Source organism: Nocardioides ultimimeridianus (genome assembly GCF_054777895.1).
The window spans coordinates 57,272-113,388 of record NZ_BAAHAB010000022.1; the positions used below are offsets into that span (position 1 = coordinate 57,272).

Sequence of the window (56,117 nt, forward strand, 5' to 3'; positions counted from 1 at the left end):
CCAAGGCGATCGCCTGCGGCGCCGACGCGGTCATGGTGGGCTCGCCGTTCGCCCGCGCGACCGACGCCCCCGGCCACGGCTTCCACTGGGGCACCGAGGCCCACCACGCCGACCTGCCGCGCGGCCGGCGGGTGCAGTTCGAGCAGGTCGGCACCCTCGAGGAGATCCTGTTCGGCCCGTCCCGGGTCGCCGACGGCACGATGAACCTGGTCGGCGCGCTGAAGCGCTCGATGGCCACCACGGGCTACACCGAGCTCAAGGAGTTCCAGCGGGTCGAGGTCGTGGAGTCGGGCTCCGGCTGCTGAGGCGCGTTCACCGAATCAGGTCCGGCACGCCGATCGCAGCACTTACGCTTCCGTCGTGCTGGATGACTGGGGGCGGTTGACGGACCGTGGCAGGGCGATCTACGCCTCCACGGCGACCGCCCTCGTCGTCGCAGACCTCGCGATCCTGCTGACGGTGCACCTGTCGCGATCCTCGGACCTTCCGACGGCGAGGCTCATCGGGCAGGTCCTACCAGGAGGCATCGTCCCGCCGGTGGCCGTCTTCTTCGTGGCGTCGCGGATGACGGGTCAACGCTGGCCGGTGTGGACGCTCGCCGGAGCGTCGGTCGGGATCACCGCGCTGTGGTACTGCTTCGCCTCCGTCCTTCCCGGCTTGGTCGATGGGGCCCGTGCAGAGGTCAGCGGTCAGGCCGACTACCGGATCGTGCTGCCAGCGCAGGTCGGGCCCTGGGCACGAGCGAAGATCCCACCCGCGAAGGAGAGGCAGCTGCGCATGTCCGCGGGAAGGCTCGACCTGGAGCGCGACGGACTCCATCCGCAGATCGGTGTCTACACCGTCCACGGACGTTCTACCGTCGTACTCTTCGGAGTCAACCTGGCCGGTGGCTCTCTGGCCGAGGCTCGTCACAGCACCTCCGAAGCTGCGCGAGAGATGATGCGCGGTGCCGAGGTGGACCAGCCGTCGTCGGTCGATGCCGGTCACCTCGGTGGCTCGATGTCATGCGGCATTGCGCCCCCAGCCATCGCCCGGGGGTATCGCGTGTGCGTCTGGAGCGACGCGTCGACGATGGGAATGGTCTTCGTTCCTGCCGGGAGCGACGACCGAGCACGAGCGGTGGCGCTGCAGTTCCGTGAAGGTGCGACCAAGACGTCCTGACCGCAGCTGTCAGCCGGCCAGCCCGTGGTCGTAGGCGTACACGATGGCGGCGGGGCGGTCCCGCAGACCGAGCTTGCTGAAGATCCGGCCCACGTGGCTCTTCACGGTGAGCTCGGAGATGAACAGGTCGCCGGCGATCTCGCCGTTGGTGCGGCCGGCCGCGATGGCGCGGAGCACCTCGACCTCCCGGTCGGTGAGCGCGTCGACGGCGGGGGTGGGGCGCGCGACCGGCGTCGAGCGGTACGCCGCCAGCACCCGCCCGGTCACGGCCGGGTCCAGCCACGAGCCGCCCGCGGCCACGGTGCGCACGGCCCGGATCAGGTCGTCGGCGGGGGAGTCCTTGAGCAGGAACCCGGCCGCGCCCGCACGGAGCGCGCCGGACAGCAGCTCGTCGTCGTCGAAGGTGGTGAGGACGAGCGCGGGCGGCGGGTCAGCCCGCTGCTGCAGCGTCTCGATCGCGGAGATGCCGTCGACCTCGCGCATCCGCAGGTCCATCAGCACCACGTCGATCGCAGACCCGAGCTCGTCCACGACCGAGGGCAGCGCGGCGCCGTCCGCGCACTCCGCGAGGATCTCGAAGCCGTCGCGGCGGCGCAGGATCCGGCGCAGCCCCGAGCGGACCAGCTCCTGGTCGTCGACCAGCACCACACCGACCGGGCCGACGGCGCCGACCGGCGTCACTGCGCCTCCGCCGGTACGCCGGTGAGCAGGTCGACCGGGCACCGCAGGCCGCCGCGGCCGACGGGCAGCCGCAGGTCGACGGTCCAGCCGTCGTCGCGCCCTCCGACCGACAGCGTCGCCCCGAGCTGCTCGGCGCGGGTGTGCATCCCGGCCAGCCCCGAGCCGACGCCGGGCCGACGCCCGGCCGGGGCGGGGTTGCGCACCGACAGCCGCACCTGGCGGTCCGAGACCGCGACCCGCATCGACACCGGCGCACCGGGCGCGTGCTTGACCGCGTTGCTCAGCGACTCCTGGGCGATCCGGAACAACCCGAGGCCGGTCGGCTCCGGCAGCCGGGACAGGTCGCCGCGCTCCTCGTAGGCGACCACGAGACCGGCCGCGCGGAACTGGTCGACCAGCCCGGCGATCCCGGTGGCATCCGGCAGCGGCGTCAGGGGACTCGGCCCCGACGCCAGCGTGCTGACGGTCGCCCGGATGTCGGTCATCGCCTGCCGGCCCACCGCCTCCGCGTCGGCGAGCGCGGCGTCGACCTCGCCCGCGGTCTGGGCGACATCGGCGGGCGATGCGGCCGCGCCGAGGTCGCGCAGCGCGTGCCGGGCACCGGTCAGGTGCAGCATCGTCACGCTCAGCGAGTGCGCGACGAGGTCGTGGATGTCGCGGGCGATCCGCTGCCGCTCGGCCATCGTGGCCTGCTGCCAGGCCTGCTCGCGCGCGATCCGCTCGGCCGCGAGGGCACGGCCCTGCCACAGGATCATCGCGCCGACGACGTACCCCAGCAGCAGGGTGAGCAGCTGGAACGGCAGCACGGCCGGGTCGGTGAGCGCGGCGTGGACCGACAGCACGGTGGCGCAGACGAGCGCGACGGCCGTGCCGGGGCGGACCCCGTCGCGGCCGGTGGACTCGCCGGTGACGCACATCAGCAGCACCGGGACGGCGTCCAGTCCGGGGAGGTGGGTGCTGGTCGGGGTCGCGAGCAGGAGCGCGGCACCGGTGACCGGGCCGAGGACGTCGACGTACCAGGGGAGCCAGACGCCGAAGCCGAGCTGGATCGCCCCGGCGGCCGGGACCAGCACCAGCACCACCGACAGCGGGTTCAGCGGCCACAGGGCGTCGCGCATGCTCAGCGCCACCACCGCGCAGACGAAGGTCGCGACCGACGTCAGCACCGGGACGTACCACGGGTAGGAGATGCCGTGGGCGAGGCAGTGCGTCTCGATGCGGCGCTTCCACCGCGTGCCCATCGCCAGGCCCCTGTCCAGCATGACGACAGCGTAGGTCCGCCCGCAGGCGGTCGGCATCCTTCCGTGGAGGGCGTCCGATCTCCTCCCACGGTAGGACGCCCGATGCGGCCCACGGGGCGATGCTGGAGACCTCTCCCCGCACCTAGCGTCGAGTCATCGATCCGGCACCGCGCCGGCCGCCGAGAGGAGAACGTCATGGGATGGAACGAGACCCACCGCCGGTGGCAGGTGCTGCGTCAGCTCGAGACCGAGCTGGCCCACAGCGACGGGCCGCTGCCGTGGAGCGAGGAGTACGCCGACCTCTTCGGCGACCGGGCCGCGATGCTGGCCATGCTGCGCTACCGCTGGGAGCTGGCGCGCGACGCCCAGGTCGACCCCAGCCTGCCGGAGGCCGTCCTCGACGAGCAGCGGCGGCGGATCGACCAGCGCTTCGGCGGCGTACGCCGGATCCTGGAGCGCTACGCCTACCTGAGCGCCGACGGCGGTACGCCGGGGACGGCCCATGTCGCCGCGTGACCTCGGCGCCCGGGCCGGTGCCGAGGCGCGGAGCTGGGGCCGGTGGGCACTCGGCTTCGGCTTCGGCCGCACGATGATCCGGCTGGGGGCCCGGCGCGGATCGCTCGCCGCGCGGCTGTCCATCGATCCCGAGCTGCACCGCGATCCGGTGCCCGGCTTCGAGGGGCTGCGGCGCCAGGGGCCGGTCGTGGTCAGCGGCCCGATCGCCGCGGCCGTGGGTCACGAGGCGTGCAACGAGATCCTGCGCGGCGACGACTTCGGCGTCGGCGGCGGTCACGGCGAGCTGCCGACGCCGATGCGACGCCTGCTCGCCCGGATCTCCGAGCCCGACGTCATGGGTCCGCTGGACCCGCCGTCGATGCTCGCGGTCGATCCGCCCGAGCACAGCCGCTACCGCCAGCAGGTCGCGCGCGCGTTCACCGCCCGCAAGGTCGGCCGGATGGTCGACCGGGTCGAGGACGTCGCCGTACGGCTGCTCGACGAGCTGGAGGGGCAGGAGAGCTTCGACCTCGTGGAGAGGTACGCCGCGCTGCTGCCCGTCGTCGTCATCTCCGAGCTGCTCGGCGTGCCCGAGGAGCATCGCGAGCGGGTGCTGGCGCTGGGCAACCTCGCGGCGACGACCCTCGACCCGGCCCTGACCTTCCGGCAGTACCGGGCCGCCGAGGCCGCGATGCGCGAGCTGCACGCGATGTTCGCCGACCACGTCCAGCGGCTCCGCCGCGAGCCCGGCGAGGACCTGCTCAGCCAGATCATCACCTCAGGCGCGGAGGACCCGCTGGACGACGTCGAGCTGCACCAGCTCGGGCTGCTCGTCCTGGGCGCCGGCTTCGAGACGACGGTCAACCTGATCGGCAACGCCGTGGTTCACCTGGACCGCGAGCCGGACCAGCTGCGCGGCCTGCTGGCCGACCCGGACGGGTGGGCGAACGCGGTCGACGAGACGCTGCGGTTCGACCCGCCGGTCCAGATGACGATGCGGGTCGCGCGACGCGACACGGTCGTGGCCGGCGTACCGCTGCGACAGGGGACGCCCACCCTCGTCGTCATCGGTGGAGCCAACCGCGACCCCGCGGTCTTCGCCGACCCGCACCGCTTCGACGTCACCCGGGCCAACGCCTCCGAGCACCTCGCGTTCTCGGCGGGGGTCCACTACTGCATCGGAGCGAGCCTCGCCCGGCTCGAGGCCGCCACCGCGCTGCGGCTGCTCTACGAGCGGTACCCCGACCTCCGCGTCACGGGAACGCCCGAGCGCCGGGCCACGCGGGTGCTGCGCGGCTACGAGACGATCCCGGTCGCCGTGGGTTCGCACGTTCTCGTTGACAACTAGAACGTGTTCTAACAGGCTGAGCGGGTGACCGCCCCCGACTTCCACCTACAGCGCTCCAGCCGCGACGTCGACGCCCTCACCGGCCGGCTCGAGGAGTGGCTGGCGACCCAGCTCCCGGACGGCTCGGGGCCGCGCGTGACGATCCATGCCGGCATCGACGCCAACGGCATGTCCTCCGAGACCGTCGTCCTCGACGTCGCCTGGATGGAGGGCGGCGAGCCGCGGATCGGGGAGTACGTCGCCCGGGTGGCGCCCGCCGCCGAGGACGTGCCCGTGTTCCAGGCCTACGACCTGCGCGCGCAGTACGACGTGATCCGGCTCGTCGGCGAGCGGTCCGACGTGCCCGTGCCGGGCGTGCGCTGGCTCGAGCCGACCGGCGAGGTCATCGGCTCGCCGTTCTTCCTGATGGACCGGGTCCCCGGCGTCGTACCACCGGACGTGATGCCGTACCCGTTCGGCGACAACTGGCTCTTCGACGCGACCGACGAGGAGAAGCGGCGGCTGCAGGACAGCACCGTCGGGGTCCTCGCACGGCTGCATGCGCTGCCCGCCGAGCCGTTCGGCTTCCTGGCGCCGGCCGAGCCGGGCGGCACCCTGTTGGGCCGCAACCTCGCGCACCTGCGCGGCTGGTACGAGTGGGCCGCCCCCGAGATCGGCAGCTCGCCCACCGTCGAGCGGGCGCTCGACTGGCTCGAGGCGAACCTGCCCGCCACCGATGAGGGCGTGCTGTGCTGGGGCGACGCGCGGATCGGCAACGTGCTCTACCAGGACTTCGAGCCGGCCGCGGTCCTCGACTGGGAGATGGCGACCCTCGGCCCGCGCGAGATGGACGTGTCCTGGCTGGTGTTCGCACACCGGGTGTTCCAGTCCATCGCGGCCGTCTTCGAGCTGCCCGGCATGCCGGACTTCCTGCGCGAGGAGGACGTGCGGGCGGCGTACGCGGAGGCGACGGGGGCGACCCTCGGCGACCTCACCTGGTACCACCTCTACAACGGGGTGATCTGGTGCGTGGTCTTCATGCGCACCGGCACCCGGCAGATCCGGTTCGGCGAGATCGAGCGCCCAGACGACGTCGAGACGCTCTTCCACTGCAAGCCCCTCATCGACCAGCTCCTCGCGGAGGTCGGCGCATGACCTGGAGCGGGGCGGCGGGCAGCGAGGGCGGCCTGCACGGTGAGTACGTCGGCCTCGGGCCGCTCGACGAGTACCCCATCCACCAGCTCCCGCGGCCGGTGGTGTGGTCGGGCAGCACGGACCGGAACTTCTACGACCGCTCCTACCTCAACTGCCACGACCGGACCGGCGACATCTTCCTGATCTCGGGGATGGGCTTCTACCCGAACCTCGGCACCAAGGACGCCTTCGTGCTCATCCGGCGCGGGGACACCCAGACCGCCGTGCACCTCTCCGACGCCGCTGACCCGCGCGGCGCGGACCGGATGTCGCACTCCGTCGGCGGCTACCGGATCGAGGTCGCCGAGCCGCTGAAGCAGCTGCGGGTCGTGCTCGACGAGACCGAGGGCATCGGCCTCGACCTCACCTGGCGCGGGCTGTTCCCGCCGATCCAGGAGCTGCCGCACGTGATGCGCCAGGGCACCGGGACCGTGCTGGACGCGCAGCGGTTCGCCCAGGTCGGGTCCTGGGAGGGCACGATCCACCTCGACGGCGAGGACATCGCCGTCTCGCCCGACACCTGGATCGGCTCGCGCGACCGCTCCTGGGGCATCCGTCCCCAGGGCGAGGCGCTCCCGCCGGGCAAGCCCGCGGACCCGCCGTTCGACGGGATGTGGTGGCTCTACGTGCCGATCGCGTTCGAGGAGTTCTGCCTGTGCGTGATCATCCAGGAGACTCCGGACGGCTACCGCACGGTCAACGACTGCACCCGGGTCTGGAAGGACGGCCGGGTCGAGCAGCTCGGCTGGCCGCGGGTGTCGATCCGCTACGCCTCCGGCACGCGGGTGCCGACCGGTGCGACGCTGCACTGCACCACGCCCCGCGGTGAGGAGGTGCGCTTCGAGGTCGCCTCCCACCTGCCGGTCCCGATCCACGTCGGCGGCGGGTACGGCGGCGACTCCGACTGGGCGCACGGCGTCTGGAAGGGGCCCGCGTTCACCGAGCGGCTCACCTACGACATGAACGACCCGGCCGTCGCCGGACGGGTCATGTTCGGGGTCATCGACCACGTCGGATCCGCCACCGTGCACGGTCCCGGCGCCGGCGTACCGGAGGGGTCGCAGGGGTGGGGGCTGTTCGAGCACGGCGCCCTCGGCCGCCACGACGCCTCCGGCTTCCAAAACTGGTTCACCCTCGCCCCCTGAAACCGTTGCGGTCGTCAGGTTGCGCGGGGCGCTTTCCGCACCGCTCAACCTGACGACCCGAAAGGATCGACCATGGACAGAGACGCACTCTTCATCGGTACGACGTGGGCCAGGCCCGCCACCGACGCGGTGCTGGAGGTGGTCAGCCCGCACTCCGAGGAGGTCGTGGCGAGGGTGCCCGAGGGGTCGCCCGCCGACATCGACGCCGCGGTCGCCGCAGCCCGCAAGGCCTTCGACGAGGGTCCGTGGCCGCGGATGAGCCCGGCCGAGCGGATCTCGGTGATCGAGAGCCTGTCGGCGCTCTACGCCGCCCGGCTCGACGACATGGCCCGCATCATCTCGACCGAGATGGGCTCGCCGATCTCCTTCTCGAGCCTCGCGCAGGCGCCGGCGCCGTGGATGCAGATCGAGGCGTTCCTGACCATCGCCCGGGAGTTCCCGTGGGAGTCCACCCGGCCCGGGGCGCTGGGCGGCGACGTGCTGGTGCGGCACGAGCCGGTCGGGGTGGTCGCGGCCATCCCGCCGTGGAACGTCCCGCAGTTCACGGTGCTCTCCAAGCTGATCCCCGCGCTGCTCGCCGGGTGCACGGTCGTCGTGAAGCCCGCGCCGGAGACCCCGCTGGACGGCTACCTCCTGGCGGAGCTGCTGATCGAGGCCGGCGTGCCCGAGGGCGTGGTGTCGATCGTGGCCGGTGGTCGTGAGGTCGGCGAGCACCTGGTGCGCCACCCCGGCGTCGACAAGGTCGCGTTCACCGGCTCCACCGCCGCGGGCCGCAAGATCGGCGCCATCTGCGGCGAGCAGCTCAAGCGGGTCTCCCTCGAGCTCGGCGGCAAGTCGGCGGCGATCGTGCTCGACGACGCCGACCTGACGACCGTGGTCGAGGGCATGAAGTTCCTCGGCGTCATGAACTCCGGCCAGGCCTGCGTGGCGCAGACCCGGGTCCTGGTCAGCCGCGAGCGGCACGACGAGGTCGCCGGCGCGCTCGCCGACGCGATCGGCGCCATGGTGGTCGGCGACCCGATGGATCCCGCGACCGAGATCGGCCCGATGGTCGCGCGGCGGCAGCAGGAGCGGGTGGCGTCGTACATCTCGATCGGGGAGCAGGAGGGCGCGAAGCTGCTGACCGGCGGCCCCGGCATGCCCTCCGGCCTGGACAGGGGCTGGTACGTGCGGCCCACCGTGTTCGCCGGTGTCGACAACCGGATGCGGATCGCGCAGGAGGAGATCTTCGGCCCGGTCCTCTCGGTCATCCCGTACGTCGACGTCGCGGACGCCGTGCGCATCGCCAACGACTCCGACTACGGCCTGGCCGGCACCGTCTGGACCGCCGACCAGGATGCCGGCGTCGACGTCGCGCGCCGGGTCCGCACCGGCACCTACGGCGTCAACACCTACACGATGGACTTCGCCGCCCCCTTCGGCGGCTACAAGGCGTCGGGGCTGGGGCGCGAGTTCGGGCCCGAGGGGCTCGCGCAGTACACCGAGCTCAAGTCGGTCTACCTCTCCGCGCCGCCGATGTGAGGATGGGGCGATGCGCCTCCTTCGCATCGCCACCGCCGCGCTCGTCGTCCTGCTCGCCTCGGCGTCGACGGCGACCGCCGCCCCGCCGGACGGCTTGCACGTCACCGGCTGGATCCTCGAGGACACCGGCAACGCGGCGGTCGACGCCAACGCCCCCGGGCTGACCGACATCGCGGTGGCGGCGCTGATGCTGCACCCGGACGGCGCCGGCGTGAGCGGTACGACGGACGCCATGCGCCGCCTGATCCGCCGCGCGCACCACGACGGGCTGCGGGCCGAGGTGGTGCTGTCCAACTACAGCAACCGGCTCGGGGACTTCGACCCGCTCGCGCTGCACCGGCTGCTCTCCCACCCGGCCCGCATCACGGCGGTCGCGCGGAGCGTCGCGGCCCAGGTCCGCCGCAACGGCTGGGACGGCGTCAACGTCGACCTGGAGCGGGTACGCCGCTCCGACGGCCCCGGCCTGGTCTCGCTCCTGGCCGCGCTGCAGCGGCTGATGCCCGACGCCCGCACGGTCTCGGTCGACCTCAGCCCCGGCCCGACTGTCGCCGACTACGTCGACAGCGGCTACCGGCTCCGCGGCATCGCCCGGTACGCCGACGTGGTCGACCTGATGGGCTACGACTACAGCGGTCCGGGATGGACCGGACCGGGTCCGATCGGGCCGCTGCCGTGGCAGCGACGGGTGACCCGGGCCGCGCTGCAGGTCGTCCCGCGGAGCAAGGTCCAGCTCGGGGTCGCGGGCTACGGCTACGCCTGGACCTCGCCGACCCGCGGCTACACGGTCAGCCCGCGGCAGGCGCGGGCGAAGGTCGCGGCCGACGGTGCGACCGCCCACTGGCGCGCGACGCCGGGGGAAGTGGACCGCCACGTTGTCGGACGGCACGGTCCTGTGGTGGTCCGACGCACGCTCCTACCGGCTCCGGGCGGCCCTCGCCGACGACCTCGGCCTCCGCGGCGCCGCGGTGTGGCGGCTGGGCTCGGCCGACCGGCTTCCGGGATAGGACCTATCCCGGACAACCGCGACAGTGTGTCGCATCTGTCCCTCGATACCGGTTCTACTGGGCGGTAACCGGGAGTACCCTCGGCCCCATGAGCGCGTCCAACCCTGTGCCCGACCCGCGGCCCGAGCCGATGATCGACGGGCCCCACGACCCCGAGCACGACCCGCGAGCGACGTACGTCCTCGAGCCGTCGTACGTCGCCCGGCTGACGGGCCGGATCCTCTCCACGACCGGTCGCAGCCTGCCGCTGACCTCGCCCCTGGACGGGGCGCCGATCGCGCAGATCCCGCAGTCGAGCAGCGAGGACGTCGCCGAGGCCTTCGCCCGGGCGCGCGCCGCCCAGACCCTGTGGGCGCGCACCCCGCTGGAGCAGCGCAGCGAGGCGCTGCTGCGCCTGCACGACATCGTGCTGGAGCGGCTCCCCGAGATCCTGGACCTGATCACCCTGGAGTCCGGCAAGGCCCGCAAGCACGCGTACGACGAGGCCCTGCACGTCGCGCTGACCGCCCGCTACTACGCGCGGACCGGTCACCGGCACCTCGACAGCCAGCGCCGCTCCGGCGTCGTCCCGCTGCTCACCCGCGTGGACCACAACCGGATCCCCAAGGGCGTCGTCGGCATCATCTCGCCGTGGAACTACCCGCTCACGATGGCGATCTCCGACGGCATCCCCGCGCTGATGGCCGGCAACGCCGTGGTCACCAAGCCGGACGCTCAGACCATGCTCACCGCGCTGCTCGGCGCGGAGATGCTCGAGCAGGCCGGCATCCCGCGTGACCTGTGGGTCGTCGTGGCCGGCCCCGGCCGCGAGCTCGGTACGCCGATCATCGAGCGCTCCGACTACATCTGCTTCACCGGCTCCACCGCCACCGGCAAGATCATCGCGCAGCAGTGCGCCGACCGGCTGATCGGCTGCTCGCTGGAGCTGGGCGGCAAGAACCCGATCCTGGTGCTGCGCGACGCCGACATCGAGAAGGCCGCCGAGGGCGCCGTGCGGGCGAGCTTCTCCAACGCCGGCCAGCTCTGCGTCTCGACCGAGCGGATGTTCGTGGCCGACCAGGTCTATGACAGGTTCATCGAGCGCTTCGTGGCGCGCACGAAGGCGATGAGCCTGGGTGCCGGTCACGACTGGGCGATCGACATGGGTGCCCTCATCTCCCAGGACCAGCTCGACACGGCGGTCGCCCACGTCGAGGACGCCCGCGCCAAGGGGGCGACGGTGCTGGCCGGCGGCCGCGCGCGGCCCGACCTGGCGCCGTACTTCTTCGAGCCGACCATCCTCGAGGGCGTCACGCCGGAGATGACCTGCTTCGGCCACGAGACCTTCGGCCCGGTCGTGAGCGTCTACCGCTTCCACGACGAGGCGGAGGCGATCGCGCGCGCCAACGACGGTGAGTACGGCCTGAACGCCTCGATCTACACCCAGGACGGCAAGCGCGGCCGCGAGCTCGCGAAGCAGATCAAGTGCGGCACCGTGAACATCAACGAGGGGTTCGCCTCGTCGTTCGGCAGCATCGATGCGCCGATGGGCGGCATGCGCGAGTCCGGCATGGGCCGGCGCCAGGGTGCCGAGGGCATCCACCGGTACACCGAGTCGCAGACCGTCGCCACCCAGCGGGTCATCAAGGTGTCCCAGAACTTCGGCATGTCCGCCGAGGCGCACGCCAAGCTGATGACGCTCAGCCTGCGGGTGATGAAGAAGCTGGGGAAGGCCTGAGATGGCCGAGTTCGACTACGACGTCGTCGTCATCGGCTCGGGCTTCGGTGGCTCGGTCACCGCGCTGCGGCTGACCGAGAAGGGCTACAAGGTCGCGGTCCTGGAGGCCGGTGCGCGGTTCGAGGACAAGGACTTCGCCGACAACTCCTGGGACCTCAAGCGCTACCTGTTCGCGCCGGCCGCGGGCTGCTACGGCATCCAGCGCATCGACGCGGTCCGTGACTGCATGATCCTGGCCGGTGCGGGCGTCGGTGGCGGCTCGCTGGTCTACGCCAACACCCTCTACGAGCCGCTCGACCCGTTCTACCGGGACAAGTCGTGGGCGCACATCACCGACTGGAAGACCGAGCTGGCGCCGTACTACGACCAGGCCAAGCGGATGCTCGGCGTCGTCGAGTACGCCGAGATGACGCCGGCCGACGAGGTCATGAAGGCCGTCGCGGACGACATGGGCGCCGGCGACACCTTCCACCCGACCCCCGTCGGCGTGTTCTTCGGCGGCCCGACGCAGGCCGCGGGGGAGCGGTCCGCGGACCCGTACTTCGGTGGCGCGGGTCCCGAGCGGAACGCCTGCATCAACTGCGGCGAGTGCATGACCGGCTGCCGGCACAACGCCAAGAACACCCTGGTCAAGAACTATCTCTACCTGGCCGAGCAGAACGGCGCCGTCGTCCACCCGCTCACCACGGTCACCCGCGTGCGTCCGCTCGAGGGTGGCGGCTACCAGGTCGACGCCCGTTGGACGAAGGCCAAGCTGTCCCGGCGTACCGCCACGCGGACCTACCGCGCCGAGCACGTCGTCTTCTCCGCCGCCGCGCTGGGCACCCAGAAGCTGCTGCACCAGCTCAAGGCCGAGGGCGACCTGCCGCGCCTGTCGGACCGGCTCGGTCACCTGACCCGCACCAACTCCGAGTCGATCCTCGGCGCCATCGCGAAGTCCGACGACCCGACCGACTACTCCCGCGGCGTCGCGATCACCTCCTCGTGGCACCCCGACGAGGTCACCCACATCGAGCCGGTCCGCTACGGCAAGGGCTCCAACGCGATGTCGCTGATGCAGACCGTGCTCACCGACGGCGACGGCCCGGACCCGCGGTGGAAGACCTGGCTGAAGGAGATGTGGCGCGAGAAGGCCAACATCAAGAACCTCTACGACCTGCGGCACTGGTCGGAGCGGGTCGTGATCGCGCTGGTCATGCAGACGGTCGACAACTCGATCATCACCTCGCCCAAGAAGATCCCCGGCCTCGGCTGGCGGCTCACCTCGCGGCAGGGCCACGGCGAGCCGAACCCGTCCTGGATCCCGGTCGCCAACGAGGCCGTCCGCAAGATGGCCGAGCACCTCGGCGGCACCGCCGGCGGCACCATCGGCGAGCCGTTCAACATGCCGCTGACGGCGCACTTCATCGGCGGCTGCACGATCGGCGAGACGGCGGAGACCGGCGTCGTGGACCCCTTCCACCGCGTCCACGGGTACGACGGCCTCCACATCGTCGACGGCTCGACCATCTCCGCGAACCTCGGCGTGAACCCGTCGCTGACGATCACCGCCCAGGCCGAGCGCGCGATGGCCTACTGGCCCAACAAGGGCGAGACCGACACCCGCCCCGCGGCGGGCGAGGCCTACCGGACGATCCAGCCGGTGGCGCCGAAGGCGCCCGTCGTACCCGATCAAGCTCCGGCCGCACTTCGCTTGCCCATCGTGGGGGTCAACTGATCTGATGGACAGGTCTGGAAAGTTCCTCGAGAGCGGCGTAACCCGCCGAACCACCTCTCGTTGAATCACACGAGCCCGGGATTCACGCTCCCTCCCGACGCCCGGGCTCGGTCCAGGCACTGTCCATCAGTTGCGTGGACAACCAGGGCCCGACCACCCTCCCTCCCCGGTCGGGCCCTGGCGTGCTTTTCACGTCGTACCTGACGAACGCGTTGGGATTCGCAGCCGGACCCAACGCGTTGGTCAGGTACGACGACGGGCGGTCTGTGGAGAGACGCCGGCGCAGGTTCGACGGGGCCCGCGGAACGGCCAGACCGTCGTCATGGACGAGCCGACCATCACGAGGGCCGGCGTCGTGGCGCCGGTGCGCCCCGACGTCGAGCGCCGGGACGGGCGGCCCTCGCCGCAGCAGGTGCGCGGCAAGGGCTGGCGCCGGGTGGCGAAGGGCCTCTACGTGCCGGCGGAGGTCGATGCCACTGACACCGCACAACGCATCGTCGAAGCCATCGCGGGTCTCCCCGGTGCAGCGGTGACGGGCTGGGCGGCGTTGTGGTGGATGGGGGAGCCGTGGTCCTCGGGCGTCGATGCCCGTGGGTCGTTGCGCGACGTCCCGGTCTCGCTCGGCGACCGCCGGCAGTGCAGGCCGAGGTCCGGCGTACGGCTCGCGGAGGACTGGCTCTTCTCCTCCGACGTTCTCGCGGTCGACGGCCTCCCGGTCACCGTCGCCGAGCGGTCGGTCAGCTTCGAGGCGCGGCGAGCATGGTCGCTCGACCGGGCCGTCCAGGTCATCGACATGGCAGCGGCGCGAGACCTCATCGACCTGGAGGGTCTCGGTGAGTACGTGGCCAGGCTCCCCGCGCGGCCCGGGATCAAACAGCTCCGCACCGCACTGTCGCTCGCGGATGAGAACGTGTGGTCCCCGATGGAGTCGACGCTGCGCGTCCTCTGGCGGGTCGATGCTCGCCGTCCCCGGCCGCTGTGCAACCGGCCGGTGTTCGATCTCGAGGGGAGGCACCTGCTCACTCCGGACCTGTTCGACGCCGACGACGGCGTGGCCGGGGAGTACGACGGCGCCGTCCACGAGAGCGACTCGGCACGTCGGCGCGACCTGGACAGGGAGGAGCGGGCCCGAGCTGCGGGCATCGAGGTCGTGACGATGATGGCGGGTGACCTCGCGTCTCCCGGTCGCTTCCTGAGCCGCCTCCGAGCCGCCTGGGCCAGGGCCGAGGCTCGGCGCGGGGAGCCACGGCGCTGGACCATCGAGATGCCGCCAGGGTGGGTGGACACGACGACGGTCGCTGCGCGTCGTGCCGCCGGCCGTCCTCTGCGTCGTACCTGACCAACGCGTTGGATTTCAGGCCTCGAACCAACGCGTTGGTCAGGTACGACGGCGAATCGGACCCGCCCGGGCCCCGCCGATAGGATCCGGCCATGACCGAAGAGCACGATCTGGTCCTGGTGGTCGACTTCGGGGCGCAGTACGCCCAGCTGATCGCGCGGCGGGTGCGGGAGGCGCGGGTCTACTCCGAGATCGTGCCGCACACCATGCCGGTCGCGGAGATGCTGGCGAAGCAGCCGAAGGCGATCGTGCTGTCCGGCGGCCCGTCCTCGGTGTACGCCGACGGCGCGCCCGCGATCGACAACACCCTCTTCACGGCCGGTACGCCGGTGTTCGGCATGTGCTACGGCTTCCAGCTCATGGCGCTCGGGATGGGCGGCACGGTCGACAACAACGGGGCGCGCGAGTACGGCCGCACCCCGGTCCGCATCGGCACCGCCGGCACGCTCCTCGCCGACATCCCGGCCGAGCACAACGTGTGGATGTCGCACGGCGACTCGGTCAGCCAGGCACCCGAGGGCTTCACCGTCCTCGCCAGCACCGCCGGCACGCCGGTGGCCGCCTTCGAGGACACCGGCCGAGGGCTGGCCGGCGTCCAGTGGCACCCCGAGGTGCTGCACTCCGAGCACGGCCAGCGGGTGCTCGAGCACTTCCTGTGGGACATCGCGAAGTGCCGCCAGACCTGGACCATCGGCAACATCGCCGAGGAGCAGGTCGAGCGGGTCAGGGCGCAGATCGGCGAGACCGGCCGCGCGATCTGCGGCCTCTCCGGCGGCGTCGACTCAGCCGTCGCGGCCGCGATCGTGCAGAAGGCCATCGGCGACCGCCTCACCTGCGTGTACGTCGACCACGGCCTGATGCGCAAGGACGAGACCGAGCAGATCGAGCGCGACTTCGTGGCCGCGACCGGCGCCCGCCTGGTCGTCGTCGACGCGGAGAAGCAGTTCCTCGACGCGCTGGCCGGGGTCAGCGACCCGGAGACCAAGCGCAAGATCATCGGCCGCGAGTTCATCCGGTCCTTCGAGGGCGCCGAGCTCGAGGTCATCAAGGACGCTCCCGAGGGCTCCAAGGTGGCGTTCCTGGTCCAGGGCACCCTCTACCCGGACATCGTCGAGTCGGGCCACGGCGCGGGCGCCGCCACCATCAAGAGCCACCACAACGTCGGCGGTCTGCCCGAGGACCTCGAGTTCGAACTGGTCGAGCCGCTGCGCGAGCTGTTCAAGGACGAGGTCCGCGCGGTCGGCGCCCAGCTCGGCCTGCCCGAGGTCATCGTCCACCGCCAGCCGTTCCCCGGCCCCGGCCTCGGCATCCGGATCATCGGCGAGGTCACCCGCGAGCGCCTCGACATCCTGCGCGAGGCCGACGCGATCGCCCGCGAGGAGATGACCAAGGCCGGTCTCGACCGCGAGATCTGGCAGTGCCCGGTGGTCCTGCTGGCCGACGTACGCAGCGTCGGCGTCCAGGGCGACGGCCGTACCTACGGCCACCCCGTCGTCCTCCGCCCGGTCACCTCCGAGGACGCCATGACGGCCGACTGGGCGCGGGTGCCCTACGACGTCCTCGAGCGGATCTCGACCCGGATCACCAACGAGGTCCGCGAGATCAACCGGGTCACCCTCGACGTCACCTCGAAGCCGCCGGGCACCATCGAGTGGGAGTGACGCTCACTCGCCGGTGAGCTGGGCGATCATCAGGTCGCCCACCCACCGCACGACCTCGTCGTGGGGCCAGCCGAGGCCGCACAGCTCGAGGTAGGTCGTGGGGCTCCCGAGCACCAGCAGGATGTCGGTCGCACGGTCGACGTCGAGGTCACCTCGCAGGCCACCGAGGTCGCGCACCGCCAGGACCACGCCGCGGTAGCCGCCGCGCCGGAGGGCCTCGCTCTGGGTGAGCACGGCCGCGGCCTCCGGCTCGTGCCGCGCGGCCTTGGCGACCTCGTTGATGCCGCCGGCGCGCGCGCAGATCTCGGCGTTCCCCCGGGCGAAGGCGCGCAGCGCCTCCGGTGCCGTGGAGGCGGTGCGGATGTCGGCCCAGAACGCCTGCTCGGGCGGTGGCAGCTTCTCGGGTCCCAGCACCGCGTGGTCGAAGCAGGCCTGCAGCAGGGCCGCCTTGGTGCTGAAGGAGTAGTACAACGTCTGTACCGCCACGCCGGCGCGCTTGGCGATGTCGGCCATGCGGGCGCCGGCGTACCCGTCATCGAGGAAGGCCGCCTGGGCCGCCTCGATCATGCGGACGCGGGTCTGGTCGGCGCGCTCGCGGCGCGATGGTCTGCTCGGGCTATTGACATCGGTCATGGCGAGGGGAAGTCTAGCTGCATCCACTCACTAGTGACAGTCACTAGTGATTAATGTCAGGAGTAGATGATGTCGGTCCTCATTGTTGCCAGCGCTCCCAGCCGCGAGGAGTACGAGAAGGTCAACGCCCAGATGGGCGGGATGGGCGCGGGCGTGGAGTTCCACGCGGCCGGCCTCAAGGCCGACGGGTCGGTCCAGATCGTGACGGTCTTCGAGAGCGCCGAGGCGGCCGAGACCTTCCAGCGTGAGCGGCTGTTCCCGGCCTTCCAGGCCACGGGCGTGATGCCGGAAGGTGCCCCGCCGGAGATGATCCCGGTCCTCTGAGCGGGCGCGGTCAGCCCTCCAGGAGGGCCTTGGCGCGGTCGAGGGCGGCCATCTCGGCCTCCATCGACCTCTGCACGGCCTTGCCCATGAACCTCTCCTTGCGGCCGCCACCCAGGTCGGCCGCAAGGGTGAAGGTCACCGCCGTGCCGTCGTCCTCGGTCTGCCGGAAGTCATAGCTGCCGACCGGGCGGACCGGGCCCGCCACCCCCTTGAACCCGTACGACGCCAGCCAGGTGTAGTCGGTGATCTCGATGTCGGCGGGGATGCCACGGCCGAGCGGACCCTTGACGGTCTGGTGGATCACCGCACCCACCGCGGGCTCGCCGTGGGCGTGGATGTCCTTGACGCCGGTGCGCCAGGACGTCTCGTTGGCGGGGTCGGTGAAGAAGGCGAACACCTTCGCGAGCGGGGCGGCGATGGTGATGGTGCGCGTGGCGTTCAGCATGCGCCGATCATCGCAGTCTTCCGACCAGCCTGTTCGCTCCCGGCCCGGTGTTCGTACGCTCGCTGCATGAGGCGAGCGCGAGTGATCTGGGCTGCGGTGGTCGTGGCGCTGTACGTCATCCATGCGGCCGTCGGGATCCACGAGCACCACGTCATGAACGCCGGCTTCCGCATGACGTTCCGCTCGTGGTGGCCGCTGCCGGACGGCGAGCTCCTGGTGTGTCGGGCGGCGGCCGTGCTGGGGGTCGTCGTGCTGGTGGCGGGAGCGCTGCCGCCACTGCGCCCCGCTCGGTTCGAGGCGGCACTGATCGCCACGGCATTGCCGGCGGCTGCCCTGATCCCGGTGCTCGTCGGGCCACTGCGGCTGGGCTTCCGGCTGTACGGGCACGCCGAACCGAGGGACACCGAGCTGTTGAGCGGCGTCATCGTCCTCGATGTGCTGATCGCGCTCGCCGCGGTGCTCGTGGTGGGCATCGAGGTCCTCGCCTCCCGCAAGTCCACCCAGAAATAGAACGCGTTCCACTAGGCTCGGTCGGGTGAGCAAGTCCGCCTCCCTGACCCGGATCGCGATCGTGTACGCCGTCGCGCTGGCCGCGGCGACCCTCTGGCTCGCCCTCGGTCCGGACACCGGCCGGCTCTGGCTGGCCGCGCTGATCGCGGACATGCTGGCCACGGTCGTGGTGTTCGTGGCGAGCCGGATCCTGCACAACTCCAGCTGCTACGACCCGTACTGGAGCGTGCTGCCGCCGTACCTGGTCGGCTTCTGGCTGCTCCAGGACCGCCCGGGCGTCGACCACACCCGCGCCGTCCTGCTCACCGTCGTGGTGGTGGTCTGGGCCGTGCGGCTCACGGCGAACTGGATCCAGGACTGGCCCGGCCTGCACCACGAGGACTGGCGCTACCCGATGCTGCGCGAGCGCGCCGGCCGCGCCGAGGCGCTCGTGGACCTGATGGGGATCCACGTGTTCCCGACGGTCATCGTGTTCCTGGGGATGCTGCCGGCGTACGCCGTGCTCACCCGCCCCGGCCGCGGCCTCAACGCGCTCGACGTTCTGGCCACCGTGATCGGCCTCGCCGCCCCCGTCCTCCAGTACGTCGCCGACGCCCAGATGCGCGCCTTCATCCGCACGCGGCAGCCCGGTCAGGCGATGGACCGCGGGCTCTGGTCGTGGTCGCGGCACCCCAACTACTTCGGCGAGATCGCGTTCTGGTGCGCGCTCGCCCTCTTCGGCGTCGCGGGCGCGCCGCACGACTGGTGGTGGCTGGTCCTGGGCGCGGTCGCGATGATCGCGATGTTCCAGGGAGCCAGCATCCCGATGATGGAGCAGCGCAGCCTGGAGCGGCGCCCGGCGTACCAGCAGATCATCGACCGCGTGCCCCGGCTGGTCCCGCGCCCGCCCCGCCGAGCCGCATGAGGGTCGTCGTCGCCGGGCTCGGCGACACCGGGCTCCTCACCGCGATCCACCTCGCGCGCCACCGCGACCTCGAGGTCGTCGGCATCTCCAGCCAGCCCGGCCTGGTCAGTGGCCAGGAGCTCGGCACCCGCCTCGCGCGCCCCGATGACTGGCAACGCGACTACCGGATCGCCTTCGACCGCTTCCGCCGGCTCGACCGGGTCCGCACCGTCCACGCCGAGCTGACCGCGCTCGATCCGGAGACCCGGACCGTCCACCTCCGCGACGCCGCCGGGATCGACCACGAGGAGCCATGCGACGTCCTGGTCATCGCCACGGGCGTCCGCAACGGCTTCTGGCGTACGCCGGACCTCCGCACCGACCACGACGTGACCGCCGACCTCGCGGATGCGCACGCCCGGCTGGCGGGCGCGGGCACGATCCTGGTCGTCGGCGGGGGAGCGGCGTCGGTGAGCAGCGCGCTGCAGCTCGCGCTGCGCTGGCCGGACAAGCGGATCCGGCTCGCCTTCCCCGGCGAGCGGGGCCTGGCCCAGCACCACCCGCGGACCTGGACCCACGCCGCGCGCCGGCTCGGTGCGGCCGGGGTCGAGCTGCTGGCGGGCCACCGCGCCGTCGTACCGGACGAGGCGGAGGGGCTCACCGACGGCCCGGTCACGTGGCGGACCGGGCAGCAGCCCACCGCTGCCGACGCGGTCCTCTGGGCGATCGGGCGCACCCGGCCGAACACCGGCTGGCTCCCGCTGGACCTGCTCGACGACGCGGGCTACGTCCGGGTCGCCCCGACACTCCAGCTGCCCGGGCGCCCCGAGCTCTTCGCGGTCGGCGACGTCGCCGCAACCGATCCGCTGCGTGCCTCGGCGCGCAGCCGCGCGGACAAGCTCCTCGCCCGCAACATCCGGGCCCACCTCACCGGCCGGCGACTCACCACCTACCGGCCACCCCGGCACCGCTGGGGCTCGGTCCTGGGCGTGGAGCCCGACGGGCTGCGGGTCTTCGCGCCGAACGGCCGGCCGTTCCGCTTCCCCGCCTGGACCGTCGACAGCCTGCTCCAGCCGTGGATCGTGCGCCGCGGGATCTATCGGGGCGTCCGCGACTGACCGCCACCCGATCGGGTACCCCGCACGCATGCGCCCAGACCGCCCCGGGGCCCAGGAGTGGGTCCCCGAGCACCCCCGGATCGAGGACCTGTACGCCGCCGCCCAGGCCTGCCGCGGCTGCGAGCTCCACCGCGACACGACCCAGGCGGTGCTCGGCGCAGGCCCTTCCGACGCACGCATCATGCTCGTCGGCGAGCAGCCCGGCGACGTCGAGGACCGCGAGGGCGAGCCCTTCGTGGGACCCGCCGGCCGGCTGCTGGACCGGGCGCTGGCCGATGCCGGGATCGACCGCGGGTCGGCGTACCTCACCAACGCGGTGAAGCACTTCGCCCACCACCTGGCCGGCCGCCGCCGGATCCACGACACCCCGAAGGCGGGGCAGGTGACCGCGTGCGCGCCGTGGCTGCGCGTCGAGCTGGAGCTGGTCCGCCCGGCCGGCGTCGTGCTGCTCGGTGCGACGGCGGCCAAGGCCGTGCACGGCCCGTCGTTCCGTCTGACCGAGCAGCGCGGCCGGCGCCTGGACTGGCCGGGGCGCTACCCGCTCGCGTCCCCTCCGGACTGGAGCCTGGTCACCCTCCACCCGTCAGCCGTCCTGCGGTCCGACGACCGTGCGGCGGCGTACGACGGGCTGGTGGCAGATCTGCGCGTGGCGGCCTCGCTCGCGTGAGGGATCGCGTGGGGGTCAGTGGAAGATGCTGACTCCGCCGGGGCCGACCAGCAGGCCGAGAACGATCAGGACGACGCCCCACAGGACCTCTCCGCGCACCAGGCTCACGATCCCGGCGATGACCAGGATCACTGCGATCAACCACAGGATGAACAGCATCGTTGCCTCCTTCGTCAGGGCCTCGCGGCCGATGGCATGAGGTACCCGGCCGGTCTCCGGGCAAACGTTCGGACGAGCCTTGACGCCGCACCGGCCCGCCGCGATAGTGCCGAGGAGCCGTCATGCGGGCGGCCCGGAAGGAGCGGCATGCGGGCACGGCGGACGACCGGGGGAGTGATGGCCGGCCTCGTGCTGTGCGCGCTCGGGGTGAACGTGACGGCGTCGGCGGACTCCGGCGTCGCCGGGCCGACGCTGCCGGCCAACGACCTGGAGGGGATGATCGCGCTGGCCGCCGGCGGCCTCGCGACGATGAAGACCCCGGTCGTCGTACCCTCGCCGCCGCTGAGCTCGGTGCCGCGGGCCCGCTGCGGCGCGGGCTCGCGTCCGCTGGCGGGCATGCAGGGCCGGGTGACCAGCGCTGACGTCGCGTCGCCGGCGGCCAAGCGCGGCTGGACCTGCAACGTGACCCCGGTGAGCCGCTTCGCGACCCCCGGCGGGTGGCGGGTCTGGCGCTACCGCGACCCCCACGGCCACACCTGCGTCTACTACGACACCTCGTTCACGGCGCCCGCCAACATCATCAGCGTCGCGGGCGGCCCCTCGCTCGGCGTACAGGTCCTCGACGCGGCGCGACCCGCGAGCCTGCACCACACCGCGACCCTGATGTCGCTGGCCATGCTCTCGCCGCACGAGTCGCTCAACCTCAACGCCAAGCGCGGCCTGCTCGCCGCCGAGGTCGGCAACGGCCTCACCCTCCCCGGCACCTTCGACGTGTACGACGTGCGCAGCGACTGCCGCCATCCCCGGCTGCTCGCCCAGCGGGCCATCCCCACCGGTCACGAGAGCGGCTTCAGCCCGGACGGGCGGACGTTCTGGGTGGCGGGTGGCGCGGGCTACATCACCGCGTTCGACCTGACGAACCCGCGTCAGCCGCGCCAGATCTGGAAGGGCGCCTACTACGCGCACGGGATCAGCGTCTCCGCCGACGGACGCACGATCTACCAGACCGACCCGATCAACGGGAACCTCGGCATCCTCGACGTCAGCCAGGTCCAGGACCGCGTGCCCGACCCGCGGGTCCACGACATCAGCCGGATCACCTGGCCCACCGTGTCGATCCCGCAGAACTCCGTGCCCTTCACCCGCAACGGGCACCACTACCTCGCCGAGTTCGACGAGTTCGCGTTCCGGTTCAACCCGGCGACCATCGCCGACAAGGTCGGCGCGGCGCGCATCATCAACATCGACCACCCGGCCCGGCCGCGGGTCGTGGCCAACGTCCGGCTGGCCGTCAACATGCGCGCCAACCACATCGCGGCCCACTCCGACCCGTCGCCGCTGGGCTCGATGCAGGTCTTCGGCGGCGCCATGCACTACTGCGCGGTCCCGACCCGGAACAACCCGACGATCCTGGTGTGCTCGGCGCTCACCTCGGGCCTGCGGATCTTCGACATCCGCAACCCGGCGCGGCCCAAGGAGGTCGGCTACTTCGTCGCGCCGCCGAAGGCCGGTCACCTGCTCGGCCTGCTGCCCGGTGACTTCGCCACCTCGCAGCCGGCGTTCGACCCGCGCCACCGCGTCGTCTACTACAGCGACGCCGGAGCCGGGCTCTACGCGCTGCGGCTGAACCGCCGGGCCTGGCCCCGGTGACCCAAGGAGTGACGGAGCCGGTACGCCGTCGCGCCCACGTCCCGACCGTCCTACTGGTCCTGCTGGCCCTGGTCGCGGCTGCCGCGGGCGGGTTCTCGCTGGGGCGGGGGAGCGCGCCGGACACCACCGCGCTCGCCACACCCGGCCCGCCCGGCCCCACCTCGGTCGAGGTGGGCTTCAGCCAGGACATGGCCGTCCACCACGAGCAGGCCGTGCTGATGGCGACGCTGGCGCAGACCCGCGCGACCACCCCGGTCCGCACGATCGCGAACGGCATCCTGGGCGGGCAGTCCCAGGAGCTGGGGGCGCTGCGGGGGTGGCTGCGGCTGTGGGGCGAGCCGGCGGTCGACCCGCACCCGATGGCCTGGATGACAGGGATGCAGGGCATGGCCGGGATGCACGCGATGCCCGGCATGGCCACCTCGGGCCAGCTCAGCCGGCTCGCGGGCCTGGAGGGACGCCGCTTCGACGTGCTGTTCCTGCAGCTGATGATCCGGCACCACCAGGGCGGCATCCAGATGGCGGCCGACGCGCGGCAGCACGCCCGGCTCGCGGTGGTGCGGGACGCGGCCGCGTCGATGATCGTGCAGCAGGTCGAGGACCTCGGCGCGATGCGGGCGCTGCTGCGGGCCGACGGCGGGCGTCCGCTGCCGGCGCCGCACTAGACCGCGGTGGCGGCCTACTCCTCGTCCTCGACCTCTTCGTCACCGTCGATGATGTGCATGGCGGCCTCCTCGGCACTGGCGGCCGCGCCGTCGATCCCGACGTCGTCGCCCCACACGTCCTGGTCGACCCGGTCGCCGTTGTCGTGGGCGACCAGGCGCCCGGCCCGCCGGGAGCCGACCTCGTGGTCGCTGAGCCGCTCCTGCTCGTCGGGCTCGTCGTCCTCGGCGTACGGATCGGTCTCGGGCTCCTCCTCGGCCAGCCGCATGGACAGCGGCTCGTCGTGCTCGGCCTCCCAGGGCGTGTTGCCCCAGCGCTGCCCGGCGGAGTAGCGCTCGGGCGGGGAGTAGCCGCGGTCGAGCTCGTCGGCCACGTCGTTGTCGTCCAGGGTGTCCTCGGGCTCGAGCTGGTCCTCGTCGTCGACGCTGTAGTCGCCGTACGCGTCGTTCTCCGTCATGGCGAACCTCCTGAGTCTGGGGATCTCCCCAACGTACGGGCCAGGGGACGGTCGCGGAAGGGACGAAGGTCAGGCCCGGTCAGGCCGGGGCGCGCAGGTCGGTGCTCTCGGCGGCCAGCAGGACCGCGCCGACCAGGCTCGCGCGCTCGCCCAGCTCGCTGGCCCGCACCGGCGTACCGGCGGCGGAGTCCAGGGCGTGCCGGCGCAGGCCCACCCGGGCCGGGTCGAGCAGCGCGTCGCCGGCCGTGGCCAGCTCGCCGCCGATCACGACGACCTCGGGGTTGATCAGGTTGACGATCGTGGCGACGGCCCACCCCAGGTGCAGTCCGGCGTCCTCGAGGGCGCGACGCGCGGACACGTTGCCCTGGTCGGCGGCCGCGACCACGGCCTCGAAGTCGGAGCCGGGCAGCTGGTCGGCGAGCATCTGCACGATGACCGAGGTCGAGGTGTAGGCCTCGACGCAGCCGCGGCTGCCGCACCGGCACAGCGGGCCGTGCTCGTCGAGGGTGAGGTGCCCGATCTCCCCGGCGGTCCCCTGCGCCCCGCGGAAGACGCGGTCGTCGAGGATCAGCCCGGCGCCCACGCCGGAGGAGATCTTGACGAAGACGACGTTGTGGCTGCCCCGGGCGACGCCGACGCGGTGCTCGGCGAGGACCCCCAGGTTCGCGTCGTTCTCCACCCGCACCGGTACGCCGAACACCTCGGCCGCCAGCGCCCGCGCATCGGTCCCGTCCCAGCCCGGGAAGATCGCGGGGGTGCCGATCGTGTCGTGGATGACCGGCGCGGGCAGTCCGAGCCCCACCGTGCGCAGCGCCGCTCTCGGCGGGAGCAGCCGGTCGGCGATCTCGCGCGCCCGGGCGAGCGCCTGGGTCGGCGGCGGTTGCGTGCGCAGCGAGTGCCGCTCCTCGGCGAGGACCGCGCCGGTGAGGTCGCCGACGGCGACCGAGAGGTGACTGTGGCCGAAGTCGACGCCGACCACGACCCCGACGCCGCTCGACAGCCGCACCGAGGACCCGCGCCGGCCGGCTCCGGCCTCCGCCTCCACCAGGCCCTGCGCCGAGAGGTCGCGGACGATGTTGGAGATCGTGGCGCGGGCCAGGCCGGTCGCGCGGGCGAGCTGGGCCTGGGTGTGGACCGCCCGTCCACCGTGCGCGGGCAGGGGCTGGCGCAGCACGTCGAGGACCCGCTGCTCGTTCGCGACGCGCAGCGCGGCGGCGGATCCCGTCGGTTGCTCGGCCGCGTCGCTCATGGGGAGCACCCTGCCCGGCGTACCGAAGAATGGTCAAGGCTTGTCCGCAAACACGTCGAAAAAGAAAAATGGTCACAGTTTGTGTTCACCTCTTGACCATTAACGTTGTGACACACGACACTCGGACTCGCAACGACGCTCGGTCCCTCCGAGCCCCCACGCCCTCGCCGAGGAGGAACATGTCCAACCACTTCCGCCGCACCGCCTTCGCTGCGGCCGCACTCCTGGCGGGTACCGCCGGGCTCGCCGCCTGTGGGAGCAACAACGACAACGGCTCCGGGGGAGGGGGCGGCGACAACTCCAACATCACGGCCGCCTGCTCGCTCACCACGCCGCCGAAGAGCCAGGCCGCCGCCGTGCCGACCGGGAGCTCGAGCGCCAAGGCGTCGGGCACGGTCGGCGTGATCCTCCCGGACACCACGTCGTCGACCCGCTACACGCTCTTCGACGCCCCGCTGCTCAAGAAGTCGCTCACCGCCGTCGGCCTCACCCCGAACATCCAGAACGCCCAGGGTGACAAGTCCAAGTTCGCCCAGATCGCCAACACGATGATCGGCCAGGGCGTCAAGGTGCTCATCATCGACTCGATCGACGCCGCGTCCGGCGCCGGTGTCGAGAAGGCGGCGGCCAGCGCCGGCATCCCGGTCATCGACTACGACCGCGTCAACGGCGGCGGGTCGGCCGGCTACTACGTCTCGTTCGACAACGAGGACGTCGGCAAGCTCCAGGCCCAGACCCTCGTGGACTGCCTGGACGCCCAGAACATCGCCAACCCGAAGATCATCATGATGGACGGCGGCACCGACGTCGACCACAACGCGGTGCTGTTCAAGCAGGGCGCGCACGAGGTGCTCGACCCGCTGTCGCAGCAGGGCAAGCTCTCGATCGTCGCCGAGGCCGTCGTCAAGAAGTGGGACTCGTCCCAGGCCGCGACGTACTTCAACGGCGCGATGACCCAGGCGAACAACGACTTCCAGGGCATCGTCGCCGCCAACGACGACATCGCCAACGCCGTCATCGGTGTGCTCAAGCAGCAGGGCCTCGACGGCCGCATCCCGATCACCGGCCAGGACTCGCAGATCGAGGGCCTGGACAACGTGATCAGCGGCAAGCAGTCGATGACCATCTTCAAGGACATCGCCATCGAGGCCAACGCGACCGCGCAGCTCGCCGCCGCGCTCGCCGGCGGGACCAACCCGGACAACGCCGGGCTCACCCTGCAGGCCTTCGACGACGGCACGGGTCGCAAGATCAAGGCGCTGCTCCTGCCCGCGCAGGTGATCACCCAGGCCAACGTCCAGGACGTCATCGACGCCGGTGCCCTCAAGGCGTCCGACATCTGCAAGGCGGTCCAGTCCGACTGCGACAAGCTCGGGATCAAGTAGCACCCGTCCTCACCGAGATCACGCGTGGCGGCTGGACCGACGTCCAGCCGCCACCGTGATGCCCGACCCCCCACGACCGTTGCCGGGAGGCGACCGTGACTGAACCGATCCTCCAGATCTCCGGGCTCAACAAGAGCTTCGGACCCGTGCACGTGCTGCACGACGTCAACCTCAGCCTCTACCCGGGACAGGTCACCGCCCTGGTGGGCGACAACGGTGCCGGCAAGTCCACGCTGGTCAAGTGCATCGCCGGCATCAACACCATCGACAGCGGCCAGATCAGCTTCGAGGGCCGCCCGGTGACGATGTCGGATCCTCGTGTGGCGGCGGCCCTGGGCATCGAGTTCGTCTACCAGGACCTCGCGCTCGCCGATAACCTCGACATCACCCAGAACATGTTCCTGGGTCGTGAGACCACGAAGATGGGGATGTTCCTGTCCGACGGCGAGATGGAGCGCAAGGCCCGCGAGGCGCTCGCGAGCCTCTCCGTGCGCACGGTCTCCTCGGTCCGCCAGCAGGTGGCGCGGCTCTCGGGCGGACAGCGGCAGACCGTCGCCATCGCCAAGGCCGTGCTGTGGAAGAGCAAGGTCGTCTTCCTCGACGAGCCCACCGCGGCGCTCGGCGTCGCCCAGACCGCCGAGGTGCTGGCGCTGGTACGCCGCCTCGCCGACCAGGGCTGCGCGGTCGTGCTCATCTCGCACAACATGAACGACGTCATGCAGGTCGCCGACCGGGTCGCCGCGCTCTTCCTGGGCCGGCTCGCGGCCGAGGTGCAGACCAAGGACTCCTCGACCACCCAGATCGTCGAGCTGATCACGTCCGGCCGCAGCGGCGACCTCGGTCTGTCCCCGGCCGAGACCCGAGAGAACATCTGAGGTGGCGAACATGTCGACGAACACCGAGCGCGGAGACTTCTCCCTCGACCTCGAGCGCCGCGGTCTCTCCGAGGCCGTCCACGACTGGGTGATCAAGGTCCGCTCCGGCGAGCCCGGCGCACTTCCGTCGGTCCTCGGCCTGATCGTGCTGAGCGCGATCTTCTACTTCGGCGTCAGCAGCGCCTTCACCGAGTCCTACAACCTCGGCAGCATCCCCGGGCAGGGCGCCTCCACGGCGATCATCGCGCTCGGCCTGGTGTTCGTGCTCCTGCTCGGTGAGATCGACCTGTCGGCGGGCACCGCCGGCGGTGCGTGCGCGACCGTGATGGGCGTCGCGCTGCACCAGGGCAACCTGCACGACGGACTGCCCGCGCTGTTCTACTGGTGCCTGGTCATCGGCCTGGTCGTCGCGGCCGCGGCCGCCGTCTGGCTGAAGGTGTACGCCGGCGCGGTGCTCGCCCTCGTGGGCGAGGTCCTCATCCTGACCAACCTGACCCAGCACGTCTGGTTCGCCCTGCTGATGGCCGTCTGCGTGGGTGCCGCGATCGGCATCCTCAACGGCGTGCTGGTCGCGAAGGTCGGCATCCCGAGCTTCGTGGTCACCCTGGCGCTGTTCATCGCCTGGGGCGGCGTGGTGAAGTTCGGCCTGCGCGGCCAGCCGATCGGCACCTCGGGCATCGACCTGTGGCACAACCTGACCTACGGCAACCTGAGCCCGGCGGTGAGCTGGCTCTTCGCGCTGGTGCTGGTGGCGGCGTACCTGGGCTGGACGGTGTTCCGCTCGCTGCGGCTCAAGGCCGCCGGGCTCGCCCACGAGAAGCTCGACCTGGTCCTGGTGCGCGGTGGCGTGCTCGCCCTGGTCGCCGTGCTGGTGACCTGGTGGGCGGTCGGCAACCGCAACCCGAACAAGCTCTCCTACAAGGTGATCGAGGGCGTCCCGGTCCCGGCCGCCATCGCGATCGTGCTGATGGTGCTGTGCACGCTCGGTCTCACCAAGACCACCTGGGGCCGGCACCTGTACGCGACCGGCGGCAGCGAGGAGGCCGCGCGGCGCGCCGGCATCGACGTGGTGAAGATCAAGACGTCGGCCTTCATGCTGTGCTCGATGTTCGCCGCCCTCGGCGGGGTCCTGCTGGCGTCGTACCAGTCCTCGGTCGCGCTCGACCTCGGCAGCGGCAACGTCCTGCTGTTCGCGGTGGCCGCCGCGGTCATCGGCGGTACGTCGCTCTTCGGCGGCCGTGGCCGTCCGCGCGACGCCATCCTGGGTGCGCTCGTCATCACGATCATCCCCTACGGCCTGACCATGAAGACCAGCATCAACCCGGCCTGGCAGGACGTCATCACCGGCATCGTGCTGCTCATCGCAGCGAGCATCGACGCCATCTCGCGCCGGCGCGCGCCGAAGGTCTGAGCGGGGCTCCGCGGGGGCTAGCCTGCCCCCCGTGGAGACCCTCGCGCTCAGCTTCACCTCGGGATGGGCCAGCGGCATCAACAGCTACCTGGTGGTGCTGGTGCTGGGCATCGCGGACCGGGTCGAGCACCTCGACCGGATCCCCGACGTGCTCGGCAGCTGGCCCGTCCTGGGGATCGCCGCGTTCATGTACGCCTTCGAGTTCGTCGCCGACAAGATCCCGTACGTCGACTCGGTGTGGGACGCCGTCTCCACCTTCATCCGACCCGTGGTCGGTGCGGTCCTCGGGGTGCTCATCGCCGGTGACTCCCAGGGGCTGGACCAGTCGCTCAACCAGGTGGTCGGGGGACTGGTCGGCGGGGGCGGCGCGCTGGGCGCGCACGTCACCAAGGCCGGCACCCGGCTGGCCGCCAACACCTCGCCCGAGCCGTTCACCAATATCGGGCTCTCGGTCGGCGAGGACGGCCTGGTCCTGGCCGTGATGGCCTTCGCGCTCGCGCACCCCGTGATCGCGGCCGTGGTCGCGCTGGTGCTGATGCTGGCCGGCCTGGTCCTGCTCTGGCTGCTGATGCGGCTGGTGCGCCGCGGGTGGCGCCGGCTCAGGGCCTGGTGGGAGCGCCGTACAGGGTCGTCCGCTCCCGAACCGGCCGGCTGATCCCGGCGCCGATCTCCTCGAGCTCGGTCACGGTCTTCGCCGAGCCGTGCTCGGATCCGGCCATCCGGGAGATGGTCTCCTCCATCAGGGTGCCGCCGAGGTCGTTCGCACCGGCGTTGAGCATCGCGCGGGTGCCGTCGATGCCGAGCTTGACCCAGCTGGTCTGGATGTTGTCGATGCGGCCGTGCAGCAGGATCCGGGCCATGGCGTGCACGGCGAGGTTGTCGCGCAGGGTGGGGCCGGGGCGTGCGACGCCGGCGAGGTAGATCGGCGCGGAGGTGTGCACGAACGGGAGCGGCACGAACTCGGTGAAGCCGGTGCCGCCGCTCTCCCGGGCGGTGTCCTGGACGCGCTTGAGCACGGTGAGGTGGCCGACCCAGTGCCGCGGGTTGTCGACGTGGCCGTACATCATCGTGCTCGTGGTGGGCAGGCCGATGCGGTGCGCGGTCGAGACGATCTCGATCCAGGTGCTGGCGGGGAGCTTGCCCTTGGTGAGGACCCAGCGGACCTCGTCGTCGAGGATCTCCGCGGCGGTGCCGGGCAGCGAGCCGAGGCCGGCCTCGCGGGCCTTGATCAGGAAGTCCTCGATGGACAGGCCGGTGCGGGCGGTGCCGTTGACGACCTCCATCGGTGAGAAGGCGTGGACGTGCATGTCCGGCACCCGCTTCTTCACCGCGGCCGCGATGTCGAAGTACGCGGTCGCGGGGAGCTGGGGGTCGATGCCGCCCTGCATGCAGACCTCGGTCGCGCCGAGGTCCCAGGCCTCCTGGGCGCGGTCGGCGACCTCGTCGTAGGACAGGGAGTAGGCGTCGGCGTCGGTGCGTCGCTGGGCGAACGCGCAGAAGCGGCAGCCGACGTAGCAGACGTTGGTGAAGTTGATGTTCCTGTTGACCACGTAGGTCACGTCGTCGCCGACGGTCGCGCGGCGCAGGTCGTCGGCCAGACGGGTGACCTGGCGGAGCAGGTCGCCCTCGGCGGTCATCAGGGTCAGGGCGTGCTCGTCGGAGAGGTTGCCGGGGTCGGCCTCGGCGGCGCGCAGCGCGTCGCCCCCTTCCGCGTGGAGGACGGCGGGCGCGCCGTCGATCAGCCCGGTGCGGGCGGCCGCCTCGCCGACCGACGCCCAGTCGCCGTAGACGCTGCCGAAGTCGGTACGCCGGTCGGCCGACCGGCCCTCGGTGTCGACCGCCTCGTGCAGGTCGGTCCGGCCGGCGGACTCGAAGCCGCCGTCCGGCTCCTGCCACGGCAGCCCCACCGGACGTACGCCGGGGATGGCCAGCCCGTCGGGACCGGCCAGCGCCGCGACGTGGCCGGTGATGCGCGGGTCCAGCCAGGCCTCGCCGCGCTCGAGGGAGCCGACGACGTACTCGGGGTGGACCGTGAGCCGCGCACGCAGCTCGAACCCGCACTCGGCCGTGATCCCGCGCAGCCGCTCCAGGGAGGGCCACGGGCGCTCGGGGTTGACGTGGTCCGGGGTCAGCGGCGAGACGCCGCCCCAGTCGTCCACACCGGCGTCGAGCAGTGAGCGGCACTCGGCCAGGTCGACCAGGTTCGGCGGCGCCTGGATCCGGGCCTTCGGGCCGAGCACCAGTCGCGTCACCGCGATCGCGGCGCGGTACTCCTCCAGCCCCAGGTCGTCGGTGTGCCGCATGGCGGTGTCGGGCTTGGCACGGAAGTTCTGGACGATGACCTCCTGCACGGCGCCGTAGGCCTTCAGGGTCGCGCGCAGCGCGAAGATCGTCTCGGCACGCTCCTCGAGCGTCTCGCCGATGCCGACCAGCAGGCCGGTGGTGAACGGGATGGAGTGCCGCCCGGCGTCCTCGAGCACCCGGAGCCGGACCGCGGGGTCCTTGTCGGGCGAGCCGAAGTGCGCGAGGCCCTTGGTCTCGAACAGCCGCCGCGAGGTGGTCTCCAGCATCATCCCCATCGAGGGCGAGACCGGCTTGAGCCGGTTCAGCTCCTCCCACGACATCACGCCGGGGTTGAGGTGGGGCAGCAGCCCGGTCTCCTCCAGCACCCGGATCGCCATCGCGCGGATGTAGGCCAGGGTCGAGTCGTAGCCCTGCTCGTCGAGCCAGGCCTGCGCCTCGGGCCAGCGGTCCTCGGGCCGGTCGCCCAGGGTGAACAGCGCCTCCAGGCAGCCCAGCTTCGCGCCCTCGGCGGCGATCGCGAGGATCTCGTCGGGGGAGAGGTACGGCGCCCGCCCCTCCCGCTCGGCCTGCGCCGGCGTCTCCACGAACGTGCAGTAGTGGCACCGGTCGCGGCACAGCCGGGTGATCGGGATGAACACCTTGGGGGAGTAGGTCACGACCCCGGGTCGGCCCGCTGCCGTCAGGCCCGCGTCGCGGACCCTCGCGGCCGCCTCGGTCAGCCGGTCGAGGTCCTCACCGGTCGCCGCGAGCAGCGCGGTCGCCTCTGCGGCGTCGAGCGCGGCACCGCGCTCGGCCCGGGCGAGCGCGCGGCGGATCTGCTGGGGGGTCGGCTCACTCATCGCACCTGAGGATATCGCCCACCCGATAGAACTAGAACACGTTCCACTCCGGGATGGGCATCGTCACCCCGGCAGGCGCGCGGTGAGCCCTCCCATGTGGGCGGTGACGTCGGTGCGCTTGCCGGGGCCCGTCGTCAGCCGGAAGACGTAGGGGTGCGCCAGTCCTCGGCCGTCGCTGCCGATCAGCACGCTGCTGGAGCAGTCACCACTGACGAACGGGCAGTCGCCCGCCCCGCCGCTGCCGTTGAACGAGAGCGACTCGATGCCGGTGCGGAAGCCCGAGGGGTACAGCGCCCAGACCACGCAGCCGGCGTACTCGCTGCAGTGCGGGAGCCTCGCCCACCACAGCCGCTTCGGCTTGGCGTGCCCGCAGACGCGGGTCGTGCTGGTGACCGTCGAGCCCCAGCCGTACGTCGCCGAAAGCTTGGCCGTGATGCAGACCCGGGCGCCGCCCTCCTCGGCGTCGGCGTGGTACGTCGATCCGCTGACCGTGTCCTCCCCGTCCGGGCCCTCCACGGTGAGCGAGGTCTTCGCGTTGGCCGCCGTGGGGAGGTCGAAGCTGAAGTTCACGGCCCGGTACGCCGGGGACGCGGTGCCGGTCGGCTTCGCCACGCCGGTGCCGTAGCACTGGTCGAGGGCGTCGGCGGCGCTGTCGTGGGCCTTGCGAGCGTCGGCGTCGTCGACCCGCAGCTCGGAGGTGACGAGGACCGCGGCGACCTGCGAGCGGCCGACCTGGCCCAGGCAGCCGGTGTCGCTGACCTTCCACTGGTCGCCGACCTGCTTCTCCCAGTCGTCGGAGCAGGCGAGCAGGTCGTCGGCGAAGGTCTGGGCGTCGGCCGGCTGCCACGACCCGGTGAAGGTCCAGCCGTCGCCGTCGCGGGTGATCAGCCCGCTGTCGGCGAGCGCCTGGGAGCGGCGGTCGTGGAGCAGCCGGGTGGCCGCGCAGCTGCGTTGCGCGTCGTCGGTCCAGGACGGGCCCTTCACGCCGTCGGCGATCGCGGCCGCGGCCGCCTTGTCCTTGGCGCTGAGCGGGCCGAAGCCGAGGCGGCCGGTCGCGAACGCCCAGCCGCCGATCCCCAAGGCGATCACCAGGACCAGGGCGGTGGTGCCGCCGATGATCCAGCCCCACGGCGTGCGCCGGGACGGGGGCATCGGGGCGTGGCCGAACCCGGGTGGCATCCCCGGCGGGGGGCCGGACGGGGGGCCGGAGGGCGGACCCGGCGGCGCCGCCGGGGGCGGACCCATCGGCCGCCACTCGGGGCGTGCCGCGGTCGGCGGGGTCGGTGGGGTCGGGGGCGGCAGCGGCCGCCCTCCCGCGCCGGGCCAGATCGGTCCGTCGGGCGGGAGGGGCGGCTGCGGAGGCTGTGACCCGGACACGGGCCTGATAGTAGATCAGGTCATGCCGGCTCGGCGGCGGTCGCCGCACCCGCCACGACACTGCTCGACGCCGGGTTGGCGAGCTTGCTCGGCCACCAGATCTTGTCCCCGATGTCGAGGTTCAGCGCGGTCACGAGCACCGAGCGGACGATCCAGGTGTCCAGCAGCACCCCGAGCGCGATGGTGGTGCCGAGCTCGAGGGTGAACGTCATCGGCATGGTGGCCAGGATCGCGAAGGTCGCGGCCAGGACCAGGCCCGCTGCCGTGATCACGCCACCGGTCGAGGACAGCGCGATCAGCGACCCCTTGCGGGTGCCGTGGTTGATCGTCTCCTCGCGGACCCGGGTCATCAGGAAGATGTTGTAGTCGACCCCCAGGGCCACCAGGAACACGAACGCGAACAGCGGATAGCCCGGATCGGCGTGGTCGCGGTTGAAGAACGTCTCGAACACCAGGCTGGACAGCCCCAGTGCCGCGCCGAACGAGAGCACGACGGTGACCATCAGCAGCACCGGCGCGACCAGCGCCCGGAGCAGGCCGATCAGGATGAGCAGGACCGCGACCAGCACGATCGGGATGATCACCTTGTCGTCGCGCGCCGAGGCGTTCTTCATGTCCATCGTCACCGCGGAGGTGCCGGTGACCAGCGATCCCGGGTCGGCCGCGTGGGCCGCGGCGCGTGCGTCCTGGACGGTGCGGAAGGCCGCCTGGGAGTAGGGATCGGCGTCCATCGCGGCGACGATCAGCGCCGTGCCGTCCTTGGGCGGGCCGACGACCGCGGCCGCACCGAGACCCTGCACGTGCCCGAGCGCGGAGACCACGGCGTCGGCGCGGTCGGCCGGCGCGACGACCTGGAGCGGGTTGCTCGTGTCGGCCAGCTTGTGGTCGATGAGCAGCGCCTGGCCGGTCACCGAGTCCATCGTCTTGGTGTACTGCTGGTCGGTCGGCACGCCCGAGGTGTCCAGCCGCAGGAAGCCGAGCGCCAGGAAGCCCAGGGCGACGGCGGTGCCGATCCAGACGATGCGGGGCCGGGGCGCGATGCCGCGGCCGACCTTCGCCCAGGCGCCGTTCGCGGTCGTCTCCTCCGACCCGAAGCGCGGGATGAACGGCCAGAAGACCCAGCGCCCGAAGATCACCAGCAGCGCCGGGAGCAGGGTCACCATGACCACGAACGTGACGCCGATGGCCACCGCGTTCGCCGGGCCCATCCCGGCGGTGGAGTTGAGCTGGGCGAACAGCAGGCAGAGCATGCCCACCGCGACGGTCGCGGCCGAGGCGAGGATCGCGGGCGCGGCCCGGTGCAGCGCGAACGCCATCGCCTCGTGCCGGTCCTCGTGGCGGCGCAGCTCCTCGCGGTAGCGGGCGATCAGGAGCAGTGCGTAGTCCGTGCCGGCCCCGATCGCGAGCACGGTCACGATGAACTGGGTCTGCCCGTTGACGGTGAGGCCGGCGTACTTGGCCAGCAGGTAGAGCAGGCCCATGGACGCGCCGAGACCGGTCGCGGCGGTGATGATCGGCAGCAGCCACAGGATCGGGCTGCGGTAGGTGAACAGCAGGATGAGGACGACGACGCCGAGCGTGCCCAGGATGAGCAGGCCGTCCAGCGAGCTGAACACCGTCGAGGCGTCCGCGCTCGACCCGCCCAGCCCGGTCAGATAGGTGCTGCCGCCGGGGATGACGGCGAGCGCGTCGACCTGCTTCTTCAGGTCGGGCAGCTTCTTCCACAGCTGGTCGCCGTAGTTGACGGTGAAGTTCACGACCGCGACCTGACCGTCGGCGGACACCGCCGGGACCGGGGAGTGCGCGGCCTTCGCGGTGGCCGGGGTGATGACGTCGCTGACGCCGTCGAGGCCCGCGATCTGCTGGGCCTGCTTCTCGATGGCGGTGAAGTCGGCCTGGGTCAGGCCCGAGGCGCGGTAGTAGGCCAGCGTGGTGCCGGCGGCGTAGGGGTCCTGGAACTTCTCCAGCTTGTCCAGGGCCTTGGTGGACTCGGCGCTGGCCGGGAGCCAGGACGAGGCCTGGTTGTCCTGGACGTCGGCGAGCTTGGCGGCGAAGGAGGCCAGGCCCATGGCGATGAGCAGGCCGACGACCAGGACGACCCACTTGGTGACGGGGCCGGTGAGCTTTCCGGCGATCTGACGATGCATGTTCGGGACTCTTCCACTCAGCGGGGACATTGGCCTCGGGATTGACCCCGAGGCCGACCCTGAGATGCGCAACACCCCGGGTCGGTACTCCTACGACGTCCGAACCGGGGTGTTTGCGACATGCGGCCGAGAATTCAGCCGATCAGGAGATCCACTCCTTGACCTGCGCGATGGTCGCGGCCGGGTCGTCGGAGGCGGGGGAGACCGACAGGTTGGTGACGCCGGACTCCTTGAAGGCGGCGATCCGCTCCTGGACGTACGACGCGGGGCCGACCAGGTTGCCGGCCTCCAGCCACTCCAGCGGTACGGCGGCCTCGGCCTCCTTCTTCTTGCCCGACAGGTAGAGGTCCTGGATCTCGGAGGCCTCCTTCTCGAAGCCGTACTCGCAGGCGAGCTGGTTGTAGAAGTTCTTGTCGCGCGCGCCCATGCCGCCGACGTAGAGGGCGTAGAGCGGGCGCATGAAGTCCAGCAGCGCCTTGGTCTCCGGTCCCTCGCCGATGGCGACCATGCCGCCGGCGCAGATCTCCAGCGGCCCGAGGTCGGCCGAGCGCTTGGCCCCGCCGCGAGCGAGCGCGTCGCCCCAGACGTCCGCGGCCTTCTCGGGGTAGTAGAGGAAGGGCAGCCAGCCGTCGGCGACCTCGGCGGTCATCGCCACGTTCTTGTCACCGAGGGCTGCCACCCAGATCGGTACGTCGGCGCGCTCGGGCTTGTTGAGCAGCTTGAGCGGCTTGCCCAGCCCGAGGCCCTGGCCCTCCGGCAGCGGCACCTGGATGGTCTTGCCCTGGAAGTCGAGGCGCTCGCCGCGCAGGCCGGCGCGGAGGACCTCGATCAGCTCGCGGGTGCGGGTCAGTGGCCGGTCGTAGGGCATGCCGTGGAAGCCCTCGATCACCTGCGGTCCGGAGGCGCCGAGGCCGAGGACGGCGCGCCCGCCCGAGACGTTGTCGAGTCCCGCGGCGGTCTGGAGCAGGGCGCCCGGCGTACGGGAGTAGATGTTGAGGATGCCGGCGCCGATCTCGACCGTCTCGGTCTTCGCGGCGAGGTATCCCATCAGCGTGGGAGCATCGAATCCGTACGGCTCGGCGACCCAGATGGTGTCGAGTCCGGCCTTCTCCAGGGCAACGACCTGATCGGCCGACTCGCGGGGGTTGCCGGCGTACACCAGGGGCATCGAGAGCTTCATGGGCCCATCGTGACAGTATTACTGTCACAATCGCAACGGGACCCCAGACCGTTTGGTCCCGTACGATCTGACGCAAGAGCGATGCTGAGGAGGCACACATGGGGTACCGCGTAGCGGTCATCGGCGGCACCGGGCCGCAGGGCAAGGGCTTGGGCTACCGGTTCGCCCGGGGCGGCCACGACGTGGTCCTCGGGTCCCGCGCGGCCGAGAAGGGCGAGGCCGTCGCCGCCGAGGTCACCGAGAAGCTCGCCGGCGTCGCCGGTGCGGGCACGGTGACCGGCTCCGACAACGCGGGCGCGATCGCCTCCGCCGACGTCGTCCTCCTGGCCGTCCCGTACGACGGCCACGACGAGCTCGTCGCCTCCCTCGACCTGGCCGGCAAGACCGTGATCTCGTGCGTCAACCCGCTGGCCTTCGACAAGCGCGGCGCCCACGGCAAGGTCATCAACGGCGGCGAGGGATCGGCCGCCGAGTCGGCCCAGGAGCTCGCACCGGAGGCCACCGTCGTCGGCGCCTTCCACAACGTCTCCGCCGTCGGCCTGTGGGCCGACGAGGAGTTCCTCGACGAGGACGTCATCGTCGTCGGCGACGTGGTCGAGGCCAAGGAGGTCGCCATGGAGCTCGCCGCCAGCGTGACCGGCCGGGTCGGCATCGACGGCGGCAAGCTGCGGCTGGCCCGTCAGCTCGAGCCGTTCACCGCGGTGCTGATCTCGATCAACCGGAAGTACAAGGTGCACGCGGGCATCCGCGTCACAGGCCTCCCCGAGTGATCAGGTGACCGGGGTGATCAGGGGCGGCGCCGCCGCCCGCTGAGCACGGTCGCCACCAGGCCCGCTGCGCCCGCCACCAGCCACGGCAGGGGGAGCAGCCAGCGGGCGTGGGGCAGCTCCACCGCGTTGAGCGGCACGACGATCGCCCAGACCGCCACCAGTCCGAGGAACGCCAGGCCCATCACCAGGTGCGGGATGTGCACCGGGTGCCAGGGGGTCTCGGCGGGCGTGGCGGGCTCGTAGGTCACGGTCCCGTAGGTCTCGGGGGTCTCGGGGGCCTCGGGGGCCCCGGTCGTGGGCTCCGGAATGTCCTCGTTCATCGGGTCTCCTCGGTCCGGACCTCGATCTGGCCGAAGACCAGGTCGGTGTCGATGGTGAGCTGCGGTGCGGTGGGCCCGCCGTCGTGGCTGGCGCTGCTGGTGCCGTCGTTCTGCGCCCCGAACAGGACCGTCTCGCCGCCGCCGTCGATGGTGGCGTTCGCGGTCACGTCCAGGCCGGTCTCGGGCACGATCACCACGAGGTGCCCGACGCGGCCCTGGATGTCGAGCGTCCGGCCGTCCAGGCCCTGCAGGTCGCTGATGTCGCTGAGGTCGAGCGTGAGCTCCCCGATGCCCAGTCGGTAGCTGCTGTCCACGGCCGCGGCGGTGGTGGGCCGGTCGACGATGCGTCCGCCGTGCCAGTCACCGACCACCGAGCTCGCGAGCAGGGCGAGCAGTGCGAGCAGGCCGACGGGGATCAGGCCGCCCCCGCGGCCGAACCAGGCGCTGATCACCAGCATCAGCCCGCAGGAGCCGGCGACGACGGCCGGGTACGCCGAGTGCGGGACGTCCGCGCCCGCGAGCGCGAGGGTGATCAGGGTGCCGATGCCGAGCGCGGCGAGGGCCAGGGTGAAGCCGAACAGGACCGGGCCGCGGCGGCGCGGGTCGCGCCGGACCGGCGCCTGGTAGGCGGCGTACGCGGGGGGCGTCGACGGTGTCGACGGGGGAGGCGGTGGCGGCGGCGTGCTGGCCTGGCCGTACGTGACGGGCGCGTCCGGCGCGGGCGCCGACCAGCGCCGGTGCCCGGAGTGGGAGACGACGCCGAGGACGACCAGCGCGATGACCGCCAGCGGCCACGGGAAGTGCCACTGGCCGACCGAGTCGCCGATCGCGGCCAGCGCCGAGCAGCCCGCCACGATCCACAGCGCGACGTTGCGGCTGCGGTCGTCGAGCGGGATCCGCGCCCGCGCGGAGGTGTCCGCGGGGACCAGCAGCCAGCACGCGACGTAGAACAGCAGGCCACCGCCGCCGAAGAACACCATCACCACCAGCGCGATGCGGACGACGAGGGGATCGATGTCGAGATGGCGGGCGATGCCGCCCGCGACACCGGCGATCTTGCGGTCCGCGGTGCTGCGGCGCAGCCGGGCGAGGTCGCGCATCTGCTCGCCGGTCACCCGGGGACCCGCGGTCTGCGGCTCCTCGGTGGTGCTGCCGTTCGGTGGAGTGGTCATGCCTCAACCCTCGGGTCTGGTGGGGCTCGGAGGCTATCGGGGACAGCCCTGATCCTGGCCCCGTCCACCCTCACCGGGCTCAGGGTGGGGTCAGGGTTCTTCCCGCTGCCGGCGGGCTCCGCGCTGTGTGACGATGGATCCATCATGACCACGACCCACCCGGCCGCCCCGCCTCACGGCGTACGCCGCGCCTACCGCGACCTGGACGGTCAGGTCGCCGGTGGCGTCGCGTCGGGGCTGGCGGTCCACCTCGGCGTACCGGTCCTGTGGGTGCGGGTCTTCTTCGTCCTCGCCACCGCCTTCGGCGGCGCCGGCCTGGCCCTGTACGCCGCCTTCTGGCTGTTGCTGCCCGGCCGCCGCCCCGACGAGGAGGCCCCCGGCCTGGCCAGCGCCCGGCGCGGCGGCCGCCGCCCCGGCCGGCTGGAGCGGCTCGGCGACGTCGGCCCCGTCGTCGTGCTCGGCGCGCTGGCGATCGGCGCGCTGTTCGTCGCCCAGGCGATCTTCGGCTCCGGATGGTTCCTGTGGCCGCTCGCGATCGGCCTGGTCGGCGTCGGGCTGCTGTGGCGGCAGGCCGACGAGGCGCAGCGCGAGCGCTGGCTCGACGCGTCCGGGCGCGTGGACCTGGTCCGGATCGTGGTGGGCGACGGCGGCTGGGCCTCCTGGGCGCGCCTCGGCGCCGGGCTGGCACTGCTGCTGTCCTCGGGCGTGCTGATGCTGGTGCTGCGCGGTGGATCGGTCGCCGTGATCCGCGACGTCAGCATCGCGCTGGCGCTCGGGCTCGGCGGCCTGGCCCTGGTCGTCGGCCCGTGGGCCCGCCGGCTCGCGATCGAGCTCGGCGACGAGCGCTCCGAGCGGGTGCGCACCCAGGAGCGTGCTGACGTCGCCGCCCATCTGCACGACTCGGTGCTGCAGACCCTCGCCCTGATCCAGAAGAACCCCGCCGACGCGGCCCGGCTCGCACGCGCCCAGGAGCGCGACCTGCGGTCGTGGCTGTTCGAGACCGAGAGCCAGTCCGGCACCACCGTCGCCGGCGCACTGCGCGCGATGGCCGCCGAGATCGAGGACGCGTACGGCGTGCACGTCGACGTGGTCGCCGTCGGCGACCTGCCGATGGAGGAGACCGTGCGCCCGATCGTGCAGGCCGCCCGCGAGGCGGTCACCAACGCGGCCAAGCACGCCGGCGTCGGGCGCGTGGACGTGTACGCCGAGCTGGCCGCCGGGTCGGCCGAGGTGTTCGTCCGCGACCGCGGCGTCGGCTTCGACCTCGGCGCGGTCGCCGAGGACCGGCGCGGGGTGCGTGGGAGCATCGTGGACCGGATGGAGCGGCACGGCGGCACCGGCGAGGTGCGGTCGACGGCCGGCGAAGGCACCGAGGTCCGGTTGCGGCTCTCGGTCGGCGAGGGGGAGCGATGAGCGGCATCAGGGTCGTGGTGGTCGACGACCACGCGATGTTCCGGCGGGGCGTGGCCGCCGAGCTGGCCGGCGGCGCGGGACGCGTCGAGGTGGTCGGCGAGGCAGCCGACGTGGACGAGGCGGTGGCCGTGATCGCGGCGACGTCGCCCGCCGTCGTACTCCTCGACGTGCACCTGCCTGGCGGCGGCGGCGTCGAGGTGATGCGGAAGGTCGGGCACGAGGGGCCGCGGTTCCTGGCGCTCTCGGTCTCCGACGCCGCCGAGGACGTCATCGGCACCATCCGCGGCGGGGCCCGCGGCTACGTCACCAAGACCATCACCGGACCCGAGCTGGTCGACGCGATCGCCCGGGTCGCCGACGGCGACGCGGTGTTCTCGCCCCGGCTCGCCGGGTTCGTGCTGGACGCGTTCGCGGGCTCGGGCGTCACGCCGGACCTCGCGGCCGTCGACGAGGACCTCGACCGGCTCACCGAGCGCGAGCGCGAGGTCATGCGGCTGATCGCGCGCGGCTACTCCTACCGGGAGGTCGCCGGCGAGCTGTTCATCTCGATCAAGACCGTCGAGACCCACATGTCCTCGGTGCTGCGCAAGCTGCAGCTCTCCTCGCGCCACGAGCTCGCGCGCTGGGCCTCGGACCGCAAGCTCCTGTGAGGCGGCTCGTCCCTGCGGTGGGCCTGGTGCTCGCGCTCGCGGGCTGCGGGGGTACGCCGGAGGCCACGCCGCGGCCCAGCCCGCACCCGCATCGCAGCACCTCCCGGCCGACCTCGGCCCCGACCCCGACCCCGACCGCGACCCCGACCTCGACGCAGGCCGGCGGGCCGGCGTACTCGACCTGGGTGCGGGGCGCGCACCCGCTCCCGCTCACCTCCGCCGGGTACGGCGTGGTGCGGCCGACCCCACCCTCGCTGCGCAACCGCCGCTACGCCACCGTCGACGTGCTGCCCGCCCCCACCGACGGCCGCTACCACGCCACGATCGGGCCGATCACGCCCTCGATCCGGGAGCGGATGGGCGCCACCTGGTCGCCGTCGTGCCCGGTGCCGCTGTCCGGGCTGCGCTACCTGACGATGACCTTCCGCGGCTTCGACGGCGCCGCGCACACCGGCGAGATGGTGGTGAACGCGCGCGTCGCCCGGGGTGTGGTCTCGGTCTTCCGCAAGCTGTACGCCGCCGGCTTCCCCATCGAGGAGATGCGTCTCCCGACCACGGCCGACCTGACCGCGCACCCGACCGGCGACGGCAACAACACCGCCTCCATGGTGTGCCGGGCCGCGCGCGGCCTGTCGGTGTGGTCGGCGCACGCCTACGGCCTGGCCATCGACCTGGACCCCTTCGACAACCCCTACCAGCGCGGCGACGTGGTGCTGCCCGAGCTCGCATCGGCGTACCTGGACCGTGGGTGGGTGCGCCCGGGGATGGTCGAGCCCGGCTCCGTCGCAGTCCGCGCCTTCGCCGCCATCGGCTGGTCGTGGGGCGGGGACTGGCACTCGCTCAAGGACTACGAGCACTTCACCGCCACCGGAAGGTGAGGTGCGTCGGAGGTCGGCCGTAGGCTGGTCCCAGCATGAGTGATTCGCCGCAGCTGCCCGGGTTCGAGCACCTCCTCACCGCCGCGCCGGCCGCGGAGGAGGCGCGTACGACGAGGCGCGGCCCGACCGCCGACGAGCTCCTCGCGGGTCTCAACGAGCCGCAGCGCGAGGCGGTCGTCCACGCCGGCGTACCTCTGCTCGTGGTGGCGGGGGCGGGCTCGGGCAAGACCCGCGTGCTGACCCGCCGGATCGCGTGGCTGATCCAGGAGCGCAAGGCCCACCCGGGGAGCATCCTGGCGATCACCTTCACCAACAAGGCCGCCGCGGAGATGAAGGAGCGGGTCGCCGAGCTGGTCGGCGGCCGCGCCAAGATCATGTGGGTCTCGACCTTCCACTCCGCCTGCGTCCGGATCCTGCGCAAGGAGGCCGAGCACCTCGGCTACGAGCGGGTCCGGTCGAACTTCTCCATCTACGACACCCAGGACCAGAAGCGGCTGATCGCCCTGGTCTGCAGCGACCTCGAGCTCGACCCGCGCAAGTTCCAGCCCGGCCCGGTGCTGCACCAGATCAGCAGCTACAAGAACGAGCTGCGCGACCCCGACGAGGTCCGCAAGGACGCGCGCAACGGCTTCGAGGAGGCCTACGCCAAGGCCTACCGACTCTACCAGCGGCGGCTGCGCGAGGCGAACGCCTTCGACTTCGACGACCTGATCATGGAGACCGTCCGGCTGTTCCAGACCAAGCCCGGCATCCGCGAGACCTACCGGCGCCGGTTCCGGCACCTGCTGGTCGACGAGTACCAGGACACCAACCACGCGCAGTACTCCCTGATCCACCAGCTCTGCGGCCAGAGCCTGGAGGAGCACGACGGCCCCGACGCGGTCCCGCCCGCGGAGCTGATGGTGGTCGGCGACGCCGACCAGTCCATCTACGCCTTCCGCGGCGCCGACATCCGCAACATCATGGACTTCGAGAAGGACTTCCCGGACGCCCGCACCATCAAGCTGGAGCAGAACTACCGCTCCACCCAGACCATCCTCAGCGCCGCCAACGCCGTCATCGACCGCAACGAGGGCCGGCGGGCGAAGCGGCTGTGGTCCGACGCCGGGGACGGCCCCAAGATCGTCGGGTACGTCGGCGATACCGAGCACGACGAGGCGCGCTTCGTCTCCAACGAGATCGACACGCTGACCGACGGCGACGCCGGCCTGCGCGCCGGCGACGTCGCGGTCTTCTACCGCACCAACGCGCAGTCCCGGGTCTTCGAGGAGATCTTCATGCGCACCGGGATGCCCTACAAGGTCGTGGGCGGGGTGCGCTTCTACGAGCGCCGCGAGGTCCGCGACGCGCTGGCCTACCTGCGGGCGCTGGTCAACCCCGACGACCAGGTCAGCATGCGCCGGATCCTCAACACCCCCAAGCGCGGGATCGGCGACCGCGCGGTGCTGGCGATCACCCAGCTCGCCGACCGCGACCGGATCACGTTCTGGGAGGCCCTGCAGCGTGCCGACCGGGCGCCCGGTCTCGCGACCCGCAGCCAGAAGAGCATCGAGGGCTTCGTCGCCGTCATGACCGAGCTGATGCAGCTGGTCGAGGCGGGCGAGCGGCCGGACGTGGTGCTGGAGACCGCGCTGGACCGCTCGGGCTACCTCAAGAGCCTCGAGGAGTCCGACGACCCGCAGGACGAGAGCCGGATCGAGAACCTCGCCGAGCTGGTGGCGGTGGCCCGCGAGTTCGCCGAGGACCCCATCGCCGCGCCGTCGGCCGACCCGTCCGATGTCGACGCCGGCCTGGTCGAGCCCGGCCTCGCCGACTTCCTGGAGCGGGTGGCACTCGTCGCCGACAGCGACCAGATCCCCGATGCCCCCGAGGACGGCGCCGATCCCGACGCCCCGCCGGACACCGGGATGGTCACCCTGATGACCCTGCACACCGCGAAGGGCCTGGAGTTCCCGGTCGTCTTCCTCACCGGCATGGAGGACGGCGTCTTCCCGCACTCCCGCGCGCTCGGCGATCGCCCCGAGCTCGAGGAGGAGCGCCGCCTGGCGTACGTCGGCATCACCCGCGCCCGCCAGCGCCTCTACGTCTCCCGCGCGGTGGTCCGCTCGGCCTGGGGCGCGCCTGCGCACAACCCGGCGTCGCGCTTCCTCGGCGAGCTCCCGGTCGACCTGGTCGACTGGCGGCGTACCGAGGCCGACCAGGCGCGCTGGGCGCGCCCCACCTTCGCCAGCGACCGCGGTGAGTACGCCGGACAGCGACTCGGCTCGCCCACGGCCGCCGGCCGTCGCAACTTCTCCACGGCCGCGGTCCGCGCCGACGCCGCCGCCAAGGCCAAGCCCTCGCGCCCCATCCCGAGCCTGGAGCCGGGGGACCGGGTCACCCACGACTCCTTCGGCCTCGGCACGGTCGTCGCCGTCGAGGGCATGGCGGAGAAGTCCGTCGCCTCGATCGACTTCGGCAGCGAGGGCGTCAAGCGCCTGTTGTTGCGCTACGCCCCCGTCGAGAAGCTGTAGCGCCGAGCGTCAGATCTCGCCGAGCGCGCAGGCTTGCCGCCAGACCAAGGCCGGACCTACGGAAGTCAACTGCGAGCGCGGCAGCGTGGCGCCGCAGGCGCCGAGGCCGAGCGCGGGCCGGACGGGAGCGCAGGGAGCGCCAGCGACCGGAGCGAGCGGCCGGACCAAGTGAGGCGAGAGCGCCGATCAGCGGCGACACGCTCGCGCCAACAAGGGGTCGTGTCAGATGAGTCTTCTACTGATTGGCATCCGGTGAGATCCCGTGCTCGACGAACGCGGGGTCCGGGTCCACCGGGTCGCCGCCACCGGGGCGGACCTCGATGTGGACGTGCGGGCCGGTGGTGTTGCCGGTGGAGCCGACGTACCCGATGACCTGGCCCTGGGTGACGTGCTCGCCGGGCTTGACGTTGAAGGCGACCTGGTGCGCGTACCAGATCTCGGTGCCGTCATCGAGGGTCTCGACGGTCTTGTTGCCGTAGGAGCCGTCCCACGCGGCGGAGGAGATCACGCCGTCGGCGATCGCGTGGATCGGGGTGCCGGTCGGGCAGGCGAAGTCGAGGCCGGTGTGGCACGAGGACCACAGGCCCGAGCACTGACCGAAGCGGGCGGTCAGGTGGTAGACGCCGGCGTCGATCGGCAGGATCCAGCGGTTGGCGGCGATCTGCGCGGCCTTCTTCTCGGCGTCCTTGGCGAGCGCGCCGAGGGCCGAGTTGCGCTGTGCCGAGACGCGCTCGGCCTCGCTGACCAGCTCAGTGTCGGTGGCGCCCTGCAGGGTCTGCCGGTCGGAGTCGCGGCTCACGGTCTGCAGCCGGTTGCCGCCCAAGGTGCCGGTGCCGAACGAGCCGCTGAGGGCGTTGGGCGCGGCGAACGCGGTCTGCTGGCTGGCCAGGCCGGTGTTGGCGGTGCCGACGGCGCCGCCGATGGCGACGACGAGGGTGGCCGCGCCGACCAGGACCGGTGCGGACGGGAGGCCCTTGAAGAGCGACTTGCGGGTGCCGGCGTGGGCGACGGCGCGGCGCTTGCCGTTGACGACCGGCAGCTCGCCGGTCGCCGCCATCAGCTCGTGCTTGCTGAGCAGGGGGATCTCGACGGTCGGCGACGGCGACACCGAGGAGGTACGCCGCACGGCGGGCTCCACGAACAGCGGGTCGGCGAGCAGCGGCGCGGTGACCGCTGGGGTCTCACCCGTCGTCGGAGCGGCGTCGACCGGGCGGGCGGCGACCCGGCGACCGACGTACGGCTGCGCGGGTGCGGTGGAGTCGACCGAGACGGCTGCCCGACGCTTGCCGGGTTCGGCTCGGTGGTTTCCCATACTCGATCTGCTCCTGGTCGGCTTCGTCTGGTTCGCTCAGCCGCGGCGAGGTGGCCGCGAGGTGAACATTCCTTCTCAAGATCCGGAGCGACGATACCCGGGGTTGCGTCGCCAGCCGAATCCTAGGGGTCCAGCGGTGAGGCCGTGAGGGAACCTGCCATTTCGTGTAACCCGGGTCACGTACCGAGGGGTAGCCCTCGTCGTACGCCGCGAGCGCGACTAGGGTGCCCGAGGACGTGTGCCGCCTTCTGGGCTGCGCGCCCGACTCCTACACGGCGGGTCTCAACCCCGGTGAGCCACGAACCTCGCCGCGCCCGCACAAAAAGATGAGGACTGATCAGTGGACCTGATGGAGTACCAGGCGAAGGAGCTCTTCGCCAAGCACGGTGTGACCACCACACTCGGCAAGGTCGTCGAGACCGCCGAGGACGCGAAGGCAGCCGCCGAAGAGATGGGCTTCTGCGTCGTCAAGGCGCAGGTCAAGGCCGGCGGTCGCGGCAAGGCGGGCGGCGTCAAGCTCGCCAAGACCCCCGACGACGCCTTCGAGGCCGCCAGCGCGATCCTCGGCATGGAGATCAAGGGCCTCACGGTCAACCGGGTCCTCGTGACGCCGGCGACCCCGCCGCAGGAGGAGTACTACTTCTCGTTCCTGCTCGACCGCGCGAACCGGCAGTACCTCTGCATCGCCTCGGTCGAGGGTGGCGTCGAGATCGAGGAGGTCGCCAAGACCAACCCCGACGCCGTCAAGAAGATCGCCATCGACCCCGGCAAGGGCGTCGACGCGGCCAAGGCCCGTGAGATCGCCACCGAGGCGGCGTTCCCGGAGCCGGTCTTCGAGCAGGCCGTCACCATGATCGAGAACCTCTACAAGGTCTTCGTCGAGGAGGACGCGACCCTGGTCGAGGTCAACCCGCTGGCGCGCCTGGAGGGCGACAAGCTGGAGGCCCTCGACGGCAAGGTGTCGCTGGACGACAACGCCTCCGAGGTGCGTCACCCCGACCACGAGCAGTTCGAGATCCGCGAGGAGGCCGACCCGCTCGAGGCGAAGGCCAAGGACTTCGGCCTCAACTACGTCAAGCTCGACGGCTCGGTCGGCATCTGCGGCAACGGCGCGGGTCTGGTCATGAGCACCCTCGACGTCGTCGCGTACGCCGGCGAGGCCCACGGCGGCGTGAAGCCGGCCAACTTCCTCGACATCGGCGGTGGCGCCAACGCCCAGGTGATGGCGAACTCGCTCGACGTGATCCTCAACGACCCGCAGGTCAAGAGCGTCTTCGTCAACGTCTTCGGTGGCATCACCGCGTGCGACGAGGTCGCCAACGGCATCAAGGGCGCGCTCGAGATCCTCGGCGACAAGGCGACCAAGCCGATCGTCGTCCGTCTCGACGGCAACAACGTGGACGCCGGTCGCGCGATCCTGAACGACCTGAACCACCCGCTGGTCACCCAGGTCGACACCATGGACGGCGCGGCCGACAAGGCCGCCGAGCTGGCGAACGCCTGAGGGGACTGAGAGAGACATGAGCATCTACCTCAACAAGGACAGCAAGATCATCGTCCAGGGCATGACCGGCGGCATGGGCTCCAAGCACACCGCCCTCATGCTCGACGCCGGCGCCCAGATCGTCGGTGGCGTCAACGCCCGCAAGGCCGGCACGACCGCCGAGATCGGCGGCCAGGAGCTGCCCGTCTTCGGCTCGGTCGCGGAGGCCATGAAGGAGACCGGCGCCAACGTGTCGGTCCTCTTCGTGCCGCCGGCCTTCACCAAGGACGCCTGCATCGAGGCCATCGACGCCGAGATCCCGCTGATGGTCGTCATCACCGAGGGCGTCCCGGTCCAGGACACCGCCGAGGTGTGGTCCTACCTGCAGGGCAAGAGCACCCGGATGATCGGCCCCAACTGCCCGGGCATCATCTCCCCGGAGGAGTCGCTCGCCGGCATCACGCCGCACACCATCGCGGGCAAGGGCCCGATCGGTCTCGTCTCCAAGTCGGGCACGCTGACCTACCAGATGATGTACGAGCTGCGGGACTTCGGCTTCACCACCGCCATCGGCATCGGTGGTGACCCGATCATCGGCACCACCCACATCGACGCCCTCCAGGCCTTCGAGGACGACCCGGAGACCAAGGCGATCGTGATGATCGGCGAGATCGGCGGCGACGCCGAGGAGCGCGCGGCGGCGTACATCAAGGACCACATCACCAAGCCGGTGGTCGGGTACGTCGCGGGCTTCACCGCTCCCGAGGGCAAGACCATGGGCCACGCCGGCGCCATCGTGTCCGGCTCCTCGGGCACCGCGCAGGCGAAGAAGGAGGCCCTCGAGGCCGTCGGCGTGAAGGTGGGTAAGACGCCCTCCGAGACCGCCGAGCTGATGCGTGAGGTCATGAAGAACCTCTGATCGACCGGTATCGCCACGAAGGCCCGTCCCTGCGGGGGCGGGCCTTCGTGCGTCCTCAGGACAGCCGGTCGGCGATCGACACCGTCAGCCCGCCGGCGATGAACGCGGCGATGGTGACGGCCAGCGCGACCGGAGGGATGACCGGGATGAGGCGGCGTACGCCGGTGACGGGTGCCGCCGCTCCGTGGTGCTCGTGGGTGAGCGCGTGGCCCTTGCCCCGCCGCAGCAGGTGGCGGTTGACGGGGAAGGCCGCGGCGAACGCCACCACCAGCGAGATCGGCATCCCGATCCAGAACGTCGGGTTGGTGAGTCCGGCGTTCATCGCGCCCGGGATCACGGTCATCACGACGTTGTCGACGACCTCCATCGTCGCGATGGACAGGGTGTCCGCGGCGAGCACGAGGCCCAGGGCCGCAGCCGGCGCGAGTCCGCTGCGCAGCAGCGGGAGCGTCGACAGCGTGTAGCCGAAGGCGAACGCGAGCGCGATCGAGAGGATCACGGTGCCGGCGTTGGACATTCCGGTCGCGGTGCCGACGATCAGGCCGAGCACCTCGCCGATCGCGCAGCCCGTCAGGCAGTGCAGGGTCGCGGCGGCGGCCATCGCGTTGATGCCACTGCGCTGGTGGTCGTGCTGGTGGTGGTCGTGCTGGTGGTGGTCGTGCTCGGACACGGGTCCCTCCTCGGTGAGGTGTCGCCGGTCCGAACCATATACCCCCTAGGGGTATTCCTCACTCGAAGCAGGTCTGGCGGTCCCGGCGCAGGATCACGACGCTCACGTGCCGGTGGTCGACGTCGATCTCGTACCAGTCCCCGGCGCCGGCCGGCGCCCGGAAGATGCCCGAGCTGTGGCCGGGCTCGGCGACGCCGTACGGAGTGAGAGCGGGGTAGAGGTGGCGCAGCCGGGCGGCGGAGCTGCCGAGCCGCAGGCCCTCGCTGGTCCGCATCCCCCTGCCGAGGAAGATCGCCATCAGGCCGTCGGCCCGGCTCAGGCACAGCCCGGCGTCGGGGTGTCCGGCGAGGTGGGTGCCGCGCGAGCCGTCGGCGACCTGTCCGGTGGCCCGGGCGTCCCGGTAGCTCATCCCGAGGGTCAGCGGGCCGTAGCCGGTCGGACCGAGGACCGCGGCGTGGGTGGAGGCGGCCGGCGTCACCGCCGGAGCCGTGGCGGGTGGGTCGGCAGGCGCCGACGTCGGCGTGGAGCCGCAGCCGGAGAGCATCGTGGCGGCGGCGAGGGTCGTGGCCCCGAGGGCGGTGGTCAGCTTGTTCATACCCGAACAGACGCCCGGCCCGCCCCGCTTGTTGCGGGACGGGCCGGGGTTCTTGCGCTCCGTATCAGCAGCCGGCCTCGGTGAAGGCGCACATCGCCGCGATCGAGTCGGACGCCTCCCTCTCCATGCTCCGGGTGTCCATCGGGATGGAGTTCTTGTCGCCCTCGTTGTTGTGGCTGAGGATGAGGACGCCCAGACCCACCCGGATGACCTCGACGTCGGAGATCGCGATGGCAGGGTGGCCGTTGTAGGTGTAGTACGCCGCGGCCAGCCAGGAGTCTCCGCTGGTGGTGGTCCGGGTCACGTCCGTGTGCAGGACGTAGCCCGGGGGCTGGGAGGGCTCCGACGGGCAGGCCCGATAGAGGTCGGCGATCGCCTTGGTCGCGGCTGCCGCGGCGTCGGCGTCGACGTAGGTCATCAGGGTCGCGTCCCGGCTGTCCTCCGGGTTGTGGAAGCCCGCCGAGAGCCGATCGACGTACGCCGGCCACGGCAGCGTCGTGCCGCAGGCGCTCAGCTCGGGGATCTTGCGGGTCCTGCTCGGCGCGATCCTGCTGTCGGGGCCCTCGGGCTGGTCGTCGGTCCACCCGCTGTCGATGGGGAAGTCGGCCGGGATCGTGGTCGTGGGGTAGCTGACGGTCCCGCCCGAGGTCGCGGGTGCGGCCGGCGGGCTGGCGGCGTCGGTCGGCGCCGCCGCCGGCGTACCGGAGACCAGCCGCTGGGCGGCCACCGGCACCTCCTCGTCGGTGGTGGTGATCGCGGTGGTGTCGTAGTCGCGGAGCAGGGCGTTCTGGGTGAGCACCCCCACGCGGTCGCCGTCGACGATGATGCTCACGTCGACGTACCAGGTCAGGTCGGTGCGGCCGCTCACGTCGAACTGGCTGCCCGGGTAGGCGTCGGCCGGCCCGTAGTGCGCCGTCATCTGCTCAGCGGTGCCGGTGGTCCCGGTCGGCACGTCCTTCCAGGTGCCGGGCGTGTACGACGTGGAGCCGCTCGGTGAGCAGTGGTCGTACCAACCCTTGATGGTCGCCGCCGCGGCGCTCGCCTGCGCGGGGGAGCCGTACTGGGTGACGACCTCGTCGAGGTAGGTGTCCGACGGCTCGCCGGTCTCGTCGGAGTGCGCGTTCCAGTCGCGCTCGAAGCCGGCCGAGAACCCGCCGAGCGTCGGATACGGCGCGCCCTCGCACGCGGTGGACCGTTGCTGCGTGCTGACCGGCTCGTCGTAGTTCTGCACCCACGACAGGCCCTTCATGAAGGACACGTCCGAGGTCGTGACCAGGTTGGCCGTGCTCAGGGCGGGCGCGGTGGGCGTGGGGTTGGTGTCCTTGGCGACGTGGGAGTCGTGGTCGCCGGCGTTCAGGCTCAGCGGTACGACGACGGCGGCCACCGCGAGCGCGGCCACCCCGGTCTTCAGCGCGTTGCCGCGGCGGCGCATGCGGTCGCCGCGGCGGCGGATCTCGGCAGCGGTCAGCATGGGTGCTCCTTCGACCTCGGAGCGGAATCGGTCGAGCTGCTCCAGCGGGTCAGACATGGGTCACTCCTCCCGTGATGCCGCCTGCCTCATCGCTGAGCAGGGCGGCGAGAGCGGTGCGGCCGCGGCTGAGCCGGGCCTTGATGGTTCCTTCGGGACAGCCGACCTCGGCAGCGACCTGCTGCACGGGGAGGTCGGCGATGTGGTGCAGCACCAGGGCCTGGCGCTGCGCCTCCGGCAGCTGGCGCAGCGCCGCGACCAGCGCGACGTGCGACGGGTCGATCTCCGGGGTGACCCCGGGCGACCCGAGCGCCCGGTCGGGTGGTCGTTGCGCCGTACGACGTCGTCGCCAGCGGCTCACCGCGAGCCGGTACGCCGTCGTCCGCACCCACGCCTCCGGGTACTCCGTCTTCGCCAGCCGGCGGCGATGGGCCCAGGCCCTGGCGAACGCCTCCTGGACGCACTCGGTGGCCTCGTCGGCGTCACCGATCATCGCGTAGACCTGCGCGGTCAGTCGTCGGAACGACGCCGCATAGAACTCGTCGAACTCATGCTCATCCACCACATGCCCCCTCTCGGGCTCCCGGACCTGGTGTGTCAGGGATGGATACGCCTCACGCGGGCCCGGGGTTGCATGTCAGGTTGCATGACAGGTGCTCGTCAGTACGCCGGCAGCTCGGTGATCCGCTCCAGGGCCCGCTGCGCGAGGGCCACGAAGTCGGGGTCGCGCATCCGGGCGCCCTTGGCGGACACGTAGATCAGCTGCGACAGGGCGCCGCCGGAGCGGACGATCGCGACGTCGTACTCGACGCTGCGGTTGCCGGACAGCTCGGTGCTCATCCGCCACACGTGCAGGTCGGTGCGGGCGCCGTGGTGGTGCTGGAGCTCGACGACGTCGGTGCCCATGCCGGTGTTCAGGCTGGGGCAGCGCGTGAGCTGGTGGGCCATCTTCGTGGTGAACGCGCGCGCCTGGCGGATCGGGAGCGCGCCGACCACCTGGGTGAGACCGGTCTGCTTGGGCAGGTCGCTGCCCACGAACACGAAGCTGCGGGTCTGGTTGGCGTGGATGGGGGTGGCGGCGTACGACTTCACCAGCTGGACGACGTCGCAGCCGAGCACGTCGGTGTCCTCGCGGCCCGCGGTGACCCGCTTCGGGATGGTGCCGACCAGGCGGCCGTGGTCGGTGCCGACCGCCGGCAGGTCGATCTCGGAGAGGAACGCCGCGTGGTGCCCGATCGGGAAGGCCGGCGCATCGCCCACCCGGATCCGGCCGGGGGCGCAGGCGCCGCCGCCGGGCAGCGTGCAGAGCTGGTCGACGGCGGTGCCGAGGAGGGTCGCGACCCCGTCGCGGTCGGCCCGCTGCGGCACGACGGTGCTCCGCAGCGACGTCATCGTCGTGAACTGCCCCGTCCGGGCCACGCCCACGACGTAGGTCGCGCTCGGCGCGGTCGTGCGCAGCACCACGACCGCGGACTCGTCGCCGAGGCCCTTGACCGTGCCGGTGCTGACCAGGTGGGTCTGCGGCAGCTTGGTGATGTCCTGGTCCTTGGCCGGCTCGCAGGCCGTGAACCAGGACAGCGCCCGCGTGTAGGCGCGCTGCGAGGCGGTGGTGGAGGTGGACGCCTCCGAGGACTGCAGGTACGTCGCCTGCCGTGGTCCGGCGGTGTGGAAGCGGCGGACCAGGGCGGCCGTGCCGTGCGGATCGGCGTACCGCGTGGTCTGACAGGGCTGGACCAGGCCGTTTCCCGTGGAGTTGTCGGTGGTGCTGTCGAGGGTCCAGCCCTTGCCGCCGAGGGTCTTCGTGACGGACGCGGCGGTGAGCAGGCTGCCGGCGGGCAGGTCGACCTCGGTGCCCCGGTCGTTCCCGGCCGCGGCGAGCTTGCGGGCCTCGCGGTCCAGCGATGGGCGCAGGCCGTTGCCGTCGGTCACGACCGCTCCCGCCGCCGCGAAGACGGCGACCGCGGCGGTGGCGCCGATCAGCGTGTGCGCCCGGCGGCGGGCGCCACCGGCCCGCCGGATGATGGTGATCCGCGGCCAGGTGACGGTGCCGGTGAGCGACTCGAGGTCGACCAGGACCTGGTGGATGCCGGTCGTCGGGATCTGCCGGTCGTGGGCGAACAGCGCGGCGCCGGCGGCGAGCTCGCGCTCCGCGGTCTCGATCGGTACGCCGATCTCGCGCGCCGCCTGCGCCATGTCGACGCCCGCGAGCTGGGTGAGGATGACCGCCTTGCGCTGGGGGAGCGAGATCTCCCCGAGCGCCTCGAGCGTGGCGCGCACCTCGTCGTCGCCCTCCTTGCGCCGCGCCCACGGGCGCGCCGAGCGCCGGCGCAGCCCGAACCGGTAGGCGTAGGAGCGCACCACGTCCTCGGGGCGCTCCTGGCGGGCGATCTTGCGCCAGTGGTGCCAGGCCACGACGTACGCGTCGCGGACCGCGCTGCGAGCGGCGGTCAGGTCGCCGGTGAGCGCCAGGGTCTGGACCAGCAGCCGGTCGCGGGAGTCACGGTAGAAGTCGTCGAAGGCGTGCGCGCGCTCGCCGTACGCCGTCCGCGCCGCGCGCACGCGGCCCTTCCGGGCGGGGGTCTCGGTGCCGTTGGGGGTGCTGTCCGGGCCGCTGGGAGGGGGCGTCGCTGCGTCGGTCATGGCCGGTCCACGGTACGGCATCAGGTGCTCCCGGCGCCGGTCGGCGTGGCGGCGTCGAAGCGGCCGGGTGGGCGTTCATCATGGAAGGGCCATGACGTCGCTGCCCTCGCCGCTCACCCGCGCACTGGCCCGCAAGGACCGCTCCGAGTCCGACCTGCGGGCCGATCTCGCGACCCGCCGCCCGCTGGTCCCGACCGCGGTGCTGGGCGGGGCGGTCGCGGCCCTCGCGCCCCTGCTGGTGGCGCTCGCGGTCGGTGTCGTCGGCTGGTTCCTGACCGACGCCGGCGCGGACGGCACGCCGCGGGGCGCGCTGCGGGTCGGCGCCTTCGGCTGGCTGATGGCGCACGGCTCCGGGGTGGACGTGCAGGGCGCGCGGATCACCGCGATCCCGCTCGGCGTCACGCTGCTGGTCGCCTGGGCGATCTGGCGGGTCGGCCACCGGGTCGGGGAGTCGATCTCCGGCCACGGCCCGGACGCCCAGCGCATCGCCGACGGCGCGCGTGACCTCACCGTGCCGCTGGTCGGCCTGCTCTTCACCGTCGGGTACGTCGTGTCCGCGGTCCTGGTGTGCACGATCAGCTCGACCGCCAGCAGCGCCCTCGACACCCCGCGGGTCGTCGGCTTCTCGATCGTGCTCTGCGCGCTGGCCGGCGTCCCGGCCATCGCGCGCGGCTCCGGGCGCGCAGCAGTGTGGGTCGGCGGCGTGCCGCTCGGCGTACGCGTCGTGGGGCGGCTGGTCCGGACCCTGCTGACCTGGTGGCTCGTGCTGTCCGCGCTGCTGCTCGCGATCGCCTTCGTCGTCGACTTCGCGACGGCTGCCAACATCACCTCGCAGATGCACGTCGACACGTTCGGGGACTTCGTCGTCCTGCTCCTGGTGGTCGCGAGCGTGTTGCCGAACGCCGTCCTCTTCTCCAGCAGCTACCTGCTCGGCCCCGGCTTCTCGGTCGGCGGTGGCACGGCCGTGTCCCTGACCTCGGTCACCCTCGGCCCGTTGCCGCTCTTCCCGCTGCTCGCCGCGCTTCCCGACACCGGCCCCACCCCGCTGTGGGTGCGCTGGCTGATGGCGGCCCCCGTGCTCGTCGCCTTCGTGGCGTCGGCCCGCGTGCACCGCCTGCACCCCGCCGCGAGCTGGGACCAGGCCGCCATCCGCGGCTGTGCGGGCGGGCTGCTCGCCGGGTTGGCCCTCGGCCTGGTGAGTGTGTTCGCCGGGGGAGCGGTGGGCCCCGGCCGGATGCGCGACGTCGGCCCCGACGCGTTCGGCGTGCTGCTCAGCGCGATGGCCGCCTTCGGCATCGCGGCGCTGCTGGGCGCGGTCGCCATGTGGTGGTGGCAGGACCGCGGCTCCGCGCAGGTCGGTGGGCTCTGGGCCCGTCGCCCTTTCCGTGGCTGAGGGCCGTCTCTCCTAGGATCAGCGCCTGTGAGCGCGCGCATCGTCGTCCTGGTGTCCGGTGGCGGCACGAACCTGCAGGCCCTGCTCGACGCGGCCGCGGATCCGGCGTACGGCGCCCGCATCGTCGCCGTCGGCGCGGACCGGGACGGGATCGAGGGCCTGGAGCGGGCCGAGCGTGCCGGCGTACCCACCTTCACCGCGAAGGTCGGCGACTACACGACGCGCGAGCACTGGGACCGGGCGCTGACCGACAAGGTGGCGGCGTTCGAGCCGGACCTCGTGGTGCTCGCGGGGTTCATGAAGCTGGTCGGGCCGAAGTTCCTCGCCGCGTTCGGCGGGCGGACGGTGAACACGCACCCGGCCCTGTCGCCGAGCTTCCCCGGCATGCACGGCCCCGCCGATGCCCTCGAGTACGGCGTGAAGGTCACCGGCGCGACCCTGTTCGTGGTCGACGCCGGGGTCGACACCGGGCAGATCGTGGCGCAGACCGTGGTGCCCGTCGAGGACGACGACACCGTCGAGTCCCTGCACGAGCGGATCAAGGTCGCGGAGCGCACGATGCTGGTGGAGCTCGTGGGTCGGATGGTGCGCGAGGGGTACGTCGTGGACGGCCGTCGGGTTCGCCTCGGCGGCTGATCGGTCGGTAGACTCGGGCTCGCGACTGGCGCAGGTGGGCGACCACCGGGGAGCAGAGATCGGCATCGAACGCCTGGGTGTCCTCATCGTGACCACCGACCGATGAGGAGCCCCTCCATGTCTGCCACGTCTTCCACTCCCGACCGGATCAAGATCAAGCGCGCGCTCGTCTCCGTCTTCGACAAGACGGGCCTCGAGGACCTGGTGCAGGGTCTCGCCGCGGCCGGCGTCGAGCTGGTGTCGACCGGCGGCTCGGCCGCCCTCATCGAGTCGCTCGGCCTGCCAGTGACCAAGGTCGAGGACCTCACCGGCTTCCCCGAGTGCCTCGACGGCCGGGTCAAGACGCTGCACCCGCGCGTGCACGCCGGCATCCTCGCCGACCGCCGCCTGGAGTCCCACGTCTCGCAGCTCGGGGACCTCGGCGTCGAGCCGTTCGATCTGGTGGTCGTGAACCTCTACCCGTTCGCGGCCACGGTCGCCTCCGGCGCGGGCGTCGACGACTGCATCGAGAAGATCGACATCGGCGGCCCGTCGATGGTCCGCGCCGCCGCCAAGAACCACCCGTCGGTCGCGATCGTCACCGACGGCGCCGACTACGCCCGCGCGCTCGAGGCCGCGCAGGGCGAGGGGTTCACCTACGAGGAGCGCAAGGCGCTGGCCGCGAAGGCGTTCGTGCACACGGCGACGTACGACGTCCAGGTGGCCTCCTGGATGGGCTCGGTGCTCGTCGACAGCAGCGAGGGCACCGGCTTCCCGGCCTGGATCGGCGGCACCTACGACAAGGCCGCCGTGCTGCGGTACGGCGA

52 protein-coding genes and 1 riboswitch (2 of these 53 running past the window's edge) are annotated in these 56,117 nt (G+C 72.1%); of the genes, 33 read left to right on the forward strand and 19 right to left on the reverse strand.

Annotated features, from left to right (window positions below; genetic code table 11):
- Both ACYU8V_RS20100 and ACYU8V_RS20105 read left to right on the forward strand, forming a co-directional pair.
- Positions 1-305, forward strand: the final stretch of a protein-coding gene (locus ACYU8V_RS20100; RefSeq protein ID WP_460849904.1) for a GuaB3 family IMP dehydrogenase-related protein. 814 nt of this gene lie to the left of the window's left edge; the window shows 305 of its 1,119 coding nt (coding positions 815-1,119); its start codon lies off the left edge, out of view; its stop codon occupies positions 303-305.
- 55 nt (positions 306-360) lie between these two features.
- On the forward strand, positions 361-1,161 hold the full coding sequence (locus tag ACYU8V_RS20105; protein WP_460849905.1) for a hypothetical protein: 801 nt from the start codon (positions 361-363) through the stop codon (positions 1,159-1,161).
- Positions 1,162-1,170: 9 nt separating this feature from the next.
- Here the strand turns inward: ACYU8V_RS20105 and ACYU8V_RS20110 are convergent, their stop codons facing one another.
- On the reverse strand, positions 1,171-1,842 hold the full coding sequence (locus ACYU8V_RS20110) for a response regulator transcription factor (protein ID WP_460849906.1): 672 nt from the start codon (positions 1,840-1,842) through the stop codon (positions 1,171-1,173).
- Complete coding sequence (locus ACYU8V_RS20115) at positions 1,839-3,104, reverse strand: sensor histidine kinase (RefSeq protein WP_460849907.1); 1,266 nt, start codon at positions 3,102-3,104, stop codon at positions 1,839-1,841. The genes ACYU8V_RS20110 and ACYU8V_RS20115 overlap by 4 nt, the downstream gene beginning before the upstream one ends.
- Before the next feature lie 174 nt (positions 3,105-3,278).
- Between ACYU8V_RS20115 and ACYU8V_RS20120 the strand changes: the two genes are divergently transcribed.
- The 10 genes from ACYU8V_RS20120 (at position 3,279) to guaA (ending at position 16,203) form a co-directional block, all read left to right on the forward strand.
- Complete coding sequence (locus ACYU8V_RS20120; RefSeq protein ID WP_460849909.1) at positions 3,279-3,599, forward strand: hypothetical protein; 321 nt, start codon at positions 3,279-3,281, stop codon at positions 3,597-3,599.
- On the forward strand, positions 3,586-4,926 hold the full coding sequence (locus ACYU8V_RS20125; protein ID WP_460849910.1) for a cytochrome P450: 1,341 nt from the start codon (positions 3,586-3,588) through the stop codon (positions 4,924-4,926). The genes ACYU8V_RS20120 and ACYU8V_RS20125 overlap by 14 nt, the downstream gene beginning before the upstream one ends.
- 24 nt (positions 4,927-4,950) lie before the next feature.
- A complete protein-coding gene (locus ACYU8V_RS20130; protein ID WP_460849912.1) occupies positions 4,951-6,060 on the forward strand; it encodes a phosphotransferase family protein in 1,110 nt (369 codons plus the stop codon).
- A complete protein-coding gene (locus ACYU8V_RS20135) occupies positions 6,057-7,244 on the forward strand; it encodes a hypothetical protein (protein ID WP_460849914.1) in 1,188 nt (395 codons plus the stop codon). Before ACYU8V_RS20130 ends, ACYU8V_RS20135 begins: the two co-directional genes overlap by 4 nt.
- Before the next feature lie 72 nt (positions 7,245-7,316).
- The gene (locus tag ACYU8V_RS20140; protein ID WP_460849916.1) at positions 7,317-8,765 is read left to right on the forward strand and encodes an aldehyde dehydrogenase; all 1,449 of its coding nucleotides are present in this window, start codon (positions 7,317-7,319) and stop codon (positions 8,763-8,765) included.
- Positions 8,766-8,775: 10 nt separating this feature from the next.
- Positions 8,776-9,837 carry a glycosyl hydrolase family 18 protein gene (locus ACYU8V_RS20145; protein ID WP_460849918.1) on the forward strand — a complete coding sequence of 354 codons (1,062 nt, stop codon included), beginning with the start codon at positions 8,776-8,778 and terminating at the stop codon, positions 9,835-9,837.
- Positions 9,838-9,857: 20 nt separating this feature from the next.
- Positions 9,858-11,486: a succinic semialdehyde dehydrogenase gene (locus tag ACYU8V_RS20150; protein WP_460849920.1), complete on the forward strand. Its 1,629-nt coding sequence runs from the start codon at positions 9,858-9,860 to the stop codon at positions 11,484-11,486.
- Between the two features lies 1 nt (position 11,487).
- Entirely contained in the window at positions 11,488-13,203 is a 1,716-nt protein-coding gene (locus tag ACYU8V_RS20155; protein ID WP_460849921.1) for a GMC oxidoreductase, read from the forward strand.
- A 322-nt stretch (positions 13,204-13,525) separates the two neighbouring features.
- A complete protein-coding gene (locus tag ACYU8V_RS20160; RefSeq protein WP_460849922.1) occupies positions 13,526-14,542 on the forward strand; it encodes a hypothetical protein in 1,017 nt (338 codons plus the stop codon).
- A gap of 92 nt (positions 14,543-14,634) precedes the next feature.
- The gene (gene guaA / locus ACYU8V_RS20165; RefSeq protein ID WP_460849924.1) at positions 14,635-16,203 is read left to right on the forward strand and encodes a glutamine-hydrolyzing GMP synthase; all 1,569 of its coding nucleotides are present in this window, start codon (positions 14,635-14,637) and stop codon (positions 16,201-16,203) included.
- Between the two features lie 3 nt (positions 16,204-16,206).
- On the opposite strand, the gene ACYU8V_RS20170 is transcribed toward guaA, so the two are convergent.
- A complete protein-coding gene (locus ACYU8V_RS20170) occupies positions 16,207-16,836 on the reverse strand; it encodes a TetR/AcrR family transcriptional regulator (protein WP_460849927.1) in 630 nt (209 codons plus the stop codon).
- 69 nt (positions 16,837-16,905) lie between these two features.
- On the opposite strand from ACYU8V_RS20170, the gene ACYU8V_RS20175 reads away from it, so the two are divergent.
- On the forward strand, positions 16,906-17,160 hold the full coding sequence (locus ACYU8V_RS20175; RefSeq protein WP_460849929.1) for a hypothetical protein: 255 nt from the start codon (positions 16,906-16,908) through the stop codon (positions 17,158-17,160).
- 10 nt (positions 17,161-17,170) lie between these two features.
- Here the strand turns inward: ACYU8V_RS20175 and ACYU8V_RS20180 are convergent, their stop codons facing one another.
- A complete protein-coding gene (locus tag ACYU8V_RS20180; RefSeq protein WP_460849930.1) occupies positions 17,171-17,605 on the reverse strand; it encodes an SRPBCC family protein in 435 nt (144 codons plus the stop codon).
- A gap of 66 nt (positions 17,606-17,671) precedes the next feature.
- Between ACYU8V_RS20180 and ACYU8V_RS20185 the strand changes: the two genes are divergently transcribed.
- Genes ACYU8V_RS20185 through ACYU8V_RS20200 form a run of 4 tightly spaced genes read left to right on the forward strand, consistent with a single transcriptional unit; the run spans position 17,672 to position 20,783 of the window.
- Positions 17,672-18,115, forward strand: coding sequence for a hypothetical protein (locus ACYU8V_RS20185; RefSeq protein ID WP_460849931.1), 444 nt, complete (start codon positions 17,672-17,674; stop codon positions 18,113-18,115).
- A 25-nt stretch (positions 18,116-18,140) separates the two neighbouring features.
- Positions 18,141-19,019 carry a DUF1295 domain-containing protein gene (locus ACYU8V_RS20190; protein ID WP_460849932.1) on the forward strand — a complete coding sequence of 293 codons (879 nt, stop codon included), beginning with the start codon at positions 18,141-18,143 and terminating at the stop codon, positions 19,017-19,019.
- Entirely contained in the window at positions 19,016-20,116 is a 1,101-nt protein-coding gene (locus ACYU8V_RS20195) for an FAD-dependent oxidoreductase (protein ID WP_460849933.1), read from the forward strand. The genes ACYU8V_RS20190 and ACYU8V_RS20195 overlap by 4 nt, the downstream gene beginning before the upstream one ends.
- Positions 20,117-20,144: 28 nt before the next feature.
- Positions 20,145-20,783, forward strand: a complete 639-nt coding sequence (locus tag ACYU8V_RS20200; protein WP_460849935.1) for a UdgX family uracil-DNA binding protein — start codon at positions 20,145-20,147, stop codon at positions 20,781-20,783.
- 15 nt (positions 20,784-20,798) lie between these two features.
- Here ACYU8V_RS20200 and ACYU8V_RS20205 read toward each other — a convergent pair whose 3' ends face one another.
- Positions 20,799-20,942: a GPGG-motif small membrane protein gene (locus tag ACYU8V_RS20205; RefSeq protein ID WP_460849937.1), complete on the reverse strand. Its 144-nt coding sequence runs from the start codon at positions 20,940-20,942 to the stop codon at positions 20,799-20,801.
- A gap of 147 nt (positions 20,943-21,089) precedes the next feature.
- Here ACYU8V_RS20205 and ACYU8V_RS20210 point away from each other — a divergent pair, with 147 nt between their 5' ends.
- Positions 21,090-22,592 carry an LVIVD repeat-containing protein gene (locus tag ACYU8V_RS20210; RefSeq protein ID WP_460849938.1) on the forward strand — a complete coding sequence of 501 codons (1,503 nt, stop codon included), beginning with the start codon at positions 21,090-21,092 and terminating at the stop codon, positions 22,590-22,592.
- A complete protein-coding gene (locus tag ACYU8V_RS20215; RefSeq protein ID WP_460849940.1) occupies positions 22,589-23,257 on the forward strand; it encodes a DUF305 domain-containing protein in 669 nt (222 codons plus the stop codon). Before ACYU8V_RS20210 ends, ACYU8V_RS20215 begins: the two co-directional genes overlap by 4 nt.
- Positions 23,258-23,271: 14 nt before the next feature.
- Here the strand turns inward: ACYU8V_RS20215 and ACYU8V_RS20220 are convergent, their stop codons facing one another.
- Together ACYU8V_RS20220 and ACYU8V_RS20225 are read right to left on the reverse strand one after the other, a co-directional pair.
- Positions 23,272-23,712, reverse strand: coding sequence for a DUF5709 domain-containing protein (locus ACYU8V_RS20220; protein WP_460849941.1), 441 nt, complete (start codon positions 23,710-23,712; stop codon positions 23,272-23,274).
- 79 nt (positions 23,713-23,791) lie between these two features.
- A complete protein-coding gene (locus ACYU8V_RS20225; RefSeq protein ID WP_460849942.1) occupies positions 23,792-24,961 on the reverse strand; it encodes an ROK family transcriptional regulator in 1,170 nt (389 codons plus the stop codon).
- Between the two features lie 179 nt (positions 24,962-25,140).
- Between ACYU8V_RS20225 and ACYU8V_RS20230 the strand changes: the two genes are divergently transcribed.
- From ACYU8V_RS20230 to ACYU8V_RS20245, 4 genes are all read left to right on the forward strand, one after another.
- A complete protein-coding gene (locus ACYU8V_RS20230; RefSeq protein WP_460849944.1) occupies positions 25,141-26,346 on the forward strand; it encodes a sugar ABC transporter substrate-binding protein in 1,206 nt (401 codons plus the stop codon).
- Positions 26,347-26,441: 95 nt separating this feature from the next.
- Positions 26,442-27,221, forward strand: a complete 780-nt coding sequence (locus tag ACYU8V_RS20235) for an ATP-binding cassette domain-containing protein (RefSeq protein ID WP_460849945.1) — start codon at positions 26,442-26,444, stop codon at positions 27,219-27,221.
- 10 nt (positions 27,222-27,231) lie between these two features.
- Entirely contained in the window at positions 27,232-28,632 is a 1,401-nt protein-coding gene (locus tag ACYU8V_RS20240) for a sugar ABC transporter permease (protein ID WP_460849947.1), read from the forward strand.
- A gap of 31 nt (positions 28,633-28,663) precedes the next feature.
- Positions 28,664-29,287 (forward strand): DUF4126 domain-containing protein, encoded by a 624-nt coding sequence (locus ACYU8V_RS20245; RefSeq protein WP_460849949.1) that lies wholly within the window; start codon positions 28,664-28,666, stop codon positions 29,285-29,287.
- On the opposite strand, the gene ACYU8V_RS20250 is transcribed toward ACYU8V_RS20245, so the two are convergent.
- The 4 genes from ACYU8V_RS20250 to ACYU8V_RS20265 all read right to left on the reverse strand — a co-directional run bounded on the left by ACYU8V_RS20250 (position 29,232) and on the right by ACYU8V_RS20265 (position 36,479).
- Positions 29,232-31,775, reverse strand: coding sequence for a bifunctional FO biosynthesis protein CofGH (locus ACYU8V_RS20250; RefSeq protein WP_460849950.1), 2,544 nt, complete (start codon positions 31,773-31,775; stop codon positions 29,232-29,234). The genes ACYU8V_RS20245 and ACYU8V_RS20250 overlap by 56 nt on opposite strands.
- A 63-nt stretch (positions 31,776-31,838) precedes the next feature.
- The gene (locus ACYU8V_RS20255; protein WP_460849952.1) at positions 31,839-32,927 is read right to left on the reverse strand and encodes a hypothetical protein; all 1,089 of its coding nucleotides are present in this window, start codon (positions 32,925-32,927) and stop codon (positions 31,839-31,841) included.
- Positions 32,928-33,172: 245 nt separating this feature from the next.
- Positions 33,173-35,299 carry an MMPL family transporter gene (locus ACYU8V_RS20260; protein ID WP_460849954.1) on the reverse strand — a complete coding sequence of 709 codons (2,127 nt, stop codon included), beginning with the start codon at positions 35,297-35,299 and terminating at the stop codon, positions 33,173-33,175.
- 142 nt (positions 35,300-35,441) lie between these two features.
- The gene (locus tag ACYU8V_RS20265) at positions 35,442-36,479 is read right to left on the reverse strand and encodes an LLM class F420-dependent oxidoreductase (RefSeq protein WP_460849956.1); all 1,038 of its coding nucleotides are present in this window, start codon (positions 36,477-36,479) and stop codon (positions 35,442-35,444) included.
- A 98-nt stretch (positions 36,480-36,577) separates the two neighbouring features.
- Between ACYU8V_RS20265 and npdG the strand changes: the two genes are divergently transcribed.
- A complete protein-coding gene (gene npdG, locus ACYU8V_RS20270) occupies positions 36,578-37,249 on the forward strand; it encodes an NADPH-dependent F420 reductase (protein ID WP_460849958.1) in 672 nt (223 codons plus the stop codon).
- A gap of 17 nt (positions 37,250-37,266) precedes the next feature.
- On the opposite strand, the gene ACYU8V_RS20275 is transcribed toward npdG, so the two are convergent.
- A complete protein-coding gene (locus ACYU8V_RS20275) occupies positions 37,267-37,569 on the reverse strand; it encodes a hypothetical protein (RefSeq protein ID WP_460849960.1) in 303 nt (100 codons plus the stop codon).
- The gene (locus ACYU8V_RS20280) at positions 37,566-38,741 is read right to left on the reverse strand and encodes a PspC domain-containing protein (protein WP_460849962.1); all 1,176 of its coding nucleotides are present in this window, start codon (positions 38,739-38,741) and stop codon (positions 37,566-37,568) included. The genes ACYU8V_RS20275 and ACYU8V_RS20280 overlap by 4 nt, the downstream gene beginning before the upstream one ends.
- Positions 38,742-38,885: 144 nt before the next feature.
- Here ACYU8V_RS20280 and ACYU8V_RS20285 point away from each other — a divergent pair, with 144 nt between their 5' ends.
- Genes ACYU8V_RS20285 through pcrA form a run of 4 tightly spaced genes read left to right on the forward strand, consistent with a single transcriptional unit; the run spans position 38,886 to position 44,195 of the window.
- Positions 38,886-40,154, forward strand: a complete 1,269-nt coding sequence (locus ACYU8V_RS20285) for an ATP-binding protein (RefSeq protein ID WP_460849963.1) — start codon at positions 38,886-38,888, stop codon at positions 40,152-40,154.
- Positions 40,151-40,804: a LuxR C-terminal-related transcriptional regulator gene (locus ACYU8V_RS20290; protein ID WP_460849965.1), complete on the forward strand. Its 654-nt coding sequence runs from the start codon at positions 40,151-40,153 to the stop codon at positions 40,802-40,804. The genes ACYU8V_RS20285 and ACYU8V_RS20290 overlap by 4 nt, the downstream gene beginning before the upstream one ends.
- Complete coding sequence (locus ACYU8V_RS20295; protein ID WP_460849967.1) at positions 40,801-41,682, forward strand: M15 family metallopeptidase; 882 nt, start codon at positions 40,801-40,803, stop codon at positions 41,680-41,682. The genes ACYU8V_RS20290 and ACYU8V_RS20295 overlap by 4 nt, the downstream gene beginning before the upstream one ends.
- A 35-nt stretch (positions 41,683-41,717) precedes the next feature.
- Positions 41,718-44,195, forward strand: a complete 2,478-nt coding sequence (pcrA, locus tag ACYU8V_RS20300) for a DNA helicase PcrA (protein ID WP_460849968.1) — start codon at positions 41,718-41,720, stop codon at positions 44,193-44,195.
- 235 nt (positions 44,196-44,430) lie between these two features.
- Here the strand turns inward: pcrA and ACYU8V_RS20305 are convergent, their stop codons facing one another.
- Complete coding sequence (locus tag ACYU8V_RS20305) at positions 44,431-45,507, reverse strand: M23 family metallopeptidase (RefSeq protein WP_460849970.1); 1,077 nt, start codon at positions 45,505-45,507, stop codon at positions 44,431-44,433.
- Between the two features lie 340 nt (positions 45,508-45,847).
- Here ACYU8V_RS20305 and sucC point away from each other — a divergent pair, with 340 nt between their 5' ends.
- Both sucC and sucD read left to right on the forward strand, forming a co-directional pair.
- Entirely contained in the window at positions 45,848-47,011 is a 1,164-nt protein-coding gene (gene sucC, locus ACYU8V_RS20310) for an ADP-forming succinate--CoA ligase subunit beta (RefSeq protein WP_460849971.1), read from the forward strand.
- 16 nt (positions 47,012-47,027) lie between these two features.
- Positions 47,028-47,909 carry a succinate--CoA ligase subunit alpha gene (sucD, locus tag ACYU8V_RS20315; RefSeq protein ID WP_460849972.1) on the forward strand — a complete coding sequence of 294 codons (882 nt, stop codon included), beginning with the start codon at positions 47,028-47,030 and terminating at the stop codon, positions 47,907-47,909.
- Positions 47,910-47,964: 55 nt separating this feature from the next.
- Here the strand turns inward: sucD and ACYU8V_RS20320 are convergent, their stop codons facing one another.
- From ACYU8V_RS20320 to ACYU8V_RS20340, 5 genes are all read right to left on the reverse strand, one after another.
- The gene (locus tag ACYU8V_RS20320; RefSeq protein ID WP_460849974.1) at positions 47,965-48,579 is read right to left on the reverse strand and encodes a DUF4396 domain-containing protein; all 615 of its coding nucleotides are present in this window, start codon (positions 48,577-48,579) and stop codon (positions 47,965-47,967) included.
- Between the two features lie 58 nt (positions 48,580-48,637).
- Entirely contained in the window at positions 48,638-49,174 is a 537-nt protein-coding gene (locus tag ACYU8V_RS20325) for a hypothetical protein (protein WP_460849975.1), read from the reverse strand.
- A 64-nt stretch (positions 49,175-49,238) separates the two neighbouring features.
- On the reverse strand, positions 49,239-50,702 hold the full coding sequence (locus ACYU8V_RS20330) for a hypothetical protein (RefSeq protein ID WP_460849976.1): 1,464 nt from the start codon (positions 50,700-50,702) through the stop codon (positions 49,239-49,241).
- Positions 50,695-51,204: an RNA polymerase sigma factor gene (locus ACYU8V_RS20335; protein ID WP_460849978.1), complete on the reverse strand. Its 510-nt coding sequence runs from the start codon at positions 51,202-51,204 to the stop codon at positions 50,695-50,697. The genes ACYU8V_RS20330 and ACYU8V_RS20335 overlap by 8 nt, the downstream gene beginning before the upstream one ends.
- Before the next feature lie 98 nt (positions 51,205-51,302).
- Positions 51,303-53,282 (reverse strand): RNA polymerase sigma factor, encoded by a 1,980-nt coding sequence (locus ACYU8V_RS20340; protein WP_460849979.1) that lies wholly within the window; start codon positions 53,280-53,282, stop codon positions 51,303-51,305.
- A gap of 91 nt (positions 53,283-53,373) precedes the next feature.
- Between ACYU8V_RS20340 and ACYU8V_RS20345 the strand changes: the two genes are divergently transcribed.
- The 3 genes from ACYU8V_RS20345 to purH all read left to right on the forward strand — a co-directional run.
- On the forward strand, positions 53,374-54,675 hold the full coding sequence (locus tag ACYU8V_RS20345) for a cell division protein PerM (RefSeq protein ID WP_460849980.1): 1,302 nt from the start codon (positions 53,374-53,376) through the stop codon (positions 54,673-54,675).
- 27 nt (positions 54,676-54,702) lie between these two features.
- A complete protein-coding gene (purN, locus tag ACYU8V_RS20350; RefSeq protein ID WP_460849982.1) occupies positions 54,703-55,311 on the forward strand; it encodes a phosphoribosylglycinamide formyltransferase in 609 nt (202 codons plus the stop codon).
- A gap of 12 nt (positions 55,312-55,323) precedes the next feature.
- Positions 55,324-55,397, forward strand: a riboswitch (ZMP/ZTP riboswitch).
- Between the two features lie 31 nt (positions 55,398-55,428).
- On the forward strand, positions 55,429-56,117 hold the 5' end (the start) of the coding sequence (purH, locus tag ACYU8V_RS20355; RefSeq protein WP_460849985.1) for a bifunctional phosphoribosylaminoimidazolecarboxamide formyltransferase/IMP cyclohydrolase. The gene runs 907 nt beyond the window's last position; 689 of the gene's 1,596 nt are visible here — the first part of the coding sequence; its start codon is at positions 55,429-55,431; its stop codon lies off the right edge, out of view.

What these genes read in the sequence shown, in the direction of transcription:
- ACYU8V_RS20265 (WP_460849956.1), bottom strand. Translation starts at nt 36,479, where the DNA reads ATGAAGCTCTCGATGCCCCTGGTGTACGCCGGCAACCCCCGCGAGTCG.
- ACYU8V_RS20150 (WP_460849920.1), top strand. Translation starts at nt 9,858, where the DNA reads ATGAGCGCGTCCAACCCTGTGCCCGACCCGCGGCCCGAGCCGATGATC.
- ACYU8V_RS20255 (WP_460849952.1), bottom strand. Translation starts at nt 32,927, where the DNA reads ATGCCCCCGTCCCGGCGCACGCCGTGGGGCTGGATCATCGGCGGCACC.
- ACYU8V_RS20275 (WP_460849960.1), bottom strand. Translation starts at nt 37,569, where the DNA reads ATGAACGAGGACATTCCGGAGCCCACGACCGGGGCCCCCGAGGCCCCC.
- ACYU8V_RS20230 (WP_460849944.1), top strand. Translation starts at nt 25,141, where the DNA reads ATGTCCAACCACTTCCGCCGCACCGCCTTCGCTGCGGCCGCACTCCTG.
- ACYU8V_RS20125 (WP_460849910.1), top strand. Translation starts at nt 3,586, where the DNA reads ATGTCGCCGCGTGACCTCGGCGCCCGGGCCGGTGCCGAGGCGCGGAGC.
- ACYU8V_RS20330 (WP_460849976.1), bottom strand. Translation starts at nt 50,702, where the DNA reads ATGTCTGACCCGCTGGAGCAGCTCGACCGATTCCGCTCCGAGGTCGAA.
- ACYU8V_RS20280 (WP_460849962.1), bottom strand. Translation starts at nt 38,741, where the DNA reads ATGACCACTCCACCGAACGGCAGCACCACCGAGGAGCCGCAGACCGCG.
- ACYU8V_RS20220 (WP_460849941.1), bottom strand. Translation starts at nt 23,712, where the DNA reads ATGACGGAGAACGACGCGTACGGCGACTACAGCGTCGACGACGAGGAC.
- ACYU8V_RS20305 (WP_460849970.1), bottom strand. Translation starts at nt 45,507, where the DNA reads ATGGGAAACCACCGAGCCGAACCCGGCAAGCGTCGGGCAGCCGTCTCG.
- npdG (WP_460849958.1), top strand. Translation starts at nt 36,578, where the DNA reads ATGGGGTACCGCGTAGCGGTCATCGGCGGCACCGGGCCGCAGGGCAAG.
- ACYU8V_RS20170 (WP_460849927.1), bottom strand. Translation starts at nt 16,836, where the DNA reads ATGACCGATGTCAATAGCCCGAGCAGACCATCGCGCCGCGAGCGCGCC.
- ACYU8V_RS20145 (WP_460849918.1), top strand. Translation starts at nt 8,776, where the DNA reads ATGCGCCTCCTTCGCATCGCCACCGCCGCGCTCGTCGTCCTGCTCGCC.
- ACYU8V_RS20175 (WP_460849929.1), top strand. Translation starts at nt 16,906, where the DNA reads ATGTCGGTCCTCATTGTTGCCAGCGCTCCCAGCCGCGAGGAGTACGAG.
- ACYU8V_RS20210 (WP_460849938.1), top strand. Translation starts at nt 21,090, where the DNA reads ATGCGGGCACGGCGGACGACCGGGGGAGTGATGGCCGGCCTCGTGCTG.
- ACYU8V_RS20345 (WP_460849980.1), top strand. Translation starts at nt 53,374, where the DNA reads ATGACGTCGCTGCCCTCGCCGCTCACCCGCGCACTGGCCCGCAAGGAC.
- ACYU8V_RS20195 (WP_460849933.1), top strand. Translation starts at nt 19,016, where the DNA reads ATGAGGGTCGTCGTCGCCGGGCTCGGCGACACCGGGCTCCTCACCGCG.
- ACYU8V_RS20225 (WP_460849942.1), bottom strand. Translation starts at nt 24,961, where the DNA reads ATGAGCGACGCGGCCGAGCAACCGACGGGATCCGCCGCCGCGCTGCGC.
- ACYU8V_RS20115 (WP_460849907.1), bottom strand. Translation starts at nt 3,104, where the DNA reads ATGCTGGACAGGGGCCTGGCGATGGGCACGCGGTGGAAGCGCCGCATC.
- pcrA (WP_460849968.1), top strand. Translation starts at nt 41,718, where the DNA reads ATGAGTGATTCGCCGCAGCTGCCCGGGTTCGAGCACCTCCTCACCGCC.
- ACYU8V_RS20180 (WP_460849930.1), bottom strand. Translation starts at nt 17,605, where the DNA reads ATGCTGAACGCCACGCGCACCATCACCATCGCCGCCCCGCTCGCGAAG.
- ACYU8V_RS20290 (WP_460849965.1), top strand. Translation starts at nt 40,151, where the DNA reads ATGAGCGGCATCAGGGTCGTGGTGGTCGACGACCACGCGATGTTCCGG.
- ACYU8V_RS20155 (WP_460849921.1), top strand. Translation starts at nt 11,488, where the DNA reads ATGGCCGAGTTCGACTACGACGTCGTCGTCATCGGCTCGGGCTTCGGT.
- sucD (WP_460849972.1), top strand. Translation starts at nt 47,028, where the DNA reads ATGAGCATCTACCTCAACAAGGACAGCAAGATCATCGTCCAGGGCATG.
- ACYU8V_RS20325 (WP_460849975.1), bottom strand. Translation starts at nt 49,174, where the DNA reads ATGAACAAGCTGACCACCGCCCTCGGGGCCACGACCCTCGCCGCCGCC.
- ACYU8V_RS20185 (WP_460849931.1), top strand. Translation starts at nt 17,672, where the DNA reads ATGAGGCGAGCGCGAGTGATCTGGGCTGCGGTGGTCGTGGCGCTGTAC.
- ACYU8V_RS20120 (WP_460849909.1), top strand. Translation starts at nt 3,279, where the DNA reads ATGGGATGGAACGAGACCCACCGCCGGTGGCAGGTGCTGCGTCAGCTC.
- ACYU8V_RS20200 (WP_460849935.1), top strand. Translation starts at nt 20,145, where the DNA reads ATGCGCCCAGACCGCCCCGGGGCCCAGGAGTGGGTCCCCGAGCACCCC.
- ACYU8V_RS20240 (WP_460849947.1), top strand. Translation starts at nt 27,232, where the DNA reads ATGTCGACGAACACCGAGCGCGGAGACTTCTCCCTCGACCTCGAGCGC.
- ACYU8V_RS20160 (WP_460849922.1), top strand. Translation starts at nt 13,526, where the DNA reads ATGGACGAGCCGACCATCACGAGGGCCGGCGTCGTGGCGCCGGTGCGC.
- ACYU8V_RS20205 (WP_460849937.1), bottom strand. Translation starts at nt 20,942, where the DNA reads ATGCTGTTCATCCTGTGGTTGATCGCAGTGATCCTGGTCATCGCCGGG.
- ACYU8V_RS20140 (WP_460849916.1), top strand. Translation starts at nt 7,317, where the DNA reads ATGGACAGAGACGCACTCTTCATCGGTACGACGTGGGCCAGGCCCGCC.
- ACYU8V_RS20340 (WP_460849979.1), bottom strand. Translation starts at nt 53,282, where the DNA reads ATGACCGACGCAGCGACGCCCCCTCCCAGCGGCCCGGACAGCACCCCC.
- ACYU8V_RS20135 (WP_460849914.1), top strand. Translation starts at nt 6,057, where the DNA reads ATGACCTGGAGCGGGGCGGCGGGCAGCGAGGGCGGCCTGCACGGTGAG.
- ACYU8V_RS20285 (WP_460849963.1), top strand. Translation starts at nt 38,886, where the DNA reads ATGACCACGACCCACCCGGCCGCCCCGCCTCACGGCGTACGCCGCGCC.
- guaA (WP_460849924.1), top strand. Translation starts at nt 14,635, where the DNA reads ATGACCGAAGAGCACGATCTGGTCCTGGTGGTCGACTTCGGGGCGCAG.
- ACYU8V_RS20250 (WP_460849950.1), bottom strand. Translation starts at nt 31,775, where the DNA reads ATGAGTGAGCCGACCCCCCAGCAGATCCGCCGCGCGCTCGCCCGGGCC.
- ACYU8V_RS20260 (WP_460849954.1), bottom strand. Translation starts at nt 35,299, where the DNA reads ATGCATCGTCAGATCGCCGGAAAGCTCACCGGCCCCGTCACCAAGTGG.